Origin of the sequence: Terrabacter sp. C0L_2, from assembly GCF_036352015.1 — a bacterium.
In the GTDB taxonomy this organism is placed as follows: Bacteria; Actinomycetota; Actinomycetes; order Actinomycetales; family Dermatophilaceae; genus Terrabacter; species Terrabacter tumescens.
Genome location: NZ_CP143557.1, coordinates 4,375,733 through 4,432,459, shown reverse-complemented (window position 1 = coordinate 4,432,459; position 56,727 = coordinate 4,375,733). Strand labels below are relative to the sequence as shown.

At 72.6% G+C, this 56,727-nt stretch carries 51 protein-coding genes and 1 tRNA gene (2 of these 52 only partly in view); 31 read left to right on the top strand and 21 right to left on the bottom strand.

What is annotated here, in order from left to right:
• The 3 genes from moeB to U5C87_RS20580 all read left to right on the top strand — a co-directional run.
• Positions 1-1,167, top strand: the 3' portion of a protein-coding gene (gene moeB / locus U5C87_RS20590) for a molybdopterin-synthase adenylyltransferase MoeB (RefSeq protein WP_330474295.1). It extends 12 nt beyond the left edge of the window; the window shows 1,167 of its 1,179 coding nt (coding positions 13-1,179); its start codon lies off the left edge, out of view; its stop codon occupies positions 1,165-1,167.
• A gap of 10 nt (positions 1,168-1,177) precedes the next feature.
• Entirely contained in the window at positions 1,178-1,912 is a 735-nt protein-coding gene (locus U5C87_RS20585) for an MGMT family protein (protein WP_330474294.1), read from the top strand.
• A 102-nt stretch (positions 1,913-2,014) separates the two neighbouring features.
• Positions 2,015-3,514 (top strand): hypothetical protein, encoded by a 1,500-nt coding sequence (locus tag U5C87_RS20580; RefSeq protein WP_330474293.1) that lies wholly within the window; start codon positions 2,015-2,017, stop codon positions 3,512-3,514.
• A gap of 13 nt (positions 3,515-3,527) precedes the next feature.
• Here the strand turns inward: U5C87_RS20580 and U5C87_RS20575 are convergent, their stop codons facing one another.
• Both U5C87_RS20575 and U5C87_RS20570 read right to left on the bottom strand, forming a co-directional pair.
• Positions 3,528-5,309 carry a glycosyltransferase family 61 protein gene (locus U5C87_RS20575; RefSeq protein WP_330474292.1) on the bottom strand — a complete coding sequence of 594 codons (1,782 nt, stop codon included), beginning with the start codon at positions 5,307-5,309 and terminating at the stop codon, positions 3,528-3,530.
• Entirely contained in the window at positions 5,306-6,058 is a 753-nt protein-coding gene (locus U5C87_RS20570) for a class I SAM-dependent methyltransferase (protein WP_330474291.1), read from the bottom strand. Before U5C87_RS20570 ends, U5C87_RS20575 begins: the two co-directional genes overlap by 4 nt.
• Before the next feature lie 170 nt (positions 6,059-6,228).
• Here U5C87_RS20570 and U5C87_RS20565 point away from each other — a divergent pair, with 170 nt between their 5' ends.
• The 5 genes from U5C87_RS20565 (at position 6,229) to U5C87_RS20545 (ending at position 16,451) form a co-directional block, all read left to right on the top strand.
• Positions 6,229-6,657: a Fur family transcriptional regulator gene (locus U5C87_RS20565; RefSeq protein WP_330474290.1), complete on the top strand. Its 429-nt coding sequence runs from the start codon at positions 6,229-6,231 to the stop codon at positions 6,655-6,657.
• Between the two features lie 79 nt (positions 6,658-6,736).
• Positions 6,737-8,920, top strand: a complete 2,184-nt coding sequence (gene katG / locus U5C87_RS20560) for a catalase/peroxidase HPI (protein WP_330476727.1) — start codon at positions 6,737-6,739, stop codon at positions 8,918-8,920.
• Between the two features lie 205 nt (positions 8,921-9,125).
• Complete coding sequence (locus U5C87_RS20555) at positions 9,126-9,644, top strand: NUDIX domain-containing protein (protein WP_330474289.1); 519 nt, start codon at positions 9,126-9,128, stop codon at positions 9,642-9,644.
• Positions 9,645-9,768: 124 nt separating this feature from the next.
• Positions 9,769-13,005: an ATP-dependent helicase gene (locus U5C87_RS20550; RefSeq protein WP_330474288.1), complete on the top strand. Its 3,237-nt coding sequence runs from the start codon at positions 9,769-9,771 to the stop codon at positions 13,003-13,005.
• Positions 13,002-16,451 carry an ATP-dependent helicase gene (locus U5C87_RS20545; RefSeq protein WP_330474287.1) on the top strand — a complete coding sequence of 1,150 codons (3,450 nt, stop codon included), beginning with the start codon at positions 13,002-13,004 and terminating at the stop codon, positions 16,449-16,451. The genes U5C87_RS20550 and U5C87_RS20545 overlap by 4 nt, the downstream gene beginning before the upstream one ends.
• Before the next feature lie 197 nt (positions 16,452-16,648).
• Here the strand turns inward: U5C87_RS20545 and U5C87_RS20540 are convergent, their stop codons facing one another.
• Entirely contained in the window at positions 16,649-18,193 is a 1,545-nt protein-coding gene (locus U5C87_RS20540) for a phosphotransferase (protein WP_330474286.1), read from the bottom strand.
• A 117-nt stretch (positions 18,194-18,310) separates the two neighbouring features.
• Between U5C87_RS20540 and nudC the strand changes: the two genes are divergently transcribed.
• Complete coding sequence (nudC, locus tag U5C87_RS20535; RefSeq protein WP_330474285.1) at positions 18,311-19,297, top strand: NAD(+) diphosphatase; 987 nt, start codon at positions 18,311-18,313, stop codon at positions 19,295-19,297.
• A 29-nt stretch (positions 19,298-19,326) separates the two neighbouring features.
• Here the strand turns inward: nudC and U5C87_RS20530 are convergent, their stop codons facing one another.
• The gene (locus U5C87_RS20530; RefSeq protein WP_030194628.1) at positions 19,327-19,605 is read right to left on the bottom strand and encodes a mycoredoxin; all 279 of its coding nucleotides are present in this window, start codon (positions 19,603-19,605) and stop codon (positions 19,327-19,329) included.
• Between the two features lie 106 nt (positions 19,606-19,711).
• Here U5C87_RS20530 and ppk2 point away from each other — a divergent pair, with 106 nt between their 5' ends.
• The 6 genes from ppk2 (at position 19,712) to U5C87_RS20500 (ending at position 24,266) form a co-directional block, all read left to right on the top strand.
• Positions 19,712-20,518 (top strand): polyphosphate kinase 2, encoded by an 807-nt coding sequence (gene ppk2 / locus U5C87_RS20525; protein WP_330474284.1) that lies wholly within the window; start codon positions 19,712-19,714, stop codon positions 20,516-20,518.
• Positions 20,519-20,589: 71 nt separating this feature from the next.
• Positions 20,590-22,665 (top strand): ATP-dependent DNA helicase UvrD2, encoded by a 2,076-nt coding sequence (locus U5C87_RS20520; RefSeq protein WP_443082078.1) that lies wholly within the window; start codon positions 20,590-20,592, stop codon positions 22,663-22,665.
• 116 nt (positions 22,666-22,781) lie between these two features.
• Positions 22,782-23,072, top strand: a complete 291-nt coding sequence (locus tag U5C87_RS20515) for a hypothetical protein (RefSeq protein ID WP_330474283.1) — start codon at positions 22,782-22,784, stop codon at positions 23,070-23,072.
• 287 nt (positions 23,073-23,359) lie between these two features.
• Positions 23,360-23,647, top strand: a complete 288-nt coding sequence (locus tag U5C87_RS20510) for a WhiB family transcriptional regulator (RefSeq protein WP_020143058.1) — start codon at positions 23,360-23,362, stop codon at positions 23,645-23,647.
• Between the two features lie 74 nt (positions 23,648-23,721).
• Entirely contained in the window at positions 23,722-23,856 is a 135-nt protein-coding gene (locus U5C87_RS20505; protein WP_268240970.1) for a hypothetical protein, read from the top strand.
• 203 nt (positions 23,857-24,059) lie between these two features.
• Complete coding sequence (locus U5C87_RS20500; protein ID WP_330474282.1) at positions 24,060-24,266, top strand: hypothetical protein; 207 nt, start codon at positions 24,060-24,062, stop codon at positions 24,264-24,266.
• 42 nt (positions 24,267-24,308) lie between these two features.
• Here U5C87_RS20500 and U5C87_RS20495 read toward each other — a convergent pair whose 3' ends face one another.
• The 3 genes from U5C87_RS20495 to U5C87_RS20485 form a co-directional block, all read right to left on the bottom strand.
• The gene (locus U5C87_RS20495; protein WP_330474281.1) at positions 24,309-25,640 is read right to left on the bottom strand and encodes an ABC1 kinase family protein; all 1,332 of its coding nucleotides are present in this window, start codon (positions 25,638-25,640) and stop codon (positions 24,309-24,311) included.
• Positions 25,641-25,873: 233 nt separating this feature from the next.
• Entirely contained in the window at positions 25,874-26,833 is a 960-nt protein-coding gene (locus tag U5C87_RS20490; protein WP_330474280.1) for a hypothetical protein, read from the bottom strand.
• 187 nt (positions 26,834-27,020) lie between these two features.
• Entirely contained in the window at positions 27,021-27,182 is a 162-nt protein-coding gene (locus U5C87_RS20485; protein ID WP_020143053.1) for a DUF5679 domain-containing protein, read from the bottom strand.
• Positions 27,183-27,371: 189 nt separating this feature from the next.
• On the opposite strand from U5C87_RS20485, the gene U5C87_RS20480 reads away from it, so the two are divergent.
• Entirely contained in the window at positions 27,372-27,923 is a 552-nt protein-coding gene (locus U5C87_RS20480; protein ID WP_330474279.1) for a M48 metallopeptidase family protein, read from the top strand.
• Positions 27,924-27,996: 73 nt separating this feature from the next.
• Here U5C87_RS20480 and U5C87_RS20475 read toward each other — a convergent pair whose 3' ends face one another.
• Complete coding sequence (locus tag U5C87_RS20475) at positions 27,997-28,551, bottom strand: NUDIX hydrolase (protein WP_330474278.1); 555 nt, start codon at positions 28,549-28,551, stop codon at positions 27,997-27,999.
• A complete protein-coding gene (locus U5C87_RS20470) occupies positions 28,548-30,395 on the bottom strand; it encodes a zinc-dependent metalloprotease (RefSeq protein WP_330474277.1) in 1,848 nt (615 codons plus the stop codon). Before U5C87_RS20470 ends, U5C87_RS20475 begins: the two co-directional genes overlap by 4 nt.
• 156 nt (positions 30,396-30,551) lie before the next feature.
• Between U5C87_RS20470 and U5C87_RS20465 the strand changes: the two genes are divergently transcribed.
• A complete protein-coding gene (locus U5C87_RS20465) occupies positions 30,552-31,022 on the top strand; it encodes a molybdenum cofactor biosynthesis protein MoaE (protein WP_330474276.1) in 471 nt (156 codons plus the stop codon).
• Between the two features lie 14 nt (positions 31,023-31,036).
• On the top strand, positions 31,037-32,158 hold the full coding sequence (locus U5C87_RS20460) for a YlbL family protein (protein WP_330474275.1): 1,122 nt from the start codon (positions 31,037-31,039) through the stop codon (positions 32,156-32,158).
• 14 nt (positions 32,159-32,172) lie between these two features.
• Here U5C87_RS20460 and U5C87_RS20455 read toward each other — a convergent pair whose 3' ends face one another.
• Positions 32,173-32,703, bottom strand: coding sequence for a PPA1309 family protein (locus U5C87_RS20455; protein ID WP_330474274.1), 531 nt, complete (start codon positions 32,701-32,703; stop codon positions 32,173-32,175).
• Between the two features lie 186 nt (positions 32,704-32,889).
• Between U5C87_RS20455 and U5C87_RS20450 the strand changes: the two genes are divergently transcribed.
• The 4 genes from U5C87_RS20450 (at position 32,890) to U5C87_RS20435 (ending at position 37,832) form a co-directional block, all read left to right on the top strand.
• On the top strand, positions 32,890-35,910 hold the full coding sequence (locus U5C87_RS20450; RefSeq protein WP_330474273.1) for a UPF0182 family membrane protein: 3,021 nt from the start codon (positions 32,890-32,892) through the stop codon (positions 35,908-35,910).
• A 145-nt stretch (positions 35,911-36,055) separates the two neighbouring features.
• A tRNA-Met gene (locus U5C87_RS20445) sits at positions 36,056-36,129 on the top strand.
• 142 nt (positions 36,130-36,271) lie between these two features.
• On the top strand, positions 36,272-36,778 hold the full coding sequence (locus tag U5C87_RS20440) for a hypothetical protein (protein ID WP_156035122.1): 507 nt from the start codon (positions 36,272-36,274) through the stop codon (positions 36,776-36,778).
• A gap of 193 nt (positions 36,779-36,971) precedes the next feature.
• Positions 36,972-37,832, top strand: a complete 861-nt coding sequence (locus U5C87_RS20435) for a hypothetical protein (RefSeq protein WP_330474272.1) — start codon at positions 36,972-36,974, stop codon at positions 37,830-37,832.
• Between the two features lie 60 nt (positions 37,833-37,892).
• Here the strand turns inward: U5C87_RS20435 and U5C87_RS20430 are convergent, their stop codons facing one another.
• Together U5C87_RS20430 and U5C87_RS20425 are read right to left on the bottom strand one after the other, a co-directional pair.
• Entirely contained in the window at positions 37,893-39,593 is a 1,701-nt protein-coding gene (locus U5C87_RS20430; protein ID WP_330474271.1) for an aminotransferase class V-fold PLP-dependent enzyme, read from the bottom strand.
• 85 nt (positions 39,594-39,678) lie between these two features.
• A complete protein-coding gene (locus U5C87_RS20425) occupies positions 39,679-40,068 on the bottom strand; it encodes a hypothetical protein (RefSeq protein WP_330474270.1) in 390 nt (129 codons plus the stop codon).
• A 129-nt stretch (positions 40,069-40,197) separates the two neighbouring features.
• On the opposite strand from U5C87_RS20425, the gene U5C87_RS20420 reads away from it, so the two are divergent.
• Positions 40,198-41,517, top strand: a complete 1,320-nt coding sequence (locus U5C87_RS20420) for a M16 family metallopeptidase (RefSeq protein ID WP_330474269.1) — start codon at positions 40,198-40,200, stop codon at positions 41,515-41,517.
• The gene (locus U5C87_RS20415) at positions 41,514-42,902 is read left to right on the top strand and encodes a M16 family metallopeptidase (RefSeq protein WP_330474268.1); all 1,389 of its coding nucleotides are present in this window, start codon (positions 41,514-41,516) and stop codon (positions 42,900-42,902) included. Before U5C87_RS20420 ends, U5C87_RS20415 begins: the two co-directional genes overlap by 4 nt.
• Positions 42,903-42,984: 82 nt before the next feature.
• Here U5C87_RS20415 and U5C87_RS20410 read toward each other — a convergent pair whose 3' ends face one another.
• The 5 genes from U5C87_RS20410 to U5C87_RS20390 form a co-directional block, all read right to left on the bottom strand.
• A complete protein-coding gene (locus U5C87_RS20410) occupies positions 42,985-43,599 on the bottom strand; it encodes a GNAT family N-acetyltransferase (protein ID WP_330474267.1) in 615 nt (204 codons plus the stop codon).
• Between the two features lie 64 nt (positions 43,600-43,663).
• Positions 43,664-44,455, bottom strand: a complete 792-nt coding sequence (gene hisN / locus U5C87_RS20405; RefSeq protein WP_330474266.1) for a histidinol-phosphatase — start codon at positions 44,453-44,455, stop codon at positions 43,664-43,666.
• Between the two features lie 70 nt (positions 44,456-44,525).
• The gene (gene rsgA / locus U5C87_RS20400; RefSeq protein WP_330474265.1) at positions 44,526-45,572 is read right to left on the bottom strand and encodes a ribosome small subunit-dependent GTPase A; all 1,047 of its coding nucleotides are present in this window, start codon (positions 45,570-45,572) and stop codon (positions 44,526-44,528) included.
• On the bottom strand, positions 45,569-46,948 hold the full coding sequence (gene aroA, locus U5C87_RS20395) for a 3-phosphoshikimate 1-carboxyvinyltransferase (RefSeq protein ID WP_443082077.1): 1,380 nt from the start codon (positions 46,946-46,948) through the stop codon (positions 45,569-45,571). The genes rsgA and aroA overlap by 4 nt, the downstream gene beginning before the upstream one ends.
• 37 nt (positions 46,949-46,985) lie before the next feature.
• Positions 46,986-47,516: a DoxX family membrane protein gene (locus tag U5C87_RS20390; protein WP_330474264.1), complete on the bottom strand. Its 531-nt coding sequence runs from the start codon at positions 47,514-47,516 to the stop codon at positions 46,986-46,988.
• Positions 47,517-47,696: 180 nt separating this feature from the next.
• On the opposite strand from U5C87_RS20390, the gene U5C87_RS20385 reads away from it, so the two are divergent.
• The 4 genes from U5C87_RS20385 to rsrA are packed head-to-tail and all read left to right on the top strand — an operon-like array spanning position 47,697 to position 50,360.
• Positions 47,697-48,554, top strand: a complete 858-nt coding sequence (locus U5C87_RS20385) for an SOS response-associated peptidase (RefSeq protein ID WP_330474263.1) — start codon at positions 47,697-47,699, stop codon at positions 48,552-48,554.
• Positions 48,551-49,192, top strand: coding sequence for an alpha/beta hydrolase family protein (locus tag U5C87_RS20380; protein ID WP_330474262.1), 642 nt, complete (start codon positions 48,551-48,553; stop codon positions 49,190-49,192). The genes U5C87_RS20385 and U5C87_RS20380 overlap by 4 nt, the downstream gene beginning before the upstream one ends.
• A 17-nt stretch (positions 49,193-49,209) precedes the next feature.
• Entirely contained in the window at positions 49,210-50,064 is an 855-nt protein-coding gene (locus U5C87_RS20375; RefSeq protein WP_330474261.1) for a sigma-70 family RNA polymerase sigma factor, read from the top strand.
• Positions 50,061-50,360 (top strand): mycothiol system anti-sigma-R factor, encoded by a 300-nt coding sequence (gene rsrA / locus U5C87_RS20370; RefSeq protein WP_330474260.1) that lies wholly within the window; start codon positions 50,061-50,063, stop codon positions 50,358-50,360. Before U5C87_RS20375 ends, rsrA begins: the two co-directional genes overlap by 4 nt.
• Positions 50,361-50,486: 126 nt before the next feature.
• Here the strand turns inward: rsrA and U5C87_RS22700 are convergent, their stop codons facing one another.
• Positions 50,487-50,561 (bottom strand): 50S ribosomal protein bL37, encoded by a 75-nt coding sequence (locus tag U5C87_RS22700; RefSeq protein WP_369791897.1) that lies wholly within the window; start codon positions 50,559-50,561, stop codon positions 50,487-50,489.
• A 457-nt stretch (positions 50,562-51,018) separates the two neighbouring features.
• On the opposite strand from U5C87_RS22700, the gene U5C87_RS20365 reads away from it, so the two are divergent.
• From U5C87_RS20365 to U5C87_RS20355, 3 genes are all read left to right on the top strand, one after another.
• Entirely contained in the window at positions 51,019-52,332 is a 1,314-nt protein-coding gene (locus U5C87_RS20365; protein ID WP_330474259.1) for an HD-GYP domain-containing protein, read from the top strand.
• Complete coding sequence (locus tag U5C87_RS20360; RefSeq protein WP_330474258.1) at positions 52,329-53,624, top strand: HD-GYP domain-containing protein; 1,296 nt, start codon at positions 52,329-52,331, stop codon at positions 53,622-53,624. Before U5C87_RS20365 ends, U5C87_RS20360 begins: the two co-directional genes overlap by 4 nt.
• A 216-nt stretch (positions 53,625-53,840) precedes the next feature.
• Entirely contained in the window at positions 53,841-55,013 is a 1,173-nt protein-coding gene (locus tag U5C87_RS20355) for an NAD(P)-dependent malic enzyme (protein WP_330474257.1), read from the top strand.
• Positions 55,014-55,017: 4 nt separating this feature from the next.
• Here U5C87_RS20355 and U5C87_RS20350 read toward each other — a convergent pair whose 3' ends face one another.
• The 3 genes in view from U5C87_RS20350 to U5C87_RS20340 are tightly spaced (at most 7 nt apart) and all read right to left on the bottom strand, a layout consistent with a single transcriptional unit that may run on beyond the window.
• Complete coding sequence (locus tag U5C87_RS20350; RefSeq protein ID WP_330474256.1) at positions 55,018-55,704, bottom strand: energy-coupling factor transporter transmembrane component T family protein; 687 nt, start codon at positions 55,702-55,704, stop codon at positions 55,018-55,020.
• The gene (locus U5C87_RS20345; protein ID WP_330474255.1) at positions 55,701-56,411 is read right to left on the bottom strand and encodes an energy-coupling factor ABC transporter ATP-binding protein; all 711 of its coding nucleotides are present in this window, start codon (positions 56,409-56,411) and stop codon (positions 55,701-55,703) included. The genes U5C87_RS20350 and U5C87_RS20345 overlap by 4 nt, the downstream gene beginning before the upstream one ends.
• A gap of 7 nt (positions 56,412-56,418) precedes the next feature.
• Positions 56,419-56,727 carry the 3' end of a biotin transporter BioY gene (locus U5C87_RS20340; protein WP_330474254.1) on the bottom strand. It continues 399 nt past the right edge of the window, so only the last 309 of its 708 coding nucleotides appear in the window; its start codon lies off the right edge, out of view; its stop codon occupies positions 56,419-56,421.

Genomic DNA, 56,727 nt, shown 5'->3' with positions numbered 1-56,727 from the left:
CCGCTGGTCAAGACGGGTCGGGCCCTCAGCACGGCCGAGACGACGAGGTACGCCCGCCACGTCCTGCTGCCCGACGTCGGACGTGACGGACAGGAACGGCTGGGCGCCGCGCGGGTGCTCGTCGTCGGCGCCGGCGGGCTCGGCTCGCCCGCCCTGCTCTACCTCGCCGCCGCCGGGGTGGGCACCATCGGTGTCGTCGACGCAGACGTCGTCGACCTGACCAACCTGCACCGGCAGGTCATCCACAGCGACGCCGACATCGGTCGGCCCAAGACCGAGTCGGCCGAGGCGGCCGTGCACCGCGTCAACCCGCACGTCACCGTCCAGCGCCACGACGTCGCCCTCGACTCCTCGAACGCCCTCGAGATCATCGGCGGCTACGACCTCGTCGTCGACGGCACCGACAACTTCCCGACCCGCTACCTCGTCAACGACGCCTGCGTCATGCTCGGCAAGCCGCACGTGTGGGGATCCATCCTGCGCTTCGACGGGCAGGTCTCGGTGTGGTGGGCCGGCCACGGGCCGTGCTACCGCTGTGTCTTCCCCGAGCCGCCGCCGCCCGGTTCGGTGCCGAGCTGCGCCGAGGGCGGGGTGCTCGGAGTCCTGTGTGCGGCCATCGGGTCGGTCCAGTCCACCGAGGCGATCAAGCTGCTCCTCGGCATCGGGGAGCCGCTGACCGGTCGTCTGCTGATCCATGATGCGCTGCGTCAGAGCTGGGACACCCTCACGGTCCGCGCTGACCCGGACTGCCCCGTGTGCGGGACCGACCCCACCGTCACCGAGCTCATCGACTACGTCGAGTTCTGCGGCGTGCCCGGCGCCGCCACTGCCGACGAGGGCGACCTGCCGACCGTCACCGTCCACGAGATGGCCGACGAGATGGCCGCAGACGAGCCACCGCTGCTCGTCGACGTCCGTGGCACCGAGGAGCGCGCGATCGCCAGCATCCCCGGAGCCGTCGCCATCCACCTCGACGCGTTCCGCTCGGGTGAGGCGTTCGACGAGCTGCCCACGGACAGAAGGGTGCTCATCCACTGCAAGGTCGGTGGACGGTCGGCCGAGGCGACGCGCCTGGCGCTGCGCGCGGGGCTCACGGACGTCGCGAACGTCGAGGGCGGCATACTCGCCTACCTCCGGGAGATCGACCCGAGCCAACCCGAGTACTGAGAGGACGCCCGTGCCGCTGGAGGACCACGCCGAGCGTGTGCTCGACCTCGTCGCGACGATCCCCGAGGGGCGGGTGCTCGCCTACGGCGACATCGCCAAGCGGCTCGGGGGCATGGGCCCACGCACGGTCGGGACGGTCATGAGTCGCTACGGCTCCGACGTGCCGTGGTGGCGGGTCATCCGCTCCGACGGGAGGCCGCCGCAGGGCCTCGAGGACGACGCGCTCGAGCGATGGCGCGCCGAGGGCACGCCCCTGGTGGGCGGCCTCGTCGACGGCAGCCGCGCCGACATGGCCCGGGCGAGGTGGGACTTCGGGGGAGAGGTCGCCGGGACGGACGTCGCCGGGGTGCGGCGGAGGCGGGGCGGCCTGCACCACGTGGAGATCTGGGTCGAGGACATCACCGCCGCCGCGCGTGAGTGGGGGTGGCTGCTGGACCGGCTCGGCTACCATCTCGGCGACGACTGGGGCCATGGGCAGGCCTGGGAGCTCGGCTCGCTCTACGTGGTCGTCGAGTCGGGTCCCGACGTCGAGGGTGGTCGACACGAGCGGAAGCGTGCGGGAGTGAACCACCTTGCCTTCCATGGAGGTTCGCGTGCCGAGGTCGACGCCGTCGTCGCGGACTGCGAGTCGGGTGGCTGGACCCTGATGTTCGCCGACCGGCACCCGCATGCCGGCGGTCCGCAGCACTACGCCGCCTACCTCGAGAGCGGCGAGGGCTTCGAGGTCGAGCTCGTCGCGGACTGACGCGCTCGGCCCGTCCACCCCACGAGGGCGTCCGTCTGGCGCTAGGGTGACGCACGCACGCCAGCGTGCCTCGACGAGGCCTCGACAAGGACGACGACTGCGATGACCTGCCGGATCACCGTCTGGACCCCCGTGACGGACGAGGACGCCCGGGACTCGAGCGCCCTGGTGCGCCACCTCGACTCCCAGACGGCACCGATCGAGCGGTGGGAGCTCGTCCTGGCCACCTCCGGAGGCGCTCACGTGCCGCTTCTCGAGCGGCTGGCCGCTCGCCGCCCGAACGTTCGCGTCGTGGTCGACGGAGCGGAGGGCACTCATGCCGAGGGCGAATGGGTGCTGCCCTTGTCCCCTGACGACCGGCTCGACCGGGGCGCGCTGAGCAGCCTGCTCGGGCTCGTGTCCGAGGCGGGAGTGCCGGACTCGCTCGTCGTGAGCACCGAAGCCGGGCGACCCGGCGGCTCCGAGGTGCCGATCCTGCTCGTCCGTCGGGACGCCCTGGCTTCCGAGGTCACCGATGTCGAGCGCTCCCGCGAACGGGTCGAGCGGGTCGTGCCCGCCGCGTTGCGCAGCCGTCGGGAGCCGTGGGCCCCCGCCCGGGCCGGCCTCCTGGAGGACGTCACGGCCGACGCCAACTGGGTCGACGACGTGCTCGAGCTCCGCGGACGGGCGCCTCTGCACGCCGCCGGCGCGACACACGTCGAGCTCGTGCTCGTCGGTCGGCACCACGGCCAGGTCCGCGTCCTGCCCATCGAAATCTTCACCGTCTCGGGCGACGACGAGGACTCGGAGCCGGGGCTGGAGTGGTCGGCCCGGGTCCACCTCGCCCCGGAGGATCGCGACGACGAGCTGGAGGTGTGGCTCCAGGTCGCGCCCGCCGAGACGGACGACGAGAGCGACGCGACCGACCAGGCGGAGGACCGCGTTGAGGACGACGGGGCGGTGTCGGCCCACCCGGAGCCGCTCGTCGGGCGGGTCGCCGCCGGGCCGGGCACGGACGCACCGGCCGTCCTGGACGGACGACTCGTCTGCGCGCGTTCGGACGGCGACGCCCTCGTCATCGACCTCGGCGCCACCGGCCGCTCGCTCCTCGGTCATCTCGACCCGCGACGGACGTCCGTCGTCGAGAACCCCTCCGGGTCGCTGCTCACGGTCGGGGTGCCGCAGCTCGCCCACCACGGCCGCCCCCGGGTCGTCCAAGGATCCCTCCTGCTCGACGGGCACCCTCTGTCTGCACGACTCGTCGTCGACGACTCGCCGCGCGTCGAGTGCCGCCTCGCCACGCTGCCCGGGACCGCCGTCCTGGAATGGAGTTTCGGCCCGGGGCCGGCTGCCGCCACGGGCTGCGACCTCGTCACCTCGGGCACGGGTGAGTTCACCGTCGTGGCAAGCCGACCGGACGCCCTCCACGGGTCGTCGAGGCGCTCGACGACGGGCGGGGCCGGCCGCGCGCACCTGCGGCCACAGGCCTCGGGTCCCGTCGCCGCCCTTCGGCGCCGTCTGCCGCACGGGGTCGACCCGGTCGTCTCGAGGCTGTCGAAGGTGCCGGCGTTCCGAGACGTCTACCGCCGGGTCACCGGCCTGCACGGACCCGACGCCCGCTGAGGCCGGAGCCGCGTCAGTCGGCCAGTGCCGCCCGGATCTCGTCGGCGAAACGGTCGAGCTCGAATGTGAAGCCCGAGTGGAAGGCCTCGTTGGTCCAGCCGCCCTCCGGGTGCTGGATGTCGCTCGGGGACCAGAAGTAGTGCAGGTCGAGCCCGACGACGGAACCGATGAGGTACTCGTTGTTGGCGGTGTTCGCGTTGCCCGACAGCAGGACGCACCGAGCCCCCGGCGCGAACATCAGGCTGAACATGCCGCTGCCTCCGAAACCCGCGATCCGGCGGGCCTGACGGAACATGCTGATCTGGTCGCCGAACGAGTGGTCCTCGGGGTAGACGACCGTGTAGCCCTCGCGCGCGAACCACTCCTCGACCTCGGGCAGGTTGTGACACGTGCGCCAGCCGCCCGGCCGGCGGGAGACGAAGATCCGCTCCGGGGTCTCGAGGTGCGGGGTGTGCATCCGGCGCCCGATCTCGGCGTAGAGGGCACCCAGCCCGAGGTCGACGTAGTGCGGCATCGCGAAACCCGGCGTCACGGCATACAACACCTCGGGTCGCACGGCCCGGTCGTGCGCCACGTAGGCCACCTCGTCGGCGGGGATGCCCAGAGCGTCGAGGAGCTGGCGCTGGTAGCCGGGCACCTCGGTCTGTCCCTCGCGCAGGCTGATGAGCGCGCGCACCCCGGGATCGATGCGCCGGGCCTCGGTCCAGGCGCGGTAGCGCGAGATGACCTCGGTCATGACGTGGCCGTAGTGCCCGGGGTACTCGGTGTCGAGGTAGACGTAGCTGCCGGGGAGGTCGGTCGGGGTGGGCTCCCACCGTGACAGGAGCCGGTCGAGCGCGGCGTTGCCTCCCACCATCGTGTGGTGCACGAGCCGACGTCCGAGGTGGTGGCGGAAGGTGTCGGGAAGGTAGAAGTCGCCCATCATCACGCGTTGGCGCGGCAGGACGACGGGGGAGCAGTAGCGGCGCAGCGACCGCTCGGGCACGTTGACGGTGCCCGGTCCGTGCACCGGTCCGTCACCGTGCACGGTGACCGAGGCGCGGCTCGTGAAGGAGTAGGCGGGCTGGGTCTCGAGGACGCGCCCCCAGGTGTCGCCGAAGCGACGGGTGAGCAGCTCGGAGGCCCGCGCGTCACGCAGCTTGAAGCGGTGCAGGTTCGCCTTGCGGACGAAGGCACAGTCCTCGGAACGCGTGATGGCAGAGGCGGATTCGCGCAGCTCGGCGTCGGCGGCGTCGAGGTTCTCGGCCTCGCTGGCCGCACCCGCCGGGCCGGACGCGCGGGCACCGGAGGCGTCAGGCCTGTCGAGGCGCTCGAGCAGGTCGAGCACCGTCTCGCCGGCGACGTCGTGCAGGGCGGGGTCGTCGACGTCGTGGAGACGGTCCACGACGTACCACCCGCCCGGCTCGAGGAGGAGGAACATCTCGCGGAAGCAGGCGAGCTTCTGCCCCTTGCGACCGTTGCCGGACTCGACGACGAGCTGGGGTCGGGGGAGCCCGGCGACGTGGTGGACGCGGTCCCAGATGGTCAGGCACGTCGTGACCCGGACGTTGGGCGGAAGCTCGGCGGTGAGCGCGGGGTCGTCGGCAGAGACGGTGAGCACGTGGATGGTGGCCTCGGGCAGGCGCTCGCCGAGCCCGGTCGCGATATCGACCGTGTCGTGCCCGAGGACGAGCACGACGTCGCGGACGTCGAGCCGGGAGGTGCCGGTCGTGGCGCCGGTCGCGTGGCCGGTCAGGTCACCGGGGGGAGTTCCCGTCTCGACCAGGTCGAGCAGGGTCTGCACGAGTGCGCTCACGACTCGCTCCCCACGAACGCCGTTCCGGCGCAGGCGCGCACGGCGTCGAGCACGCCCTCTCGCCAAGCCACGTCATCGCGCGTGCGGTCGGCGAGCGCCTCGGGGAGACCGGAAGCGAGCATCCGAGCGGCAGGCACGGCGTCGAGGCGTTCGAGGACCTCGGCGGGCACGAGCTGCGGGTCCGGCCGGCGGTACTCCGCCAGGATGGCGTCGTAGCTGTCGGCCAGGACCGTGCTTCTGGGGTCGAGCCCTGCGACGAGGACCATCCCGGTCGGCTCGGTGTCGAGGGGCAGCACGACGAGGTCGGGTCGGTAGCGCCGCAGCACCTCGGTGAGGCGGAAGACGTCGCCGGTCCAGTCGCGGCTGTGCCGGTGTCGCGCGGCCTCGTCGGCGGCGCGGGGGAGCATGTCGTCCAGGACGACGACCGACCTCGGGCCGCAGTGCCGTTCGACGTTGATGAAGTCGCGCAGGGCGAACTCGACGAGGTGCAGACCGTCGACGAACGCCAGGTCGACGGGTAGGCCGCGCGTCAGGGTGCCGAGGTCGTGGCGGGCGAAGTAGTCGTCGCTGGACGTCCTCACCAGCGCGATGTCACCGTCGACCGGGTAGGTCAGGCTGAACGACGGGTCGATCCCGATGGCGCGGCACCGGGCGAGCGACAGGCTGTGGCCGTCGCTGACGCCGATCTCCAGGTAGGTCGTGGGCTGCAGCCGCTCGTGCAGGGCTCTCAGCACCTCGGTGTACCACACGGCTCGCCGTCCTCCGTCCGACCGGTCGGGAGCCTCCCGACGCTCGCGCCAGCATAGTGTTCGGGGTCGCCTGCGGTGCGGAACAGGACGTGGTGTGCGCGGCGCTCGCACAGTCGTTCTCGCCGCCGTCAAGACTTGATTTGTTCCAGAAAGCGGGACAGACTCGAAGCATGTCCGGGGCCGAGGTCGAGGAGCAGCTGCGCGAGTCGGGGCTCCGGGTCACCCGCCAGCGGGTCGCCGTCCTCACCGTGCTGCACGACCACCCGCACACCGACACCGACACCGTCATCCGGCAGGTCCGCGAGGTCGCCGGCGACGTGTCGCACCAGGCCGTCTACGACGTCCTGCGCGCCCTGACCGAGGCGGGCCTCGTGCGCCGCATCCAGCCGACGGGCTCCGTCGCCCGCTACGAGGTGCGCGTCGGCGACAACCACCACCACGTCGTATGCCGTTCGTGCGCCGCGATCGCGGACGTCGACTGTGCCGTCGGCGAGGCTCCCTGCCTCACCCCGTCCGACACCCACGGCTACCTCATCGACCAGGCCGAGGTGACGTACTGGGGACTGTGTCCCGAGTGCGCCGCTGCGGCCGCCTCCTGAATTGCCCACCCGAAGAAGAGAAGGACGTCCCGTGTCTGAGCAGCAGCACACCGCCAAGCCTGACGCCGAAGTCGGCGAGATGAACGAGCCGGAGGCCGCCCAGTGCCCCGTGGCCCACGACCGGTCGACGCGCCCCGCGGGCACGTCCAACGAGGACTGGTGGCCCAACCGCCTCAACCTCAAGGTCCTCGCGAAGAACCCCGCGGTCGCCAACCCGCTGGGTGAGGACTTCGACTACGCCGCGGCCTTCAACAGCCTCGACCTTGCAGCGGTCAAGGCCGACATCGCGGCACTCCTCACGGACTCGCAGGACTGGTGGCCGGCCGACTTCGGCCACTACGGCCCCTTCATGATCCGCATGGCCTGGCACAGCGCCGGCACGTACCGCGTGCAGGACGGCCGCGGCGGCGCGGGCGCGGGTCAGCAGCGCTTCGCCCCGCTCAACTCCTGGCCCGACAACGGCAACCTCGACAAGGCCCGCCGCCTGCTGTGGCCGGTCAAGAAGAAGTACGGCCAGAAGCTGTCGTGGGCCGACCTGCTCGTCCTGACGGGCAACGTCGCCCTCGAGTCGATGGGCTTCAAGACGTTCGGCTTCGGTGGCGGCCGCGAGGACGTCTGGGAGCCCGACGCCGACGTCTACTGGGGCTCGGAGTCCGAGTGGCTCGGCGACGAGCGCTACACCGGTGAGCGCGACCTCGAGAACCCCCTCGCCGCGGTCCAGATGGGCCTCATCTACGTCAACCCCGAGGGCCCCAACGGCAAGCCCGACCCGCTGGCCGCTGCCCACGACATCCGCGAGACCTTCGCGCGCATGGCGATGAACGACGAGGAGACCGTCGCCCTCATCGCCGGTGGTCACACCTTCGGCAAGACGCACGGCGCCGCCGACCCGCTCAAGTACGTCGGCAAGGAGCCCGAGGCCGCCGGCATCGAGGAGCAGGGCCTCGGCTGGAAGCAGTCCTTCGGCTCGGGCAAGGGCAAGGACGCCATCACCTCCGGCCTCGAGGTCACGTGGACGCCCACGCCCACGCAGTGGGGCCAGGGCTTCTTCGACATGCTCTTCGGCTACGAGTGGGAGCTCTCCAAGAGCCCTGCCGGCGCGAGCCAGTGGGTCGCCAAGGACGCCGAGGCGATCATCCCCGCCCCCGACGAGGGCGGCGCCAAGCGACTGCCCACGATGCTGACGACCGACCTGTCGCTGCGGGTCGACCCGGCATACGAGAAGATCTCGCGACGATTCCACGAGAACCCGGCCGAGTTCGCCGACGCCTTCGCGCGCGCGTGGTTCAAGCTGACCCACCGCGACATGGGTCCGGTCGCGCGTTACCTCGGCCCCGAGGTGCCGCAGGAGGAGCTGCTCTGGCAGGACCCGCTGCCGGCCGCGACCGGCGAGCCGGTCGGTGCCGACGACGTCGCGACGCTCAAGCAGGCCATCGCCGACTCCGACCTGACCGTCACGCAGCTCGTCAAGGCCGCGTGGGCGTCCGCGTCGACGTTCCGCAGCAGCGACAAGCGAGGCGGCGCCAACGGTGCCCGCGTGCGCCTCGAGCCGCAGAGCGGCTGGGACGTCAACGACCCCGCCGAGCTGGCCGCGACCCTGCGCACCCTCGAGGGCATCCAGGCCGACTTCAACGGCCGCGGCGGCGCCACCGTGTCCCTCGCCGACCTCATCGTCCTCGGCGGCAACGTCGCGATCGAGAAGGCTGCTGCCGCAGCCGGATTCACGGTCGAGGTGCCCTTCCGCGCCGGCCGCGTCGACGCCTCGCAGGAGCAGACCGACGTCGAGTCGTTCAGCTACCTCGAGCCCAGGCACGACGGCTTCCGCAACTACGTCGGCAAGCCCGGCCGCGTGCCGGCCGAGTACCTCCTCGTCGACCGCGCCAACCTGCTCGGCCTCTCGGCCCCGCAGATGACGGTCCTCGTCGGCGGCCTGCGCGTCCTCGGCGCCAACACCGGCGGCTCGACGACGGGAGTGTTCACCGACCGTGTCGGCACCCTGACCAACGACTTCTTCGTCAACCTGCTCGAGCTTGGCACGACGTGGACCGCGGCCGACGAGGGCGCCGACACGTTCACCGCGACCAACGCCGCGGGCGAGCAGACGTGGACCGGGAGCCGCGTCGACCTGCTCTTCGGCTCCAACTCCGAGCTGCGCGCCCTCGCCGAGGTCTACGCTAGCGACGACGCCGCCGAGAAGTTCGTCCACGACTTCGTCGCGGCCTGGACGCAGGTCATGGAGGCCGACCGCTTCGACGTGTTGTGATCGGCTGACCTGCTCAGCGGGGCCCGGGATGGCGTATGCCGTCCCGGGCCCTTCGCGTGCCCGCGCGGACCGTGGGCGTCAGCTCTGCGCGACGGTCCCGCGCCAGGAGGGAGAGAGGGCGAGCGCCTGCAGCGTCTCGGGTCGGCGCAGGACGCGTGGCGGGGTCCGGCTTGCGACCCGGTCGCCGGCGCCCGATCATCGCCCCATGGACGAGCCGAACGCAACGACGAGGCGCAGGCATGCCGTGCGGGCGGTCATCCTGGCCGATGACGACAGCGTCCTGCTCTGCCGCTTCGGCTCCCCGCACCCGGCCGTGCCGCCGGGTGCGACGGTCGTGTGGGCGGCCCCCGGCGGCGGCGTCGAGCCCGGAGAGCTGCCGCTCGAGGCGTTGCGGCGTGAGCTGCACGAGGAGACAGGCCTCCGCGTCAACGCCGACCCGGTCCACGTCTGGCACCAGGAGGTCGCCCTCCCGGGGCAGGTGGACGGCTACGACGGGCTGGTCAACGACTACTTCCTGGTGCGCACCGAGCGCTTCGAACCACGCGGCGCGCTGCCCGACGACGACCTCGCCGCCGAGCACATCACCGGGATGCGGTGGTGGCGGCACGCCGACATCGCCGACTACGACGGGACCGACCTCTTCTCACCGCGGGACCTCGCGACACCGCTGGCGGCGCTGATCGCCGGCGACGTCCCGACCACGCCGGTGGCGCTCGGCCTCTGAACACCCCGGCCCTGAGGAGTTCGTCAGCCCGGGCGGCGCCACCGATGCGTGCGCGCGTGAGGATGCACACGGCATACGCCATCGCGTAGCGCGCAGTGTCGGTCGGGCGTGATGGAATCCTCCGGTGGTCATCCTCCGTCGAGCTCCAGCCCCCGCCCCGGCGCAGGTGCGGCTCGGCGAGCGGCAGCAGGCCGCGCTCGACTCGAGCGCCCGCGTGCTCCGCGTCCTCGGCGGCCCGGGCACCGGCAAGTCGACCCTCGCCGTCGAGCTCGTCGTCGACGCGGTGCAGCGGCAGGGTCTGCGCGCCGACTCGTGCCTCGTCATCACGTCGAGCCGGAGCGCGGCCGCCGGGCTGCGCCAGCAGGTCACCGCGCGCCTCGGCGGCACGTCGACGGAGTCGCTCGCCCGCACGTGGCAGGCCTTCGGGTTCGGCGTGCTGCGCGCCGAGGCCGCGCTGCGGGGCGACCCACCGCCGCGGCTGCTCAACGGCCCCGAGCAGGACGTCATCCTGCGCGACCTGCTCGCGGGGCACGCCTCGGGCGAGGTGGCCGGGCCCGCCTGGCCGGAGCAGCTGCGCGAGGCCCTCACGACCCGCGGCTTCCGCAACGAGCTGCGCGACCTGCTCATGCGTGCGGTCGAGCACGGCCTGGGACCCGACGACCTGGCCACCCTCGCCGCCGAGCACGACCGGCCCGAGTGGGTGGCCGCCGCCGCCGTCCTGCGAGAGTACGACCAGGTCACGTCGTTCAGCCGGCACGGCTCGTACGACCCCGCCTGGGTGCTGACGGCCGTCGCCGAGCTGCTCGATGACGACCCCTCCGCCCTGGACCGGCTCCACGAGCGCATCCGCGTCGTCGTCGTCGACGACGCCCAGGAGCTCACCTCGGCGGCCGCGCGGCTGCTGCGCGTCGTCGCCCGGCCCGGCGGCCCGCGCGTGGTGCTTGTCGGCGATCCCGACTGCGCGGTCCAGACCTTCCGCGGCGCCGACCCGCGCTTCCTCGCCGACGGATGGACCGACCTCGCCGGCCCCGGGCGCGACCCGCGCTTCGTCGGAGGCCTGTTCGACCTGCTCGACGACGTCGACGACAGCGCGAGCGAGACGGTGGTCCTCGACCGCACCTACCGTCTCGGCGAGGCGATGGCCGGGGTGGCCGACCGCGTGTCCCGACGCATCGGCGCGCTCGGTGGTGGTGAGCAGCGTCGCATGACGCCGGCCACCGACGACCCCTCGCGGGGTGCCGTCGAGGTCGCGCTGCTCCGTTCGGCTGCGCAGGAGACGGCCCACGTCGCAGCGCTGCTGCGCCGCGCCCACCTCGTCGAAGGGGTGCCGTGGACCGACATGGCCGTCGTCGTCCGCGGGTCCGGGCGGGCCGACACGATGCGCCGCCTGCTCGGACAGGCCGGGGTGCCGGTCGAGGCCGGGAACGCCGAGACCCCGGTCCGCGACGAGAGCGCCGTGCGTCCGTTGCTGCACCTGCTCGAGGAGAGCATCGAGATCGCCCGGGCCGAGCACCGCGGCGAGACGCATGCCATCGACCCGGTGCGGGCCGCCGACCTCGTCCTGTCGCCCGTGGGGGGTTCCGACACGGTGGGCCTGCGCCGCCTGCGTCGCACGTTGCGGCAGGACGAGCTCGCCTCCGGCGGAGGGAGATCCAGCGACGAGCTGCTGGCCGAGCTGCTCCAGTCGGCGCCGCGGGCCCGGCTGCTCGGGTCGACGGCGCGACCTGCCGAGCGCATCGCGACGGCCCTGGCCGCCGGTGCTGCCGCCGCCCGGGTCCGCGACGACGGCCGCTGGGCCCGTGGTGTCACCGCCGAGTCGGTGCTGTGGGCGATTTGGGAGGGTGCCGGGGTCGCCGAGGGGTGGCGCCGACAGGCGCTGTCCGGGGGCACCTCGGGGGAGCGGGCCGACCGCGACCTCGACGCCGTGCTCGCGCTCTTCGACGCCGCGGGCGCCTTCGTGGACCGGCTGCCCACAGCTGGTCCCGACAAGTTCCTCGAGCACATCCAAGGGCAGGACGTGCCGGGCGACACCCTGCTCGTCGGCGGGCAGTCGGGCGGTCGGGTCGCCCTGCTGACCCCGCAGAGCGCTGCCGGGCGACAGTGGCGCATGGTCGTCGTCGCCGGGGTCCAGGAGGGGGTCTGGCCCGACCTGCGCCTGCGTGGCTCGGTCCTCGGCTCCGAGGACCTCGTCGACGTCGTGGCCCAGCGACCGTCGGGCTTCCGTGCCGCCCAGTCCGCTGTCCGCTACGACGAGACGCGCCTCTTCCTCGTCGCCGTCACCCGGGCCACCGAGCGCCTGCTCGTCACCGCCGTCGGCAACGAGGACGAGCAGCCGTCCGTCTACCTCGACCTCGTCGACCCGCCGGCGACGACGCGCCTCGCGGACGAGGTGCGTCCGCACTCCGAGGTGGCGCGCACCATGACGCTGCCCGGTCTCGTCGGCGAGCTGCGCCGCGAGGCCGTGAGCCCCGACGTGGGCGTGGCGGAGCCGGCGCTCAACCTGCTCGCCGCGGCGGCCCGGGAGGGCGTGCGCGGCGCCGACCCCGCGTCGTGGTGGGCGCTGCGGTCGGTCACGAGCGAGCGACCCGTGCGTCGCCCCGACGAGCCCGTCCCCGTGTCGCCGTCGAAGGTCACCTACTTCGCCGAGTGCGGGCTGCGCTGGTTCCTCACCTCCGTCGGCGGCGAGGGCGTGTCCCTCGGTGCCGCATCGGTCGGGACGTTCGTGCACGACATCGTCGCCGAGCTGCCCGATGCCCCGCTGGCCGAGCTCGTGGACGAGGTCGACGCACGCTGGGGGCGGCTCGGGCTCAAGCCCGGGTGGGTCACCAACCGCACCCACCAGGAGGCGCACGACATGGTGGCCCGGTTCGTGTCCTACCGCGACGGCGCCGAACGCGACTGGGAGCGCGTCGGCATCGAGACCGACTTCCGGGTCGAGGTCGGCCGGGCCGTCGTGGCCGGGCGCGTCGACCGCATCGAGCGCGACACCCAGGGGCGCCTGCGCATCGTCGACCTCAAGACCGGCAAGTCCAAGCCGACCAAGGCCGAGCTCGCCGAGCACGGCCAGCTCGGGGCCTACCAGGTCGCGGTCGAGGAGGGCGGCTTCCCCGCCCTCGGGTCGCGCAGCGCCGGAGCGGCGCTCGTCTTCATCGGCAAGGGCGGCCTGTCCGGGCTCAAGCCGAGCGTGCTGCCGCAGCCGCCGCTCACGAGCAGCGACGACCCGTCGTGGGCGCGCGCGCTCGTCGAGGAGACCGCCGAGGGCATGGGCTCGGCCGAGTTCCGGGCCGCCCAGGGCAAGGCGTGCGAGACGTGTCCGGTCCGCTCGTCGTGCCCCGTCCAGCCGGAGGGCGATGCCCTGTGACGACCGTCGAGGCCACGCCGGCCACCAGTCGCGGCGAGGGCGTGCAGCACAGTGCGCTCGACATCGCGACCGCCCTCGAGATGCCACCGCCCACGGTTGAGCAGGCAGCCGTCATCGAGGCGGGCGCCCGACCGCTGCTCGTGGTCGCCGGCGCTGGTTCGGGCAAGACCGAGACGATGGCCGCGCGCGTCGTCTGGCTCGTCGCCAACGGTCTCGTCGACCCCGACCAGGTGCTCGGCCTCACCTTCACCCGCAAGGCCGCGGCCGAGCTCTCGCAGCGCATCGCCAAGCGACTGCGCGGGCTCGAGCGCGCCGGCATCTGGACGCCACCCGCCGACGACGGCGCGGGCGCCGAGGTGCTCGGCGGCACGCCCACCGTCTCCACCTACCACGCGTATGCCGGTCGCCTCGTCCGTGAGCACGCGCTCCGGGTGGGCATCGAGCCGGAGTTCCGCATCCTCACCGAGGCCGGTGCCTGGCAGCTGGCCGCCGAGGCGGTGTCGCGGTGGGACGGTCCCATGGACGACGTCGTCAAGAGCGAGGCCACCGTCATCCAGGCCGTCATGGCGCTCGCCGGCGAGATGGCCGAGCACGTGCGCACCCCGGCCGAGGTCATGGAGCACCTCGACCTCGTGCTCGCCCGGCTCGACGCGCTGCCCGACGGCGACGGGCGCGGCTCGCTCACGGCCGCTCGCGACGCGATCACGGTGCTGCGCGAGCGGCGCACCGTCCTGCCCATCGTCGAGGCGTTCCTCGCGCTCAAGCGCGAGCGCGAGTCGCTCGACTTCGCCGACCAGATGGCCATCGCGGCACGCCTGACCCGCTCGGTCGAGGCGGTCGGGCAGATCGAGCGGGAGCGCTTCCGTGCCGTGCTGCTCGACGAGTTCCAGGACACCTCCGAGGCCCAGCTCGAGCTGCTGCGCTCGCTCTTCCACCACCCCGGCGTCGCGCTCACCGCGGTGGGCGACCCCAACCAGTCCATCTACGGCTGGCGCGGCGCCAGTGCCACGACGCTGCTGCGATTCCCCTCGGAGTTCGCGAGCGACGCCGGCCCGGCCGACGTCCTGCCGCTGTCGACGAGCTGGCGCAACGACGCCCTCATCCTCGACGCGGCCAACGCCGTCGCAGCGCCGCTCGCCACGGAGCACGTGCAGCCGCTCCGGCCCCGACCTGGCGCGGGCCCCGGATCCATCGAGGTGGCTCGGCTCGAGACCGCCGAGGAGGAGGCCGAGCACGTCGCCGGGTGGATCGCGTCGCACTGGTTCAGCCCCAGTGGTCGACGCACCGGACGCAGCGCAGCCGTGCTCTGCCGTCGACGCTCGACCTTCCCCGTCGTGCTCGAGGCACTGCGCCGACGCGCGCTCCCCGTGGAGGTCGTCGGCCTCGGCGGTCTGCTCGTGACCCCCGAGGTCAGCGACCTCGTCGCCGCCCTCTGGGTCGTGCAGGACCCGACCCGCGGCGACCAGCTGATGCGACTGCTCACGGGGCCCGTGGTGCGGCTGGGTGCCGCCGACCTCGCGGGCCTCTGGGCATGGGCGCGGGAGCTGCACTCCCGCACCTCCCGCGCCACCCCACCCGGCACACCCGCTCGCGGTCCGGACGCGCCGGAGGCGGCTCAGACCTCCGGGACGTCTGCAACACCCGGGACGCCCGAGGCGCCGGAGGTCGGGGACGCCGCGGCCACCGACCGACGCGGCTCCGACCTCGCTGCCGACAGCGCCGACACGGCCACTCTCGTCGAGGCCCTCGACGACCTGCCCCGCCCGGGCTGGACCGCGCGCGACGGCGCGCACATCGGTGACGAGGCCCTGGCCCGCCTGCACGGCCTCGGTGAGGTCGTCCGTCGGCTGCGCCGGCTCACGGCCCTCCCGCTCGTCGACCTCGTCGCCGAGGCCGAGATCGCCATCGGACTCGACATCGAGGTGCTCTCTCGACCCGAGCACACCGCCTCGACGGCCCGGGTGCACCTCGACGCCTTCGCCGACGTCGCCGCGCGCTACGCCACGACCGCCGACCGTCCCACGCTCTCAGGCTTCCTCAGCTGGCTCGACGCCGCACGGGACCAGGAGCGTGGCCTCGACGCGGGACACACCGAGTCCGACGCGGACGCCGTCCAGGTCCTCACCGTCCACGCCGCCAAGGGGCTCGAGTGGGACGTCGTCGCCGTCCCCACCCTCGTCGAGGGAGTCTTCCCCGCCCACGGCGCGACGGCCGTTGCCCCGGTCCCCGACAGCGACCCCACGGCGTACGCCTGCTCCGGCGACGTCAAGGACAAGGGTTGGCTCATCGGGCTCGACTCGCTGCCCTACGACCTGCGCGGTGACCGTGCCGGGCTGCCGCACCTCGACTGGCGGGGCGTCCCGGACCGCAAGGCGCTCAGCGCGGCCATCGACGCGTTCGTCCTCGACGGCGGGCGCCACGCCGTCGCGGAGGAGCGCCGGCTCGCCTACGTCGCCCTGACCCGCGCACGTTCCTCAATGCTGCTGACGACCTATCTCTGGGGTGCCGCGAAGAAGACGATGTCGGTCCCGTCGCGCTTCATGACGGAGGTCGAGGACACGCTGCCCTCAGCCGTCGTACGCACGACCTGGGTCGCCGCGCCCGAGCCCGTCATCGACGACAAGGGCAAGGCGAGCGCACCCACCAACCCGCACCTCGCCGTGCCGATCTCGCAGCTGTGGCCCCACGACCCCATGGGTGCACGTCGCGCCGGACTGCTCGACGCCCATCGCCGCATCGCGGCTCTGGTCGAGGCGGGCCCGACTGTGCCGCAGGGTGATCCACGGGTCGACGACCTGCGCATCCTGCTCGCGGAGCAGGCCGCGCGCCGGTCCGGAGGCGAGCCCGTGGTCGACGTCCCTCGCCACCTGTCGGCGTCGGCCGTCGTGTCGCTGGCCCGCGACGCCGAGGCCTTCGCGATGTCCTTGCGCCGTCCCATGCCCAGCCCGCCGGCCGTTGCGGCCCGGCAGGGCACCGCGTTCCACGCGTGGATCGAGGAGCACTACTCGCGCGCCGCCTTCGTCGACCTGCTAGACCTGCCCGGCAGCGCCGACGAGGGGGCGGCTGACGACGGCGACCTCGACGCAATGAAGGAGCGCTTCCTCGCCAGCGAGTGGGCGGACCGCATCCCCGAGGAGATCGAGCTGTCGATCGAGACGATCATCGACGGTATCGCCGTGCGTGGCCGGGTCGATGCCGTCTTCCCGCGCGACGACGGTGGCTGGACGGTCGTCGACTGGAAGACCGGTGCCCGGCCGACCGGACGCGACGCCTCCGTCCGCGCCCTGCAGCTCGGGGCGTATGCCGTCGCCTTCGCCCGCCTGCGCGGCGTCGAGCCGTCGCGCGTCGACGCGGCGTTCTACTACGCGGGGGAGGGCGTCACGGTGCGACCCGACCTGCCCGGCGAGTCCGTCCTGGCCGACCTGCTGCGCACCCTGCCCGACTAGCCCGGCCCGGCTCCGACACTCCCCGTCGAGTGGCCCCGCCGTCACACCCCTCCAGTCGAGTGGCCCCGTCGTCACAACCCTCCGGCCACTAGGCCGGGAGCCATGGGGCGGGTGGGGTCGCGAGGCCACTCGAGTGAAGGGGGGTGGTGCGGGTGGGGTGGCGGGGCCACTCGAGTGGTTGAGGGCCGCGGGGTCGGTCAGGCGCGGTCGTGGTGCTGGTGGCCGTGGCCGGTCACGGGGATGAAGTCCGAGGCTCCCTCGTGCAGGTCGAGCACCCCGTCGGCCTGCTCGGGCAGCGCCTCGACCTCGTCGATCTCGAACGGCGACGCGTCGGAGTCGACCGCCACGACGGGCACCGGCTGTGACTCCTCGGCCGGCTGCTCGACGGAGTCCGCGACCGGCTGTTGGACCGGCCGCTCGACCGGCTGCTCGACGGACTCCGCGACCGGCTGCTCAACCGTTTCCCTGCCTCGCGACGTGTCGTCTGCGGTCCCGGCCCCGTCATCCGCCTCGCCGACTCCGGAGCCCGGTGCCGGGGTCGATGGTGCGACGGGGGCGGGGCTGGACGGCTCGGCGGCCGGCTGGCCCGAGGGGGCGGCATACGTCTGGCCATCGTCGAGGACGGACGTCATCGAGATGGCCTGGGTCTCGCCGAGCATCGGGAAGGGCACGTGCGGCTGCGTCGCGTCCCACTCGGGCTCGGGCCGGTCAGGGCGCTCGGGCTGCTCGGGGTCGTCGGGGTCGAGCGCCGCGGCCGCACGCTCCCTGGCTCGGCGGGTGCGCTCGGTGCGTTCGGCGTCCTCGGCGGCGTGCCGGCGGTCGTCGGCCTCCACCTGCTCGTCGAGCGAACGCAGCTCGTCGGCGGTGCGCTCGACGACGTCGAGCTGTCCTGCGGCGAGCGCGTGGAGCAACCGGCGCAGTGGCGCCATCTCGGCGGCGAGCCGGGCCCGGCGCACGAGGTGGCCGTCGGGGCGCTCGATGCGCGATGCGGCATACGCCTCGAGGACCGCATCCAGGGTCGCGGGCGGGGCGGTGCTGGCGAGCTCGGCGAAGTCGTCTGCAGGGTCGGCGACCCGGCTCTCCTCCCACGCCAGGACGCCGCGGACGTGTCCGGACGACGAGTCGTCATCGTCGTCGAAGGAGGCCAGCACGTTCTGCCCGGTGAACGTTCCGTGGACCGGGGTGGGAGCGAAACGCCACAGCGACACGTCCTCGAGCGCGTGCTCCCAGCGCGTCAGCAGACCGGTGGGCACGTGCCCGGTGGCGGCTGCGCGGTCGAGCTCGGAGAGCTGACGTCGGCGGTGCGCCTCGGCGTCGTAGGTCGGGCGCCCCGCCTCCTCGAAGAGCAGGTGCTCGACGTTGTGGATGTGGGCGAGCGTCCGGCCGACCTCGGCGCTCAGGGCGCCCGGCTCGAGCCCGGCGAAGTCGAGCGGACGACCGGGGACCCGCAGGTAGACGGCTGCGCGACCCTCCGGCACGGGTGCGAAGCCGCGCACCATCGGCATCGCCACGTCGAGGCGGCGACCGAGCAGGCCGGAGAGCGAGGAGATGTCGTCGAGCATGGCGCCGGCCGCCGGGGTGCACGGGGCCTTGACAACCCACCGACGGTCCTGACCGTCCTGCACGTAGGCGATCTCGAAGAGGTCGCCGGGCTCGCCCGGCACGCCCTCCACCGTCACCGGGTCGAGGCCCGGCACGGCCGAGCTCGCCAGGGCGGCGAGGAAGAGAGGGCTTCGGGTCACGACACCACCGTAGGTCGCCCGGCGTGTCGATCGTGGGAGGCGACGCCCGGAGCGGGGGTTCGCGCAGAGGCTCGACACCGGTGGGGCGGGCCGAGCACGCCGCCCTAGGGTGGCCCTGTGGCACCGACCGACACGACCCTGCCCGACCTCGCCCTCTCACGCAGCTCGCTCGACCGAGTGGCGCTCGAGCGCCGTCGCCCCGAGATCCTCACCGAGCTGCTCGACGACCCGCGCACCCGGGTGGCCGAGGTGCGCGGTGACCGGATGCGAGTCGCGGCGGCGGACGACGACGTGCTCCATCTCGTGCTGCGAGCGCCCGAGCCCGAGGACCACACCCGGCTGGGGCTGCACCTCGGACGCGACGGCGAGGGGACGGCATACGTCGGCGTCGTGACGCAGGGGGACGACCCGGAGCCCGGCGGGGACGGCCCCGACCCGGCCGACGACGGCTGGCTCACCCTGCGCCAGGCCGGCGAGGCCCTCGCGACGCGCGACGCGGGCGTCTTCACGACGGCTCTCGCGCTCGCCAACTGGCACGGCACCCACCGCTTCTGCCCGCGCTGCGGCGCCCCGACCCAGCCCACCCAGGCCGGCTGGGTGCGTCGGTGCGAGCGCGAGGGCAGCGAGCACTACCCGCGCACCGACCCGGCCGTCATCATGTCGGTCGTCGACCCGGACGGCCGGCTCCTGCTCGGTCGCGGCGCGCACTGGCCCGAGGGGCGCTTCTCGGTGCTCGCCGGCTTCGTCGAGCCGGGGGAGTCGTTCGAGGCCGCGGTCGCGCGCGAGGTCGCCGAGGAGGTCGGGGTCGCGGTCGACGGCGCTCGCTACCTCGGCAACCAGCCGTGGCCGTTCCCGTCGTCGGTCATGATCGGCTTCGAGGCGACGACCCGGCAGACGGAGCTGACGATCGACCCCGTCGAGATGGCCGAGGCGCGCTGGGTGAGCCGTGAGGAGTACCGCGACCTGCTGCGCAGCGGCGCGATCCGCACGCCGAGCGGCATCTCGATCGCCAAGCGGATCATCGAGCACTGGCTCGGCCAGACGGTCGAGTCCGTCATCGAGCCAGGCGAGCCCATGAGGCCCGGAACGGCCCGCGCTCTCTGACGAGGCCGTCGGCCGTCGAGCGGCGGTCCTCAGCCGGCGAGGCGGGAGCGCACCTCGGCGAGCGAGGGGTTGGTCGCGGCGGAGCCGTCGGGGAAGACGACCGTCGGGACCGTGCGGTTGCCACCGTTGACGTGCTCGACGAAGTCGACGTGCTCGGGGTTGGCCTCGAGGTCGATCTCGGTGAAGGGCACGCCCTCGCGGGTCAGCTGGCCCTTGAGGCGCGTGCAATAGCCGCACCACGTCGTCGTGAACATCGTGATCGAGCCCGCCTCGGGCGTGACCTGGGTGACCTGTGTGGCCTCGGGCATGGAGTTCCTCGTCATCAGCTCGTCGGTGGGGACGGCCGCCACGGACGTCGCTTCTCGGTGCAAGGATGACCCCATGGCCAAGCGAGGTGCAAAACGACCCCGGAAGATGGACCTCCACGTCTACGAGACCGAGGTCCGTCGCCTGCAGGCCGAGCTCGTCGCTTTCCAGGAGTGGGTGCGGGCCACCGGCCAGCGCGTGGTCGTCGTCTTCGAGGGACGCGACGCCGCCGGCAAGGGCTCGGCCATCAAGCGGATCACCGAGTACCTCAGCCCACGCGTCGCCCGCATCGCGGCGCTGCCGGCCCCGACCGACCGCGAGAAGTCGCAGTGGTACTTCCAGCGCTACATCGCCCACCTGCCCGCGGCCGGCGAGATCGTGCTGTTCGACCGGTCCTGGTACAACCGCGCCGGCGTCGAGCGCGTCATGGGCTTCTGCACCGACGAGCAGTACGCCCGCTTCCTCGAGCAGGCGCCGGTCTTCGAGCAGATGCTCGTCGACGACGGCATCATCCTGCGCAAGTACTGGTTCAGCGTCTCCGACGTCGAGCAGGAGCGCCGTTTCCGCTCGCGTGCCAAGGACCCGATGCGCCAGTGGAAGCTCTCGCCGATGGACCTCGAGTCGATCACCCGCTGGGAGGACTACTCCGAGGCCAAGGACATCATGATGGCCGAGACGAGCACCGAGCACGCGCCGTGGCACGTCGTCGAGTCCGAGGACAAGCGACGCTCGCGGGTCAACGTCATGCACCACCTGCTCAGCTCCATCCCGCACGCCGAGGTCGACCCCGACGTGCCCCCGATCCCCAAGCGCCCCGCCCCGCGCGGCTACGAGCGCCCGCCGCAGCACGAGCAGAACTACGTGCCGGACCACGCCGCGAGCGTGCTGGCCACCTCGAAGGGTGATCTCTCCTGAGCGCAGTACCCTCCGCGCCCTCCGCCGACCAGATCCTCGACGGGCTCGACCCCGAGCAGCGCGAGGTCGCGATGGCCCCGCCGGGGCCGCTGTGCATCCTCGCGGGCGCCGGCACCGGCAAGACGCGTGCCATCACCCACCGCATCGCGTATGCCGTCCACTCGGGTGCGCAGCAGCCGCAGCGCGTGCTGGCGCTGACCTTCACGGCCCGCGCGGCCGGGGAGATGCGCTCGCGCCTGCGCGGGCTCGGCGTGCAGGGCGTGCAGGCCCGCACCTTCCACGCAGCGGCCCTGCGCCAGCTGCACTTCTTCTGGCCGCAGGCGATCGGGGGCGCCGCTCCCGAGGTGATGAGCTACAAGGCGCCGGCCGTCGCGGAGGCCGCGAGCCGGCTGCGCATGCAGTTCGACCGCACGACGGTGCGTGACCTCGCCGCCGAGATCGAGTGGGCCAAGGTCAACCTGCTGACGCCGCAGTCGTATGCCGCCCGCGCCCGTGAGCAGCGTCGTGAGCCCCCGGGTCTCGACCTCACCGCGATGGCACGGCTCTTCGAGGCCTACGAGGACGTCAAGCAGCGTCGCGGGGTCATCGACTTCGAGGACGTCCTCCTCCTCACGGTCGGCATCCTCGACGAGCGCGAGGACATCGCTCGCACCGTGCGCGGGCAGTACCGCCAGTTCGTCGTCGACGAGTACCAGGACGTCAACGACCTCCAGCAGCGGCTGCTCGACCAGTGGCTGGGGGAGCGCAAGGACCTCTGCGTCGTCGGCGACCCCGCCCAGACGATCTACTCCTTCACCGGCGCCAGCCCCCGGCACCTCGTCGGCTTCCCGCAGCGCTTCCCCGGCGCGCAGGTCGTGCGACTCGTGCGCAACTACCGCTCGACGCCGCAGATCGTCGGCCTCGCCAACACCATCGTCGCCTCCGGCACCCAGGCCGCGCGCGACGGCGCCGTGCGCCTGCTGGCGCAGTCCGAGCCCGGCCCCGCTCCCGAGCTGACGAGCTACCCCGACGACCCGGCCGAGGCTGCGGCCGTCGCCGAGCGCATCCGCGCCCTCGTGGCCGGCGGCCACCAGGCCGCCGAGATCGCCATCCTCTTCCGCACCAACGCCCAGTCCGAGGCCTTCGAGTCGGCCCTCACCGACGCCGGTGTGCCCTACCTCGTGCGCGGCGGCGACCGGTTCTTCGCGCGCAAGGAGGTCCGTGACGCCGTCCTGGTCCTGCGCGGAGCAGCGCGCAGCGATGACGGTGAGAAGCCCTTGGGTGAGATCACCCGCGACGTCATCACCGGTGCCGGCTGGTCGCACGAGCCGCCGACGGGTGGGGGTGCGACGAGGGAGCGGTGGGAGTCGCTGACCGCCCTCGCCACCCTCGCCGACGACATGGCGGCCGCCGCCCCCGAGGCGCGGTTGCCCGAGCTCGTCGCCGAGCTCGAGCGGCGCGCCGCCGAGCAGCACGCTCCCGCCGTGCAGGGAGTGACCCTGGCCAGCCTGCACGCGGCCAAGGGCCTCGAGTGGGACACCGTCTTCCTCGTCGGGGCCTCCGACGGCCTCATGCCGATCTCGATGGCGGAGGGTCCCGATGCCATCGAGGAGGAGCGGCGGCTGCTCTACGTCGGGCTGACCCGCGCCCGCAAGCAGCTGTTCCTGTCGTGGTCCGGCGCCCGCACCCCGGGGGCGCGTGCCACCCGGAGGGTCTCGCGCTTCCTGGCGCCCGCGGCCGACATCCTCGGGCAAGGCGCTCGCAGCGAGGCCCGCTCCGGCGGGTCCAAGCGCTCCGCTCCCAAGGTGGCCCGTCTCGCCCACTGCCGCGGCTGCGGCGCCGAGCTGGTCTCCGCGGCCCAGCGCAAGACCGGCCGCTGCGACGACTGTCCTCCCACCTACGACGAGGCGACCTTCGAGCGGCTGCGCACGTGGCGGCTGGCCGTCGCGCGCGAGGCGAGCGTCCCGGCCTTCGTCGTCTTCACCGACGCGACGCTGACCGCGATCGCCGAGAGCTCGCCCTCCGACGAGGGCGCTCTGTCGGTCATCAGCGGGGTGGGGGCCCGCAAGCTCGAGCAGTACGGCAGCGACATCCTGGCGATCCTCGGCGGCGCAGACCCGGAAGAACTCATCGAAAGCCGTTCTGCCGCAAAGGAATCCGCCGAATAGGGCGCATCCGCAAAAATAAGTTCCGAAAACTTCGTTAAATCAGTTGTTCGCCCGCGAGGCGCACGCGTACCCTTGACGAAGTCAAGCCCAGTGGTCTCGGTGGCCAGCTGGGGCCCGTGAGCAGAAGTGAGGAGGTCGGCCTGATGGACAACACCACGATGACGATGCACGCAGTCTCCTGCGTCCTTTCCGTGCGTCTGTGGCCGACCACCGGCGATGTCCGCCTGGCGGCCACGCGCGCTCCGGAGCAGGGGACCACTGTGTCCATCGCCGCCCTCATGGGCAGCCGTGTCGCTGACTTCCGCGCCCCGATCCAGGGAGACGTCTCGGTCGCCGACCTCACGTTCGCCCCCTCCTACAAGACCATCGATGTCGTTCGCTCCCGTTCTGGGAGGCCCCCGGTCTGACCAGACCCGAAGCCTCACCTCCAGGCCGCGAACCCGACATCACCGGGTCCGCGGCCTTCGTGTTTCTCCGGGGAAGTCTCCCGGTCGAATGCCGCTCCACACGCACCACCGACACCGCCAGATGAGCACCCGACCGGGTGCCTGACAGATCAGGGACACACATGACTCCCCGGATGCCGAGCAGCAGGACCGAGACGCGCACCACCGGTGCCGGTCTGCGGACCAAACCAGACACGAGTGAGCAGGAGCGCCCCCGCACAGGCGCTCCGGAGACGGAGGTGAGAACGATGCAGCTGAGCGAGTTGATCGACATGAGGACCGAGGCGGAGCAGGTCGGCGAGACCATTCCGTGCCGCGACTACGACGCGGAGCTCTGGTTCGCCGAGCGACCCGAGGACGTCGAGTTCGCCAAGACGCTCTGCGGGCTCTGCCCCGCACGCGTCCAGTGCCTCGCCGGCGCCCTCGAGCGCCAGGAGCCGTGGGGGGTCTGGGGCGGGCAGCTGCTCGTCCAGGGCGCCATCGTGGCTCGCAAGCGGCCCCGGGGCCGGCCGCGCAAGCACCCCGTGGCTGCCTGAGCACGCGTGACCACGCATGACCCAGACGCCAAGGGCCAACAACACCAACCTTTTTCACAGACCAGGAGATCGTCATGAACCAGCTCGAGATGCTGGCTCGCGAGCGCATCAACCAGCACAGTCAGCGCCACGAGCGCCGCGGCGTCCGCCGCAGCGCCCGGCTGATCGCGCTGGAGATCCGCGCCAGTCGACGCCACAAAGAGAAGTGATCGACCGCGCCACGAGGCGCGCTGCAGGACAACTGAATCGAGTGAGCGAGCCGCGGGTGACGCGCACGTCACCCGCGGTTCCTCATGTCCGGGGCCGGACGCCCCGGGCCTGACCGGCCGCGCGCCCGACCCGTACGACCCGCGTGGCGCCACGCCCGGTCCGGCCCGAGGCGGATACTCGATGCAGGAGAAGGGAGACGCCCATGGACACTCCTACAGGCGTGACGCCACACGAGCAGCAGCTCGTCTGCTCGAGCTGCGGGGCGACCCCACCGGTCGAGGAGCAGGCTGCGGCCCGGCTCACGTGGAGTCGAGGCTCCGAGGGTGGTCGCACGACCTGGACGTGCGAGCGGTGCAGCCGCGAGAACCTCCGCTCGATCGAGGGCAAGCTCGACCCCGCCTGGTGGTGAAGGGTCCGGCCCGAAGAGACGGACGGGAGGCCTGTCGGGAGGTCAGTCGGTCGAGTCGACCGGCGGGAGCTCCGCGCCGGGCAGCAGCTCGTCCACGATGGCCCGGCCGTGGACCGTGCCCCCGAGCTGGCTGAGCACGCCGATGCCCCCACCCCAGACGCGGTGGATCAGGAGGTACTCCGGCGGGAGGTTGAGCTTGTACGCGACGGCGTAGTTGGGCTGCCTGGGGTCGTTGATGTGGGCGAAGACGCCCCGCAGCCAGTCCCTGCTGAAGGTGAACGTGTCGGTGCGGAACGGCGCCATGAACGGTTCGAGGTAGTCGAGCAGGCGCTGCGGGTCGAGCTCGATGCGCTCCTTGACGAAGCCGATCTCGCGCAGCCCCTCGAGCACGTCCTCGGCGCTGCCCTCGAGGCCGGTGGTCAGCAGGGGCCCGATCTCGGGCGGCATGCCGTCGGGGAGCCGGTTGACGGCGCCGAAGTCGATGACGCCGAGGCGCCCGTCTGGGGTGATCCGGAAGTTACCGGGGTGCGGGTCGGCGTGGAGCAGCCCGGCGCGAGCCGGACCGGCGAGCAGGAAGCGCAGGTAGAGCTGTGAGGCGGTGTCGCGCTGCTCCTGCGTCCCCTCGGCGATGATCCGCGAGAGCGGCATTCCTTCGAGCCACTCGGACACGATGACGTGCTCGCGGCCCTCCACGACGTGCGGCACGGCGAAGTCGGGGTCGTCCTCGAACGCTGCGGCGAAGGTCGCCTGCGACTCGGCCTCGAGGCGGTAGTCGAGCTCCTCGGCCATCCGGTCGCGCAGCTCGTCGAGGATCGGGCCGAGCTCGATGCCGGGCACCCAGCCCGCCGCGACCTTGGCGACTCGGCTGATCTGGCGGATGTCGCTCATGAGCGCGGCGCCGGCGCCGGGGTACTGGATCTTCACCGCGACGTCGCGGCCGTCCTTCCAGACGGCGCGGTGCACCTGGCCGATCGAGGCCGAGGCCACCGGGTGGTCGTCGAACGAGGTGAACTTGCTGCGCCACCTCGTGCCGAGGTCGGCGCGGAGCACGCCGTGCACCGAGCTCGTCGGCATCGGCGGGGCGCTGTCTTGGAGCTTGGTCAGCGTCGCGCGGTAGTGGACGGCGAGGTCCTCCGGCAGGGCTGCCTCGAAGATCGACAGGGCCTGCCCGAACTTCATCGCGCCGCCCTTGAGCTCACCGAGCACCTGGAAGAGCTGCTGCGCGGTGCGGGCCTGCAGCTCGGCGGCGACCATCTCGGCCGGCCGGCCGCCGAGGCGCTTGCCGAGACCGAGGGCGGTGCGCCCGGCGAAGCCGAGCGGTACCGAGGCGAGCTTGGCCGAACGCACGACGGCCTTGCGGGGCAGGTCGGTCACCTCGCACCTCCTCGGGCGTCAACTGCAGTCTCGGGCGTAGTGGGCGGACGCGGGCGCCGTGTCCCGCGCCGCGACGGGTCAGCGTCGTCGGCGGCGGTTCGGCGCCCCACCCTCGACTCTATGTGTACCCGCTCGCGCAGGCGCACCTGGCGCACGCTTCTGTCCAGCCTTGGCCACCCGGGCCCGGCGCCGGCTACGGCGTGCCAGCGCGAGCGGCGGGGCCACCGGGCAGGTCAGGCGCCTCGCTGCAGCGGTCCGCCGAGGCCCGCACCGGAGAGGTCGCTCGCGTCGACGGCGCCGGCCGCCGTGGAGCGAGGACGGTGCTCGGCGCAGAGCGGGTGCGTCGGCCAGCGGCGATGGTCCATCCGCGGCCACGGCAGGCTCACCTCGACCGAGACCCCGGGCGGTGGCGGGTGGCCTTCGAGGAGTCCCGTGACGAGGAGCGTGACGGTGCCGACGACGAGGTGCGACAGGCCGGGGCTCAAGGCGTCGTGCCGGCCCTCGGGAGGGGCGGCGAGGGCGAGGGCGCGAGCGGGCGTTGCCTGGCTCATCACGGCCGGCCACGCCTCGTCCCGGTCGGCCCGGTGGCGTTCGAGGCACCAGAGGCACGGAGCGGTGGGGGAGTCGTCGACGAGCGGGCCGACGACGGTGCGCGGGCCGGCCGGGGCCACGGGCAGGTGTGGCACGCCGTGCCGGCGCCACAGCTCTCCTCGCCGGGGGTCGACGACCGGCGAGCCGACGAGGACGACGAGGTCGGGTCGTGGACGCAGCGGGGAGGCGACGGCCCGGTCGACGGCGGCGCGGCCGTGCACGACGGTGGCTCCCGTGCGCGCCAGGGCGTCCGCGATCCCGGAGGCGACGTCGCCGCACCCGTCGACGACGACGCGTCCCCGCGCCACGTCCTGACGGGGCTGGCCGGCGGGCGCGCGGTCGATGAGCAGGCCCAGCTCGCTCGTCAGCTCGAGCAGGGCGCGCCACCGGCCCGGGAGCACGCCCGCCTCGGCCGCGACCCGGTCGGTCGACGCGAGGGGCAGGGCACCGTCGAGGCCCGTCAGCAGACCGACCTCGACGTCGGTGACGCCCGTGACGACGGGTCCGCCGGGCAGCACCCCGAACTGGACCTCACCGGGTCGGCGGGTCAGCGGTCGCAGCCAGGCGGGCAGGCGTGGATGGGACGGCACGGCAGCGGACATCGGACCTCCAGACCCGGTGGCCCCACCAGCGGTCGCCACCCTCGTCCGTCAGGCTCGCAGCCGCCCCGGTGGGCGCGTGGGCGTCGTCCACAGCCCGTCCCACCGGGCCCCGGGTATGCGCGAGGGGGCGGGACCGTGTGGTCCCGCCCCCTCGATCTGCAGCGTCAGCGACGCCGCCGCGACCTGGTCAGGCCTTGCCCAGAATGCGGTTGAGGTTGGTACCGCAGACGGGGCACTGTCCCTTGGCCATGCGGCGACCGTTGTCAGAAACGACAACCTTGCCCTCGGCCTCGCGCTTCTCCTTGCACTTCACGCAGTAGAACTCGCCCTTGTAGGTCTCGTCAGCCATTGATGTCTCCTTGTAGACGGCACCCATCCGACGGGTGCCTCGACTCGTTCAACCCTAGAGCACGCTGAGCACGAAATCATGCTCATCCCCGCTTGGCGCGCCCGTGCGGGGTGCGGTATGACGCGCGAGCGTGGCCGTGTCGGGGTCACGCTCCGGTGCGTTGTCCCCACCCTGACCTACCCTGCCCTCATGGCGACGGTGGGACGCGAGGTGGTGCACACGGTGGTCGACGGCGTGACCGTCGAGGTCCGCCGGAGCGCCAAGCGTCGCCGCACCGTGTCGGCCTACCGCCAGGAGGGGCGCCTCGTCGTCCTCGTCCCCGCGCGGATGAGCCGCGCCGAGGAGGGGGAGTGGGTGCGCACCATGGTGGCCCGCGTCGCCGCCTCCGAGCAGCGCCGCCAGCGCAGCGACGGCGACCTCGAGCAGCGCGCCCTCGAGCTGTCGCGCGAGCACCTCGGTGGCCGGGCCGTTCCAGCGAGCGTGCGATGGGTGTCCAACCAGAACTCCCGCTGGGGGTCGTGCACACCGGCCGAGGGCTCGATTCGCTTGTCCGACAAGCTCCGTGGCATGCCGGGCTGGGTCGTCGACTACGTCCTGCTGCACGAGCTGGCGCACCTGCTGCAGCCCGGTCACGGGCCGGACTTCTGGGAGCTGCTGCGTGGGTACCCCCGTCTCGAGCGCGCCCGGGGCTACCTCCAGGGCGTCTCGGCCGCTGCGGGACTCGACCTCAGCGACGAGTGAGCGCGCCCGCCCGCCGCACGTGACGGCATACGCGGTCGTATGCCGTCACGCCACGTCGCGCGGACGTGCGCGGTCAGCGGTGCAGCAGCCGCAGGCCGGCGTCGACGAGCGGGCGTAGCTCGTCGCGGGTGCCGTCCGGCAGGGCGTGCACCGGCCACCACCGGACGTCGATCGACTCGGTGCTCACGGCCGACTCGGCGGCGCGTGACGTGACGGCCGCGAAGCGGATGTCGAGGTGCTCGCGACACCGGCCGAAATCGCCGTCCAGCATGTGGCGGTCGAGCTGGACGATCTCCGGAAGGGCCGAGATGTCCGCTATGCCGGACTCCTCACGCGCCTCACGCGTCGCCGCGTGCCATACCGAGGCGTCGCCCGGCTCGAAGTGACCCCCGAACTGGAACCACTCGCGTGCCCGGCGGTGCAGCGTGAGCAGGGCCGACGCGCCGTCCTCGTCGAGCACGATGACGCTGCCGGTCAGGTGTGCCGGCGGGCCGGACTTGCTCATGGCGTCGGGATGCGTGCGCAGGTGGGTGAGGAAGTCGAGCCGCAGGCGTTCCTGCCGCTCGTCGGGCGCCGGCCACGTCTCCAGACGGTGCACGGCGTCGTCGTGCAGGCGGGACCACGTCACCGTGCGGGACCGCTGTCGCCGTCGGTGTCGCCGTCGGTGTCGCGGTCGGTGTCCGTGCCGCGCTCGCGGTCGGCCTCCTCGAGGATCCCCTGCAGCACCGAGTCGAGGTCGGCGCCGAGACCGGCCCCCTCGGAGTCGAGGCCGTCGGTGATCCCCTCGGCGGACGAGCCGCTGCCGGTGGCGCGCTCGACGAAACCGATCGGGTCGTCGAGGTCGGCCGAGGTCGGCGCGAGGTCGGGGTGGGCCCAGCGACCGTCGCGCAGGCCGGTCCCGCCGGCGCTCTCGAGCGCGGCCCACAGGTTCGCGGCGTCGCGCAGGCGGCGGGGACGCAGCTCCAGCCCCACGAGCCCGGCGAAGGTCTTCTGCGCCGCGCCACCGACCCGACGGCGGCGGATCGTCTCGGCCAGGGCCGCCGACTGCGGCAGGTGCCGGGCGGTCGTGCGGTCGGTGACGTGGTCGACCCAGCCCTCCGCGAGGGCGAGGAGGGTCTCGAGACGGTCGAGCGCCGCACGCTGGGCCGAGGTCGGCTGCGGGCGGAAGAGGTTGCCCTGGAGGGCCGAGCGCATCGCCTCGGGGTCGGACGGGTCGATCGTCGACAGCGCGGACTCGATGGCCTCGGTGTCGATGGTGATGTTGCGGGCGTAGTCGGACACGGCCGAGAGCAGCTGCGGGCCGAGCCACGGCACCTCGGAGAAGAGCCGGACGCGTGCCGCCTCGCGCACCGCGAGGTAGAGGCGGACCTGTGCCACGTCGATCTCGAGCGACTCGGCCAGCTCCGCGACGTTGCCGGGCAGCAGGGCGACGACGCCGGGCTCGGTGAGCGGCAGCCCGACCTCGGTCCCGCTCACCACCTCCGTCGCGAGCGTGCCGACGGCCTGGCCGAGCTGGGCGGAGAACATCTGCCGGCTGAGGTTGCCGAGCATGGGCGCCCACTGCTCGACCATCTGCCGCGGGTCGAAGCCCTCGGGCAGACCCTCGGGCAGCGCGTCGCCGAACGCGTCGGGGCCGAGCTCGCCGATCTGCTTGCGCATGGCCGCGGACGTCGCGGCCGTCACGCCGTCGGAGACGGGCTCGATGAGCTCGAACCAGCGCGGCATCGTCGCCTCGACCCACTCGGCGCGACTCAGGCCGGTCGCGCGCCAGGCGGGGGAGGCGAGCGTCGTCTGCTCGTTGAGCCACAGGGTGGCCACGGCGACCGCGTCGGCGACGGCGCGAGCCGCTGCGTCGTCGTGGACGTCGTTGCCCTGGGCGGTCATCACGTGACGTCGGGCGACCTCGGTGGCGAGGTCGCGCGATCCGGTCGGCGACTCCTGGGCCGCCATGAAGGTGCCGAGCTGGGCCCGCATCGCGGCCTGCGTCGCGGGGTCGGTGGGGTCGACGCCCATGCTCTTCATGACCTCCGCGAGCTCGGGGTTGTCGGCGGCCTCGCCGAGCACCTTCTCGAGCATCGCGCCGAGGTCGGACGGGTCGATGTTCCCGAGGTCGGGCAGCCCGGGGAAGCCGCCGCCGCCGAAGCCACCGGCGCCACCGCCGCCGAAGCCACCGGCGCCGAAGCCGACCGGTCCGGTCCCGCTGCCGGGAGACCCGCCGCCGGGACGGCCCAGGGGCAGGCCGAACGGCGACTCGCCGCGGGGGAGGTCACCGAGTCCTTCACCCTGCTCGTCACCGGGCTCGTCACCGGGAACGTCACTGGGCTCGTCACCGGGAACGTCACTGGGCTCGTCACCGGGGACGTCGCGGGGCTCCTGAGCGGCCGGCTCGCCGGGCTCGGTGCCGGGCTCGGTGCCGGGCTCGTCGTCCTTGTCGCTGTGGTTGTCGTCACCGCGTCCACGGTCGTCGGCCATGCCTGCTCATCCCCACTCGAATCACGGATCTGCTGCGACCGTCCGGCCGCACATTCAAGACAACCACGGATCGACTCCGTTGGTTCCCGGTTGCTCCCCGGTCAGGCGGCAGGAGCGCGACGGGACGGCACGCGGGCGTCGGCCACGCGGCATACCATGGCGGGCGTGACGGTCACCCTTGCCGAGATCCGTGAGACACCTCTGTCTGTCGACGAGGTGCTCGCGAGCGTCTCCTCGCCCCGAGCCGGTGGGGTGTGCCTCTTCGTCGGCACGGTCCGCGACCACGACGGGCCCGCCCACGGCACGCGCGGCGACGGCCGCGACGCCTCCGCCGACGCGGCGGTGGCCGCCCTCGACTACTCCGCGCACCCCCAGGCCGCCGAGACGGCCCGGGCGCTCGCCGAGCGACTCGCCGCCGACGGCCGGGCCGTGCAGATCGCCGTCGTGCACCGCGTCGGACACCTCGAGATCGGCGACATCGCCGTCGTCGTCGGCGTCAGCGCCGAGCACCGCGGCGAGGCGTTCGACGTCTGCCGCGAGCTCATCGACGAGTTCAAGGCCACCGTCCCGATCTGGAAGCACCAGCAGTTCGCCGACGGCGCCGACGAGTGGGTCGGGCTGCCGTGAGGACGATCAAGCGCGTGCCGGAGCAGCCCGCCGGCACCGAGCTGCCGACGCGCGCCGAGGTGCTCGAGGGCGAGGGCCGTGGGCGCCTGACCCGCGGCAACAAGGCCGTCCTCGCCGCCTTCTTCGCCTTCCTCGTCATCATGGTGATCGGCTCGGTCGTGCACCTGCCGTACGCCGTCATGAGTCCCGGCCCGACGCAGGACACCCTCGGCACGTCGGCCGACGGCAAGCGCACGCCGATCATCTCAATCTCCGGTCTGCCGACCTACCCGACCGACGGCGCCCTGCGCTTCACGACGGTCCGGGTCGAGGGCGGCCCGGGCTACCCCGTCGACGCGTGGGACATCCTCCAGGCGTGGATCGACCCGGCGCGCGACGTCCTGCCGGTCGACGACGTCTTCGACCCGCAGGTGACGCAGGAGCAGGTCGCCGAGGAGAACGCCATCCAGATGGAGGGCTCGCAGGAGGAGGCCACCGCGGTCGCGCTCCGGGCGATCGGCAAGGACGTGCCGACCCACGTCGCGATCGCCGGCATCACCGAGTCGTCCAAGGCCAAGGGCCTGCTCGTGGTGGGCGACCGTCTCGAGAGCATCGCCGGCGAGCCGATCACCACGACCCAGGCCGTGCGTGACGTGCTCCAGAAGACCAAGCCCGGTCAGTCCGTCTCGATGACCGTCACCCGCAAGGGCAAGGAGCAGACGGTCGACGTGCCGACCATCGCCGGGCAGGGCGGGCGCACCGCCCTCGGCGTCCTCCTCGGGCTCGACCACGACTTCCCGGCCAAGGTCACCATCGACGCCGGCGCCATCGGGGGACCGTCCGCGGGCCTGATGTTCTCGCTCGGCATCTACGACAAGCTGACGCCCGGGCCGCTGGCGGGCGGTCGCCAGATCGCCGGGACCGGCACCATCGACGACCAGGGCGACGTCGGGCCGATCGGCGGCATCCGCCAGAAGCTCGCCGGTGCCCGCTCCGACGGGGCCGAGTACTTCCTGGCCCCGGCCGGCAACTGCGACGAGGTGGTCGGGCACGTGCCCGACGGCCTCTACGTCTTCAAGGTCGGCACGTTCGACGAGGGCCGCGCGGCCGTCGAGGCCATCGCCAAGGGCCAGACGGGCTCGCTGCCGCGCTGCTGAGCTGCCGCTGAGGCTCAGTCCTCGAACGTCGCCTTGAGTGCCTCGACGAGGCCGGGCGCGATGTCCTTGCCCGTCGCCACGGCGTCGTCGGAGTCGTGGTCGCGCTGGCGCAGCAGGCAGATCGAGGCGCCGCTGCGCAGGACCGCGACGACGAGGCGGACGTCCTTGCGGTCCGGGTGCGCCGCGAGGTGGTCGACGGCGTCGTCGCCGCGTGAGGGCAGCTCGCGCTCGGCCTCGGGCGGCACGACCATCCGCTCGATGGCGAAGGCGCAGCCGTCGACCTCGTCGGGCCAGGCGAGCCGGCCGAGAAGGGTCTCGAGCGAGCTCGACGTCGGCAGGCCCTCCTGCTCGATGGCCGTCAGGGCGCCCTCGGCGAGGTCGGAGGGGCCCATCTGCTCGCGCAGCTGCGGCTCGCGCTCCAGCAGGTCGGCGGTGCGCACGAGGGCGAAGAGCCTGGCGGGCTGGTCCCAGCCGGCGGCGGCGACGTGGCGCTCGGTGTCGAGGGCGGCGATGGCCAGGGGGTCGATGACGGGCTGAGGGTTCACGTGACCATGCTGCCGTATGCCGGCCGGCGGGCCACCACGGACCCGTGTGGTCTCGTGCGGGTCACGTTGCCTCGTCACCCCGCGGGAGCCTGCGGAGCGCGGGTTATGGTTGCCGCAGGCGGCCGAAGGAGGCCGCCCACGGGTCCGCCCGACCACCTGCCCGCCCCAGCACCCAAGGCACTCCACGTGAGCGACAGCAACTTCGGCCCCCCGCCGGGCAACTTCAACGACGACGAGTCGGGTGCGCCCCGACACCGTGACACCGCCACCGTGCCCCCGCCTCGACGCCCGCTCGTCACGGCGCTCGTCGTGGCGGCCGTGCTGCTCGTGGTGATCGCGATCGCAGCGCAGTTCTGGACGGAGGTGCTGTGGTACCAGTCGGTCGGCTTCTCCGGCGTGTTCAGCACCCAGATCGTCACGAAGGTGCTGCTCGGTCTCGTGGGCGGTCTGCTGACCGCGGCGATGGTCTGGTCGAGCATCCACTTCGCCTTCCGCAACCGCCCGATCTACGCGCCGTCGCCCGACACGCAGGCGATGGAGCACTACCGCCAGCTCGTCGAGCCGATGCGGCGCACCGCCACCGTCGCGGCGCCGCTCGCGGTCGGTCTCTTCGCCGGGCTGTCGGCCGCGACCCAGTGGGACACCTTCCTGCTGTGGCGCAACGGCAGCGCGTTCGGCACCAACGACCCCGAGTTCGGTCTCGACATCGGCTTCTTCGTCTTCGACCTGCCGTGGATCAACTTCGTCGTGGCGTTCCTGACGATGATCCTCGTCATCGGCTTCATCACCGCCGCCTTCACGCACTACCTCTACGGCGGCATCGTCGCAGGCACGAAGATGCGCTCGACGCAGGCCGCGCGCGTCCACCTGTCGGTCATCGCCGCCGTCCTCGTGCTCGTGCGCGCCGTCGCCTTCTGGGTCGACCGCTACAACCTCGCGACCGCGCAGTCGAGCAAGATCACCGGCATCCAGTACACCGAGTCGCACGCGATCATCCCGACCAAGGGGATCCTGGCGATCGCCGCGGTCATGTGCGCCGTCATGTTCCTCACGACGATCTGGACGCGCTCGTGGCGCCTCCCGCTCGTCGGGGTCGCGGTGCTGGCCGTCATCGTCGTCGCGGTCGGCGGCATCTACCCAGCGCTCGTGCAGTCGCTCAAGGTGCGCCCGTCGGAGAAGTCGCTCGAGGTGCCCTACATCCAGCGCAACATCGACGCGACGCGCGCGGCCTATGGTGTCGACCAGATCAAGGTCGACCCCTACGACACGAAGACGGTGGCCACACAGAACGCCCTGCGCGACGACGCCGCCACGGTGCCCGGGATCCGGCTCATCGACCCCAACGTCGTCAGCCCGACCTTCAAGCAGCTCGAGGCGAGCAAGGGCTACTACCAGTTCGCCGACGTGCTCGACGTCGACCGCTACCAGATCGACGGCAAGTCCCAGGACACCGTCATCGCCGCGCGCGAGCTCGACCTCAACGGTGTCCCGGACGCGCAGCGCAACTGGCTCAACGACCACACCGTCTACACTCACGGCTACGGCGTCGTCGCGGCCAAGGGCAACACCCGCGAGAGCGACGGCCGGCCCTCCTTCTTCGAGTCGCAGATCGGCACCGAGGGCGCGCTGGGCAAGTACGAGCCGCGCATCTACTTCGGCGAGAGCTCCCCGGAGTACTCCATCGTCGGTGGCAACAAGCAGGAGTTCGACTACCCGGACCCGAAGGGCACCGGGCAGATCAACTACACCTACGCCGGCACGGGTGGGGTGCAGCTCGACGCCATCAAGCGGATCGCGTATGCCGTGAAGTACCGCGAGATCAACTTCCTCCTCTCCGACGCGGTGACCAACGACTCGCGCGTGCTCGACCACCGCACGCCGCGTGAGCGCGTGCAGCGTGTCGCCCCGTGGCTGACGCTCGACGGCAACGCGTACCCCGCCGTCGTCGACGGTCGGGTGCAGTGGATCCTCGACGGCTACACCACGTCGGCGAACTACCCGTACTCGGAGAACACGACGCTCGACAGCGTCACCGAGGACGCCGTGACGAGCACCCGCACGTCGGTGCGGGCGGTCCAGGCCGGCCAGGTCAACTACGTCCGCAACTCCGTCAAGGCCACGGTCGACGCCTACGACGGCACGGTGACGCTCTACCAGTGGGACGAGAAGGACCCCGTGCTCAAGGCGTGGATGTCGATCTTCCCCGGCACGGTCAAGCCGCTCAGCGACATCAAGGGCTCGCTCATGTCGCACCTGCGCTACCCGGAGGACCTTTTCAAGGTCCAGCGCAAGCTGCTCGAGAAGTACCACGACAAGGACGCGGCGTCCTTCTACGGCGGCCAGAACTTCTGGCGCGTGCCCGACGACCCGACGCAGGCCGACGCCCTGCCGCAGCCGCCCTACTACCTCTCGCTCGCCATGCCCGGCCAGCAGAGCCCGGCCTTCTCGCTGACCTCGACGTTCATGCCGACCGGTGACCGCAACGTGCTCTCGGGCTTCCTCGCCGTCGACGGCGACGCGGGGTCGGAGGATGGCAAGAAGTCGCCGAACTACGGCACCCTGCGCCTCCTCGAGACGACCGGGGGCACGGTCAACGGTCCGGGCCAGGTCTACAACGACATGCGCAGCTCGGCGGTCTCGTCGAAGGACCCCGAGCTGCCGACGACGCTCGCGCAGTACATCGGCACGACGAACTCCAACGGCAACGCGGTGATCTTCGGCAACCAGCTGACCCTGCCGGTGGGTGGTGGCCTGCTCTACGTGCAGCCGATCTACTCGCAGGCGCGGTCGCAGTCCGGCTCCTACCCCCGACTCGTGGCGGTCGCGGTGTCGTTCGGCAACAAGATCGCGTGGGCGGGCTCGCTCGACCTCGCGCTCAACGACCTCTTCGGCGGCTCGTCGGGCGCATCGGCCGGCGACAACGGCACGGGCACGCCGTCGAACCCCGGCACGACGCCCACGCCGGGGAGCACGGCGACACCGACCCCGACGCCGTCGGGTACGGCGACGCCGGCGCCCTCCGGCACCCCGAACGCCGCGGCGCTGTCCCAGGCACTCAAGGACGCGGAGACGGCCTACGCCGACGGCGAGGCGGCCCTCAAGCGCGGCGACTTCGCGGCCTACGGCCAGGCGCAGACCAAGCTCAAGGACGCCCTCAAGCGGGCCGTGGACGCCTCACCGCAGTCGGTGCCGACGACGAAGCCCTGATCGCAGCACCCTCGTGGACGACCTGTGGCAGCACGCGAATCGCGTGCTGCCACAGGTCGTTCCGGCGTCCGAGGCCCTGATCCGAGCGGATGTGGCACCTCGATTTGGTCCTGCGGGAGGTTTCGCGTAACGTTGCTCTTGCCGACGCGGGGTGGAGCAGCTCGGTAGCTCGCCGGGCTCATAACCCGGAGGTCGCAGGTTCAAATCCTGCCCCCGCTACTGATCGCGTCAGCGAAGACGAAGGGCCCGGAGAGATCCGGGCCCTTCGTCATGTTCGGGCCCCCTCTGGCGCATCCGCGTGCGATCGCGGCAGGCTGTCCCTCAGGACGTCGCGACCGGCGACGCGGACGAGGGGGTGGCCGTGCCGACGGAGAAGGTGCGGGAGCGAGCCGCGCGGATCATCGCGCAGGGCAACCCTGCGGGGCTGCTCTACGGGGCGATCATCACCGGCGCGGTCATGAGCGCCACGGCGAACCACGCACCGTCGACGGCCCGGGTCGTCATCGCGGCCGTCTTCGTGCTCGCCGTCTACTGGCTCGCCGACGTCTACGTGCGGGCGTTCGCCGACCAGTTCCACAACGGCCGTTCGTCCCTGCCCGGCCGGCTCGCGCGGGCGGCGCGACACGAGTCGCGAGTGCTGGCAGGCGGCGTGCCCGCCATCGTCGTGGTGCTCGTGGCCTCTCTGCTCGGGGCCGACACCGCGCTGGCGGTCAGCCTCGCGCTGTGGCTGACCGCCGTCGAGCTCGGAGCCGTCGGCTACCTCGCTGCTCGGCACGTCGGCGCAAGCCGGAGGGCGGCCTTCGGCGAGTCGCTTGCCGCGGCCCTGCTCGGCCTCGTCATGGTGCTGGCCAAGACCTTCCTGCACTGAGCGGAGGGTGCCCGTGCGTCTCTGGCCCATTCGCCTGTCACGCACCGCCCCCGTCTGAGACATTCGCCTTCTCGGTCTGGCACGCAGGAGGTGCGTCATGACGTCGAGCCCACGAACCGGCCCGTCACGCGGTACACAACCCGGCCCACGAGCCGCCCGCCCGCGCGGGCACGGGCCGGCGCGGTCCGCCCGGGTGCGCGCCCATTGGGCGGCCGCGACTGCGATGATCGTGGGCGCGCTGGGGTCGCTCGTCCTGTCGTCGCAGGCCGCGGCCGCCGCCACGACGCAGGGTCGCGCGATGTGGGTGTGGTCGTGGTCCGACGCCGGGTCGGTCGTCCAGCTGGCCCAGTCGCGCGGCGTGGACACGCTCTTCGTCGCCGTGCCCCCGGACCTGACGACGAGCTCGAGCCTGCCCAGGGTGCGCGACCTCGTGACGCAGGCCCGGGGCGCTGGGCTGCGGGTCGACGCGCTCGGCGGTGACCCGGGGTGGGTCGACAACCCGACGTGGGCCGTCGACCACTGGGTCCGGCCAACCATCGCGACCGGCCTGTTCACCGGCCTGCACGTCGACGTCGAGCCGTGGACGACGACGGCGTGGACGACGCGACAGGCGACGACCGTCTCGAAGTACCTCACCCTGCTCGACCGGCTCGTCACCGCGAGCGGCGCCCGGCCGGTCGAGGCCGACATCCCGTTCTGGTTCGACCAGGTCAAGGCGGGCAAGAAGTCGACGCTCGACAGGGAGGCGATGCGCCGCGTATCGGCCGTGACGATCATGGCCTACCGCAACACCGCTGCGGGCGCTGACGGCACGCTGGCGGTCGCCGCGGCGGAGCTTGCCTCGGCGGCCTCACTGGGTAAGCCGGTCCGCATCGGCCAGGAGACGAACTACCTCGGGCCGGACCCGACCGAGGTCAAGCAGACCTTCTACGGCCAGACCCTGACGCGGATGAACGACCAGCTCGCACAGGTGGATTCGGGTGCCAGGACCTACGCGACCTACGTCGGCATCGCCGCCCACGACTTCACAGGGTATGCCGCGATGGCTCCGTGACGGGGCCGGTGCACGTGCGCAGGGAGCCGGGTGGGGGAGCGGACCGGAGGTGGGGCGCGGTCAGTGGGACAGGCTGCGGACGGGCAGCTCGAACCAGCGCAGGTGGTCGAAGTCGACGTTGACGTGGGCCTCGTCGCACCGCTCGCGCGTGGCCGCGGCGAGGATCGCACGCGCGTCCTCGAGGTGGCCGGCGAGTGCGTCCTCACCCGCCCGCTCGTGCTGCGCGGGGTAGGAGAGGTGACCCTCCTCGAAGCTGACCTGGTGGAGTCGGAGGGGTGGCTCGACCGGGCCGTCCTTGTGCTTCCAGAGCCCCGTCGCCGGCTCGAAGACGTAGTCCCCGAGCAGGCGCCACCCCTCGCGCGCCACGAGGCGGACAGCGTCGATGACGTAGTCGGCGACGACGTCGGAGATGAAGTAGTTGAAGTTGACCCGCACCCAGCCTGGCTTGATGCCCTCGCAGCCGCGACCGATCTCGCGCTCGAACTCGTGGGACCGCTCGAGGTCGATGCCGAGCAGGTAGTGGCCGTAGGGGCCGGCGCACGAGCAGCCGCCTCGGGCCTGGATGCCGAAGAGGTCGTTGAGGACCGCGACGACGAAGTTGTGGTGCAGGTAGCGCTCGCCGTGCGCCCGCACGACGAACGAGACGATGGACAGGCGCTCGGCGTCGAGGTTGCCGAGGATCTCGATCGCCGGCTCCTGCTGCCAGGCCTCGACCGCGCGTCGGAGGAAGCGGTCCTCGCGGGCGCGGATCGTCTCGGTGCCCACTGCCTCCTTGAGCTTGAAGACGAGGCCGGCGCGGATCGACTCGATGATGGCCGGGGTGCCGCCCTCCTCGCGGTGCGCGGGGTCGGTGAGGTAGTCGTGGTCGTCGGGGTTGACGTAGGCCACGGTCCCGCCACCGGGGACGTCGGGCACGCGGTTGGTCATGAGCTCGCGCCGCACGACGAGCACGCCCGGCGTGCTCGGGCCGCCGATGAACTTGTGCGGGCTGAGGAAGACGGCGTCCTTGTATGCCGTGGGGCCGGCCACGCCGCGGCCGCCGCGGCCGTACATCTCGATGTCGACGTAGGGCGCCGCCGCGGCGTAGTCCCAGAACGCGAGCGCGCCGTGCTCGTGGAGCAGCGAGGAGATCGCGTCGGTGTCGGTGACGATGCCGGTGACGTTGCTCGCGGCCGAGAAGGAGCCGATGAGCAGCGGGCGGTCCGCGTGCTCGACGAGGCGCGCACGCAGCACCTCGATGTCGACGTGCCCGTCGAGGTCCTGCGGGATGACGACGACGTCGGCGACGCACTCGCGCCACATGACCTCGTTGGAGTGGTGCTCGTACGGGCCGATGAAGACGACGGGGCGCTGGTCAGCGGGCACGAGCTCGCTTGCGTGCCAACGGTCCTCGAAGTTCGAGGGGATGCGCAGGCCGAGGATCCCGACGAGCTTGTCGATGGCCCCGGTGCAGCCGGAGCCGGCGAAGACGACCACCGTCTCGTCGTCGCCTCCGACGGCGTCGCGGACGGTGCGTCGGGCATCCTCGCGGAGCCGGGTCGTCTGCAGGCCGGTGCCGGAGCTCTCGGTGTGCGTGTTGGCGTAGCGGGGGAGCACCTCGTCGCGGATGAAGTCCTCGATGAAGGTGAGGCCACGGCCCGAGGCGGTGTAGTCGGCGTAGGTGACGCGGCGCGGCCCGTAGGGGCCGTGCATCACCTGGTCGTCTCCGATGACGCTCGAGCGGATCGTGTCGAGCAGGGCCTGCGTCGATGGTGCTCCCATGGCCCCAGCATAGCCGCTGGTGATGGGCCGGGTGAGTAGCATAAGTAGCGGTTATGGAGAGCTGCGGGCTCGGAGCCCGCCTCGGTCACGGGCCGGGCACCACGCATACGACCGTGCCCGTCCCGCCCTGCGCCAGAGCGCTCGTGAACGCGCGGCTCGACCCGTGCTGTGCGCACAGGCGACGCACCGAAAACTCGTCCGTGAAGGCGTTGCGCTGCACGAAGACGACCGTCCCGAGCGACGAGGCGTCCGCGCAGTCCACCGTCCGCACGTCGCCGGCCTCGCTCGCCGTGACGCACCGACCGATCGTGATGTCCCGGGTGCCGTCGTCGTAGGTGACGGCGCGGTAGACGAGGAAGGCGAGGACGGCGAGCAGCAGCGGTCCGAAGCGGCGCAGGACGGTGGCCCTCGAGGAGCCCGCGGTGGGACCGGCCGGGTCAGGAGTGGAGTCTGGGGTGGAGTCAGGGGTGGACATGCGGGCTGGCTCCTGGCGGTTCGGTGGCGGGTCTGCCGGGTCGGCCCCTGCGCGACGGGCCGCGTGCGGCGCCACCGTACGCGACGGCGACGCCTCATCTTCGCCGCTCCGTCGCATAGGGTCGAGCCCGTGACAGCGATCTCCTACCCGCTCGCCGAGCGCACCCTGGCCAACGGCCTGCGCGTCATCGTCAGCGAGGACCACACGGTGCCCAACGTCGCGGTGAACCTCTGGGTCGGCGTCGGCTCCCGGCACGAGACCCCCGGACGCACCGGCTTCGCCCACCTCTTCGAGCACCTGATGTTCCAGGGGAGTCGCAACGTCGCCTCGGGCGAGCACTTCTCGGCGCTCATGGACGAGGGCGCCCGGCTCAACGCGACGACGTGGTTCGACCGCACGAACTACTTCGAGACGGTGCCCACCGGCGCGCTCGAGCTCGCCCTGTGGCTCGAGGCCGACCGGCACGGCCACCTGCTCGACGCGCTGACGCAGGAGAACCTCGACAACCAGCGCGACGTCGTCAAGGAGGAGAAGCGCCAGCGCTACGACAACGTGCCCTACGGCTCGGCGCTCATCGACATCTACGCGACCGTCTTCCCCGAGGACCACCCTTACCACCACCCGACCATCGGGTCGATGGAGGACCTCGACGCCGCGACGCTCGAGGACGTCCACGCCTTCTTCCGCGCCCACTACGGGCCGAACAACACCGTCCTGACCCTCGTCGGCGACGTCACCCCCGAGGACGGCTTCGCAGCCGCCGAGAAGTACTTCGGACCGCTGCCGGCGATCGAGCTGACCCCGCGGCCACGACACCCGCAGCTGGCGCCGCTGGTCGAGCCGGTGCGGCTCGACCGCGTCGGGGACGTGCCCAACGACCGCCTCTACGTCTCGTTCCGCCTCCCCGTCGACACGACCCCCGACTACCTCGCCTGCCAGGTCGCCGTCGACGTCCTCGGCGGCCTCTCGAGCTCGCGTCTCGTGCGCCGGCTCGTGCGCAAGGACGAGACCGCCGTCGCCGTGGGTGGCTGGACGATGGGCCTCGTCGACGGCTCGGGCCTCGGCACGATCACCATGGACGTGTCCGCCGGTGCCGACGTCGACGCGGTCGAGGAGGCCGTGTGCGAGGAGATCCGCCGTTTCGTCGACGAGGGCCCGGACGCCGCGGAGCTCGAGTCCGTCATCGCCGACACCGAACGCTCGTGGCTCAGCGCGCTCGCCAGCATCGAGGAGCGTGCCGACCACATCAGCCACCACGCGCTGCTGACCGGCGACCCGGCCTACGTCAACACCTTCGTCGACCGCATCCGCTCCGTCACCGCCGAGCAGGCGCGCGCGGCGGCAGCGGCCTGGCTCGACCCGGACTCGCGGGCCGTCGTGCGCTACCTCGCCGAGGACGACGTCGACCAGACCGGCCCTGACCACCACCTCTCGGAGGAGGCCTCATGACCACCGTCGCCCGCCCCGTCGTCGCGCCGCCCGAGCCGTGGGAGTTCCCCGAGGGCAGCAGCGTCGACCTGCCCAACGGCCTGCGCCTGCTCACCTACGACGTGCCCGGCCAGTACGTCATCTCGGTCCGCCTCGGGCTGCCCGTGTCGCTGCGCGACGAGCCGCGTCAGCTCGAGGGCCTGGCCTCGATCATGGCGCGCACCCTCGACGAGGGCACCGAGCAGCACAGCGCCGAGGAGTTCGCGCGACTGCTCGAGCGCAAGGGCGTCAGCTTCGGCGCGGGCATGGCCGACGCCGGACTCTCGATCGACCTCGACGTCGTCAAGGGCAACCTCGAGCCGGCGCTCGACCTGCTGCGCCAGATCCTCACCGAGCCCGCCTTCCCGCAGGCCGAGGTGGCTCGCCAGGTGCGCACCCGGATCGCCGAGATCGAGCAGGAGCGCTCGGTCGCGGCCCACCGCGCCGGGCTCGAGTTCGTCCGCACCTACTACGCGCCCGACGACCGCTCGTCCCGGCCGACCGGTGGCACGCGCGACACGGTGTCGTCCATCACCCGCGAGGACGTCGCGGCCTTCCACGCCGAGCACGTCGTCGCCTCGGGCGTGACCGTGGTCGTCGCGGGCGACCTGGCCGGCCTCGACGTGCCGGTGCTCGTCGAGGCAGCCCTCGGCGGATGGGCCAAGGGACCGAGTCAGCGCGAGCGCCACCTCCAGCACGCCGCGGCCCTCGCGCCCGACCGTGGTCGGATCGTGCTCGTCTCCCGTCCCGGCTCGGTGCAGACCGAGTTCGTCATCGGCGCACCCGGCCCCGACCGGTCCGTCGAGGGCGGATGGGCTCCCTACCCGGTGCTCGGCTTCGTCCTTGGTGGCTCGCCCAACGCCCGCATCGACGCGGTGCTGCGCGAGGAGAAGGGCTACACCTACGGCATCCGGTCGAGCTTCCGCCCGCGGCGGCGGGGAGGGGTCTTCCTCACCTCGGGCTCGGTGCGCGCCGACTCGACGGCCGAGTCGCTGCGCCTGCTCGTCGAGATCCTCGAAGGCGGCCGGGACGGCTTCACCGACAAGGAGATCCGCTCGGGCGTCGACTTCATCTCCAAGACCGCGCCCGGCCGATACGCCACGGCTGACGCCATCGCCGACGAGGCGGTCGGCATGGCGCTCGACGGCCGGACGACGGCCTTCACGACGGCCAACCTGCGCGACCTCGCCACCGTCGACCGCGCGAGGGTCGAGGCGGCATACGCCCGCTTCGCCGAGGAGGCGGGGATCGGGTCGGGTGGTCCGGGCGCAGGCTGGACGATCGTCATGGTCGGCGACGCCGACGCCCACCTCGAGGCGATCCGCGCCCTCGGACTGGGAGAGGTCACGGTCGTCACCGACGCCTGACCCCCGCTTCCCCCACCGAACGCAGCGTTCGGTCCGGGGTGTGGCCGCGGGGTGTGGCCGCGGCGTGTGCCGGACGAGCGGGTCAGGGCCGGGGTGCGGGGGTGAGGGTGCGCTCCATGACGAAGTCGTCCTCGAGGACCCCGCCGACGAGGAACTGCTTGGTGCCGACGCGCTCGAAGCCGCTCTTGGCGTAGAAGCGCTGCGCCCGCTCGTTCTGCTGGTTGACCCCGAGCCAGACCCCGGCGGCGCCGGCGTCAGTGGCCCACTGCAGCGCCGCGGCCATGAGCAGTGCTGCGGCGCCGGTGCCGTGCGCCTGCGGCAGCACGTAGATCTTCGACAGCTCGACCGTCGGCCGCAGCCGGATCGCGGCCCTGACGTCGTCGCCGGAGGGCTCGCCGTCGACGAGCATGGCGTAGCCCAGCGGCGTGCCCGCGACCTCGGCGAGGAGGACGTGGCGAGCGGGGTCGGCCAGGTAGCCGGCGAAGCGCTCGGGGGAGAGCACCTCGGCGATGAAGGCCTCGACCCGCTCCTGCGTCATCGACGGCGGGCACGCCAGCCCGAACGTCGCCGCGGCGACCTCGGCAAGGGCGCCGACGTCGGCGGCATCGGCGGGGCGGACCGTCGCGGTCGGCGCGGGGCGCTCGTTCGGGTCGGACGCCTCGGACGTGTCGGACGGGATGCCCGAGTGGCTGCGCATGCCCAAAGGCTAGGCCGCGCAGGGCGATCCACCCAATGCCGCTCAACCCGTGGGCTCGGCGGGCTCAGGCGGAGGGCATGCCGATCCGCGAGAGCACCTCGTCGTGCAGCAGGCCGTTCGTGGCCAGGGCGTTGCCGCTCCAGCAGCCCGCGCGTCCGTCGAGGCCGGTGAAGCGACCGCCGGCCTCCTGCACGATGGCGACGAGGGCCGCCATGTCGTGGACGGCGAGCTCCGGCTCGGCCGCGATGTCCGCGGCCCCCTCGGCGACGAGCATGTAGGACCAGAAGTCGCCGTAGGCGCGGGTGCGCCAGCAGTCGTCCATGAGGTCGAGGAAGTCGTCGCGCCGTCCGCGCACGCGCCACCCGGCGAGGGAGGAGTACGACAGCGACGCGTCGCCGAGCCGCCCGACCTGCGACACGGAGATGCGCCGCGCCGAAGACAGGGAGCGGCCCGTCCACGCGCCGGAGCCGGTGGCCGCCCACCAGCGCCGCTGGAGGGCGGGCGCCGCGACGAGGCCGAGCACGGGCACGTTGTCGACGACGAGCCCGATGAGGGTGGCCCAGACCGGGACGCCGCGCACGAAGTTCTTCGTGCCGTCGATGGGGTCGATGATCCAGCGTCGCGGGCCGTGTCCGGTCGCCTCGAACTCCTCGCCCTCGACGGCGTCACGCGGTCGGGTGCGCTTCAGCTGGTGCCGGACGAGCTCCTCGGCGGCCCGGTCGGCGTCGGTGACGGGCGTGAGGTCGGGCTTGCTCTCGACGACGAGGTCGGCGGCGCGGAAGCGTGCCATCGTCACCCGCTCGACGGCATCCGCGAGGACGTGGGCCAGACGGAGGTCGTCGTCGTAGGAGGTCACCGGGTCAACCTAGCGGCAACCGGCGTCGGTCAGGGCGGGCCGGGGGAGCGGAGTCGTATGCCGCTGGGGCTCAGTGCTCCTCGGTCGTGCTGCGGCTGCTGAGCAGCCGCCGCAGCGACTCGAGCCGCGACGCGCCAGCAGGTCCGGCGTGTCCCTGCTCGACCCAGGCGTCGAGCGCGCACTCCTCCTCGTCGTGGGTGCAGCCGCGGGGGCAGCCGTCCGTGCCCGCGGCGAGGTCGGGGAAGTGGTCGATGATGCGGTCGACGTCGATGTGGGCGAGGCCGAACGAGCGGATGCCGGGGGTGTCGATGACCCAGCCGTCGTCGGAGCCGTCGGCTCCACGCAGGCGCAGGGCCACGGCGTTGGTCGACGTGTGACGGCCCCGGCCGGTCGTGTCGTTGACGATGCCCGTGGCGCGCAGGGCACCCGGCACGAGGCCGTTGACGAGGGTGCTCTTGCCGACCCCCGAGTGGCCGACGAGGACCGACACCTTGCCCGACAGCTTGGCCCGCAGGGCGTCGAGGCCGGTGAAGTCGCCGTCCTTCCACGAGGTGACGACGTGCTCGACCTCGAGAGGCGTGTAGCTGGCGAGGAACTCGGCGGGGTCGACGAGGTCGGCCTTGGTGAGGGCGAGCAGCGGCTCGAGGTCGGCGTCGTAGGCCGCGACGAGGCACCGGTCGACCATGCGCGGTCGCGGCTCGGGGTCCGCGAGCGCCGTGACGATGACGAGCTGGTCGGCGTTGGCGACGATGATGCGCTCGTAGGGGTCGGTGTCGTCCGCCGTGCGGCGCAGCACCGAGCGACGATCCTCGATGCGCACGATGCGGGCCAGTGCGTCGGGGCCACCCGCGAGGTCGCCGACCAGGGCGACGTCGTCGCCGACGACGACCCGGGTGCGGCCGATCTCGCGGGCCTTCATGGCGGTGACGACGCGCTCGGGCTCCTTCTTGCCGAGGACGCCCTTGGGGATGAGGCACGTGTAGCGGCCCCGGTCGACGCCGATGACCATGGCGACGACGGCGTCGGCGTGGGCCGGGCGCTCCTTGGTGCGGGGCCGGGACCCCTTGCGGCTCGGTCGGACCCGGATGTCGCCCTCGTCGAGGTCCCGCCAGCTCATCGCGCGAGCACGACCGGGCCGGTGCCTTCGAGCATGCCCTGCCACAGGCCGACGAAGTCGGGAAGCGTCTTGCGCGTCGTGTCGATGTCCTCGACGTGCACACCGGGCACGCGAAGGCCGATGATCGCGCCCGCGGTCGCCATGCGGTGGTCGTGGTACGTGCGGAACCGCCCGCCGTGCAAGGGTGCCGGCGTGATGCGCAGACCGTCCTCGGTCTCGGTCACGTGTGCGCCAACACCGCCCAGCTCTGCGGTCAGGGCCGCGAGACGGTCGGTCTCGTGGCCCCGGATGTGGGCCACGCCGCGGATCCAGGTGGGGGTCGAGGCGAGGGCGGCGAGGGCGGCCACCGTGGGCGTGAGCTCTGCCGCGTCGTGCAGGTCGATGTCGATGCCGACGAGCTCGCCGCTGCCGACGACGGTGAGGCCCGAGCGGTCGAGGCGCACGTCGGCGCCCATCGTGTCGAGGATCTCGCGGAGCAGGTCGCCGGCCTGAGTCGTGTGCTGCGGCCACCCCGGCACCCGGACCGTGCCGCCCACGACGAGGGCTGCCGCGACGAACGGTCCGGCGTTGGACAGGTCCGGCTCGACCGACACGTCGAGGGCATTGATCTCGGACGGCTCGACCCGCCAGGTGTTGGGCTCGCTGTCGTCGACGATGGCCCCCGCGTCGCGGAGGGTTTCGACGGTCATGAGGATGTGCGGCTCGCTCGGCACCGGCTTGCCGTCGTGGTGCACGGTGACGCCCTCGTCGTAGCGCGCGCCGGCCAGCAGCAGCGCCGAGACGAACTGCGACGACGCGGAGGCATCCATCGTCACAGCCCCGCCCCGGACCCGACCGCGGCCGTCGACCGTGACCGGCAGGTGGCCGTCGTCGTCGTCCACGTCGACGCCGAGCGCCCGGAGCGCGTCGATGACCGGCCCCATCGGGCGCACCCTGGCCTGCGGGTCGCCGTCGAGGCGGACCGGCCCGTCGGCGAGGGCGGCGACTGCCGGCAGGAAGCGCATGACGGTGCCGGCGAGCCCGCAGTCGATGCTGACGTCACCCGTCAGCGTCTCGGGCGGGGTGACGAGCCAGTCGGGCACGTCACCGCCCACCGCCTCACCCTCCGGGGCGACGTCGTCGATGCGCACCCCCAGCGACCGCAGGGCGTCCGCCATGAGCAGCGTGTCGCGCGACCGCAGCGGCGCCCGCAGGCGCGAGCGCTCGGTCGCCAGCGCCGCGAGGACGAGGTAGCGGTTGGTCAGGGACTTGCTGCCCGGCAGCACCACGGTCGCGTCGAGAGGGCCGGACGCGACCGGGGCCGCCCAGTCCGGCACCGAGCCAACGGTGTCGTGCGCTGTCGTGCCGGCTGTGGTGCCGGTGGTGCCGGTCGTCACGGACGTGGGGTGAGGCAATGGATCAGCGGGACTCAACTCAGCTCACGACGTCCTGTGCTCGGTGGGCGAGCAGACGCGCCTCGCGTTTGGCGGTCCGCTGGGCGTGGCGCGCCTCGCGGCGCGTCGTCTTCGTCGCGTGCTGGGCGCGCCACGCGAGGCCGGGACGGCCCTCGGTGTCGACGGCGGCCAGCAGCAGGCCGCCGAGCAGGCCGACGTTCTTGAGGAAGAGGCTGCGGCTCTGGGCCTTGCGGGTCGGGTCGGTCTCCTCCCAGAAGGCGTGCTCGATGGCCGTGGTCGGGACGATGGACGCCGCGAGCACGGTCGAGGCCAGACGCGGCATACGACCCGTGGCGAGGAGGAGGCCACCACCGAGCAGCGCGGCGCCGTTGACCCGGACGAAGAGGTCGGGGTCCTTCGCGGCGACCTCGGCCCCGGGGACCTGGTCCGGCACCTTCTGGAGCAGGTGGGCGGCCTGGTCGGTGCGCGCGGCGGGGTTGCGCAGCGCCTCGACCCCTGCGGCGACGAAGACGGACGCGAGCAGCGGACGGGCGAGACGGCGGACGATCATACGATTTCCTCCTCTGGCCGCAGCCCGCCGGAGCGTGCCGTGGCCATCGTGGACGTGTGGACACCTACGGTATCGACATACCCGTAGGCCACGGGACGACGCCCACACCGCAGGCGTCCCGACGGCCGCGCCCGCCCGCCCCGCCCGCCCCGCCCGACCACGCGGCATACGCTTTGGCGCATGTGCGGGAGGTATGCCGCGAGCGCGCGGCCCGACGAGCTCATCGAGGCGTTCGACGTCGACGAGGACCACACCGGGGACCCCTCGCGCAGCGTCCTGAAGAACCCCCAGAGCCCGCCCGCCGGCGAGCCCGACTGGAACATGGCGCCCTCGAAGCAGGCGCCCGTCGTGCTCACCCGCCGCCCACGGGGTGAGGGGAGCGGGGACGCCGGTGCCGACGCGGGTGCCGAGCCCACGCGGCAGCTGCGGCTGCTCACCTGGGGACTCGTGCCCGCCTGGTCCAAGGACGTCAAGATGGGTCTGCGCATGACGAATGCCCGGGCCGAGTCGGTCCTCGGCAAGGGAGCCTTCGCCAAGGCCGCGCTCTCGCGCCGCTGCATCGTCCCGGCGGAGGGCTGGTACGAGTGGCAGGTCTCGCCGACCGCGGTCGACGCCAAGGGCAAGCCGCGCAAGCAGCCCTTCTTCATCCACCGCGCCGACGGCGCGCCCGTCGCGTTCGCCGGCCTCTACGAGTTCTGGCGCGACCGGGAGCTGCCCGACGGGGACCCGGGCGCGTGGCTCACGACGTTCACGATCATCACGACCGCCGCCGACCCGGGCATGGACCGCATCCACGACCGCCAGCCGCTCGTGCTCGAGCCGGGGCAGTGGGAGCAGTGGCTGGACCCGGAGGAGAAGGACCCCGGCTACGTCCAGGGCGTGCTCGACTTCGCCCAGCCCGGTCGCTTCGAGGCCCACCCCGTCAGCCGCGCCGTCGGGGCCACCCGCAACAACGGCCCGGCGCTCGTCGAGCCCGTCCCCGAGTCCGAGCTCGAGGGCGTCGTCGACCCGATGACCGGCGAGGTCATTGGCGCATGAGCGCCCAGACGCGCGAGACGGTCCGCGAGATCGAGACCCCGGGTGGTCCCGGGCGCGCCCACGTGCAGCGGCCGCAGCGGCCCCACGGCACCGTGGTGCTCGGCCACGGCGCCGGGGGAGGGCTCGGCGCGATCGACCTGGCCGTCGCCCGCGAGGTGCTGCTCGGGGCCGGCTGGGCCGTCGTGCTGATCGAGCAGCCGTGGCTCGTCGCCGGCCGCCGGGTCGCCGGACGGCCGCCGACGCTCGACGCCGCGTGGGTGCCGATGGTCGAGGCCCTTCTCACCGGGCGCGGACGGCTGCCGCGGCCGCTCGTCGTCGGGGGCCGCAGCGCCGGCGCCCGCGTCGCCTGCCGCACCGCCGGCACGCTCGAGGCGGACGCGGGGCTGCTGCTCAGCTTCCCTCTGCACCTGCCCGGGCAGCCCGACAGGCTGAGGGCCCACGAGCTCGCGCTGGCGCCCGACCCGTCATGGGTCGTGCAGGGCACCCGGGACACCTTCGGCACGCCGGAGGAGCTGCGCCCGCACCTCCCGCCGGGCACGACCCTCCTCGAGGTCCCGGGCGCGCACAGCTACCCCAAGGGCTCGCGCGGCGCCCTCATCGACGCGCTGACGAGGATCGCGGGAATGCTCCCCGCGTAGGCGTCGTTGCACCGGGCATGGTCACCTGCCCCACCCGTGAGCCCGAGAGCATCACGACCGCCGCCGTCGCGCGCGGTCTGTTGCCACAGCCCGCCGGTCTAGGCTGGGAGACGATGGCAAAGGACAAGAAGACCGATCCGAGCGCCGCCGTGCGCCTCGCGGACCCCAGCACCGACCGCACGCCGGCAGTCACGACGTCCGTCCCGGCCCTGGGGGCCGACCCCGAGGAGCTGGCGCGCGCCGACGCGAGCGTCGACGTCGCGAGCGAGAGCGAGCCGGAGCGCCGTGCGCGCTTCGAGCGCGAGGCGATGCCCCTGCTCGACCAGCTCTACAGCGCTGCCCTGCGCACGACGCGCAACCCGAGCGACGCCGAGGACCTCGTCCAGGAGACGTTCGCCAAGGCCTACGCGGCCTTCCACCAGTACAAGCCGGGGACCAACCTCAAGGCGTGGATGTACCGCATCCTCACCAACACCTACATCAACACCTACCGCAAGAAGCAGCGTCAGCCGCTCGAGTCCGACTCGGCCCAGATCGAGGACTACCAGCTGGCGCGTGCCGAGTCGCACACGTCGGTCGGTCTTCGCTCCGCCGAGGCGGAGGCGCTCGATCACCTGCCCGACAGCGACGTCAAGCGGGCCCTGCAGGCGATCCCGGAGGAGTTCCGCCTCGCGGTCTACTTCGCCGACGTCGAGGGCTACTCCTACAAGGAGATCGCCGAGATCATGGACACGCCCATCGGAACCGTCATGAGCCGCCTGCACCGCGGCCGGCGCCAGCTGCGAGAGCTGCTCTCGGAGTATGCTGCCGACCGCGGTTTCGCCGCCGCCGGCAGCTCCGAGGGCGTGGGCACCGAAGGAGGTCGGTCATGAGCGAGCACACCACGGCTGGTGCTCCGAGCGCAGACGGGGCGGGAGCGCGCACCGACTGCTCGGAGGCGCTGCTGCGCGTCTACGAGTACCTCGACGGCGAGCTCGGGCCCGACGAGTGCGCGAAGATCCAGGCGCACCTCGACGAGTGCGGGCCGTGCCTGAAGGAGTACGACCTCGACACGACGCTCAAGTCGCTCATCAAGCGGTCCTGCGAGTGCGAGCAGGCCCCCGAGGCGCTGCGGATGACGATCATGTCCCGCATCTCGATGACCGTCATCCAGGTCGACCGCGGCTGAGACGACCGCACCGGCACGACGCCTGGCCCTGCGCGACGCAGGCCCGCTCGATGCCGGCCCGTCCGGCGCCGGACACGACGAAGGCCCGCCCCGAATCATCGGGTGCGGGCCTTTGACGTCTGCGGCTCAGGCGTTGGGCTTGCGGCCGTGGTTGGCGGCGTTGCCCTTGCGGGAGCGGCGCTTGCGGGCGCGCTTGCTCATCGTCGGCTCTCCTTGGTCCTGCGGATTCTCGTGTCCGTACGGGCACGAGAACCCGATTCTTCCACATGCCTGCGCACTCACCCAATTCGGCTGCAGGGTTCCCGGGCAGACCTTAAAATCTTGGTATAGATCCGGCCGTAACGGCCGGATCTGCTTTTGTGCGCGCGCTCGCGCTGGGACGCTGTGACTCGAGGGAAACCTCAGTTGTTCTGTGCTGCCGCGAGCAACGCCCCTCCATGGCGCACGCATCCGGAACATCAATGCAATGAAGGAGCCCCCAAATGTTCGCTGCCCTGCTTGCCGCCCTTGCCTCCAACGACTTCATGACCCGAGCGATGGCATCGCTCGCCAACACGTGGTCCTGGGGTCCCTGAGCCATCTTGCTCCCATCACCTCGGTTCGGTCCTGCTCCCGCTGGCGGTTGCGGGACCGAACTGTCGTGACTTACCTCTAGTCCGTGAGAAGCGCACCCGAACAGCCCACCTCGTCGCGGCTGCTGCCCTACTACATCGCCCTAGTGAGCCTCGGGTCGCTGGCACTCGGAGCGATCTCCTGGGCCTACGGCCGACATCCTGAGGTCGGCCCGCTCCTGCTGCTGTCCGCGATGGGAGTGCTCAGCTACACCCTCCGCGAGCCGACCGTGACCTCGCGCATCGGCTTCTCGTTCCTCTCGATCATCCTGCTGGCCTCCGGAGCCCTCCTCGGCCCGTTCGGCGCCTGGTTCGTCGGGCTCGTGTCGCAGAGCATCGAGCGGGACTCGCGCATGAAGTGGTTCCAGCGGGCCTTCAACATCGCGATGATGAGCATCATCGGCGTCGCCGGGGCCATGGCCTACATCGTGTGCGGTGGCGCCACGTCGCTCGAGTCGATCGGTGGCTTCTCCGACCTCGTCGTGCAGGTGGGACTCCCACTCATCGTCGCCGACGTCGTCCAGTGCCTGACCAACGCCGTCCTCGTGGCCGGTGCCGTCACGCTCGACCAGCGGGTGCCCTTCTGGGTCTTCGTCCGGCGCATCCTCGTCAGCTCTGGGGTGGCCTACATCGGCTACGGCATCATCGGCTTCCTCTTCGTCATCCTCTGGTTCCCCGCCGGGCTCGGCGCGTTCAGCGCCCTGCTCGTCATGGCACCGCTGCTCGCGGCGCGGTGGGCCTTCGTCCAGTTCGGCGAGGAGCTGCGCTCCCACGAACGTGTCGTCGAGACGCTGGTCACGGCGCTCGGCACCAAGGAGCCACCCGCCGTGGACCGCAGCCGGCGGGCGGCGCGGCTCGCCGAGTCCGTCGCCGAGGAGCTCGGCCTCGGACCGCACCAGATCGGCGCGGTGCGGTATGCCGCCACCCTGCACGAGATCGGCCACCTCGGGGTCCCGACCCGTCTGCTGCGCCGTGCCCCCGAGGCGCTCAGCGTGTCGGAGCGGCGCATCATCGACCGGCACTGCGTCATGGGCGCCCGCATGATCGAGGGCATCGACTTCCTCGAGGACGCCCGGTCCGGGATCCGCCACCAGCACGAGCGCTACGACGGCGGAGGCCGTCCCGACGGTGTCGCCGGTCAGGAGATCCCCATCGCGGCTCGCATCCTCGCCGTCACGTCCCGGGTCGAGGAGCTGACCGCCGCAGCGGTCGACGAGGGCAGACAGCCCCACCTGGCGGAGGTCGCACGTGCCCTCCAGTCCGACGAGGGACGCTTCGACCCGACGATCGTCAGCGCCGTGCTCGTGGCGCTCGACAAGCACGGGTGGCCGTCCGGAGTGTCGACGGGAGCCGGCACGTGAAGGGCGCCGTGCGTCGCGAGCCGGTGGCCCTGATCATCGGACTGGTCGGCCTCGTGGTCTCCGTCGCGGCCGCGCTCGTCACCCGTGACATTCCGCAGCCGGGCACGGAGGCCGGCCTGCTCGTCGCCGCCGTCTTCGCCGTCACGATCGTCCTCGGCGAGTGGTTCCACCTGTCGGCGCCCGGGTTCCGTGGCTCCGCGCCCATCGCCATGGCGGCGGCCTTCGGCCTGGCCCTGACCACGGAGGTCACCGGCGGCCAGTTCGTCGCGTACGGCACCGCCTTCGTCGTCGCCGTCACCTCGCTCGCCATGTCGGTCGGGACCGTGACGAGGGTCCTGTCGGGTCGGGACGTGAGCATCGTCGAGACAACGGGGCGACTCGTGGCGATCACAGTCGTGACCATCCTCTACCGGGGGGTGCACCTCGGTCAGCAGCCGGGAGAGGCCGCACCCTCCGACGGCCTCGTGCCGTGGCAGCGGGCCGCGCTGATGCTGGGCATCACGATGCTGGGCCTCGTCGCCGACACGCTCTTCACGTCGGTGCTGCGTGCGCTGTCGGCGTCGGGAAACCTGCGCCGCACCTTCGTCGAGGAGGTCCGCTCGTCGTTCGCGATGTCCATGGCGGTCGCCGTCACCGGCGTGCTCATCGCGCTCGCCGCCCCGCCCATGGGGATCGCGGCCCTCCCGCTCTTCCTCATGCCGCTCGTGCTGACGCTCTTCGCCTTCCGCCGCTACGTCAGCATCCGCGCCACCTACCTCCAGAGCATCCGGACCCTCTCGCGCCTGACCGACGCGGCCGGCTACACCCCGGCCGGCCACTCCGAGCGCGTGGCAGCCCTCGCGGTCCGGGTCGGCCGCGAGCTCGGCCTGTCCGAGCGTGAGCTGCTCGACCTCGAGTACGCCGCGCTGCTCCACGACATCGGCCAGGTGGCCCTCATCGAGCCGATCCCGGGCGGCGCCACGGTCCTCGCCGCCCCCGCCGACCAGCGCCGCATCGAGGCCGACACCGTGGCGATCGTCCGCGAGACCGGCGTCTTCGAGGGCGCGGCCCGGATCCTCGAGCACCAGACGACGCCCTACCGCCAGGTGCGCGAGCTCGGTGAGGAGATCCCGCTGACGAGCCGCATCGTCAAGGTCGTCAACGCCTACGAGGACCTCACGGCGGGGGCGCGCAGCGTGCGGGCGCGCGAGGCCGCCATCGAGCGGATCTACCTCGGTCTCGGCTACGAGTACGACCCCCGGGTCGTCGACGCCCTGCTGACTGCCATCGGGCCCGGCTCCGACCAGTCCTGAGCCCGGCTGAGCCCGGCCGTGCCGGGCTGAGAGGGGCGTCGCTGAGAGGGGCGTCACAGGGGCGTGACCCTTGGGCGGCGGACGCCGGCGTGCCATGATGGCGACTTCGGGCAACCCCCGTCGCGAGAACGAGCTTGCAGGCCAGACCCCCGGCGCTGTCTCACCAGTGAGGGCGTCCCTGCCCTCGTCTTCTCCATGCGAACGAGGTGTCCCAGCATGAGTGCGTTGCCCACCGCCCAGCTCTTCGATCCCCGTGACCCGGTGTTCCAGGTCCACGAGGGAGGCAAGCTCGGGGTGCACGCCACGTCGGCCCTGCGAGATGCGGCCGACCTCTCCCTCCTCTACACGCCGGGTGTCGCGCAGGTCTCGCGCGCCATCGCGGCCGACCCGACGCTCGCGGGCGTCTACACGAGCCGGCGCAACACCGTCGCCGTCGTCAGCGACGGCACCGCCGTGCTCGGCCTCGGCGACGTGGGGCCGTTGGCCGCCTTGCCCGTCATGGAGGGCAAGGCGGTGCTCTTCAAGCACTTCGCGGACGTCGACGCCGTGCCGGTCTGCATGGAGACCGGCACCGTCGACGAGATCGTCGAAGCGGTGGCGCGGATCGCGCCGACCTACGGCGGCATCAACCTCGAGGACATCTCGGCGCCGCGCTGCTTCGAGATCGAGCAGCGCCTGCAGGAGCGCCTCGACATCCCCGTCTTCCACGACGACCAGCACGGGACGGCGATCGTCGCGCTGGCGGCCCTGCTCGGTGCGGTGCGGGTCGTCGAGAAGGAGCTGCCCGACCTCACGGTCGTCGTGTCCGGGGCCGGTGCCGCCGGCGTGGCCGTGAGCCGCATCCTGCTCGCCGCCGGCGTGGGGGACGTGATCGTCGTCGACTCCCGTGGCGTGCTCGGACCCGACCGCGACGACCTCGTCCCGCACAAGCGCAGGCTGCGCGACCTGACGAACCGGCGCGGGGTCACCGGCGCCATCGGCGACGCCCTGTCCGCCGCCGACGTCCTCATCGGGGTCTCCGGGGGCACCGTGGCCGAGCGGGACCTCATGCGGATGGCGCCGCGGGCGATCATCTTCGCGCTCGCCAACCCGGACCCCGAGGTGCACCCCGTCGTGGCATCTCGCTTCGCCGAGGTGGTGGCGACGGGGCGCTCGGACTTCCCGAACCAGATCAACAACGTGCTCGCCTTCCCCGGCATCTTCCGCGGTGCCCTGGACTCGGGCGCCCGCCGGATCACCGAGGAGATGAAGCTCGCGGCGGCGTATGCCATCGCCGGGCTCGTCGACGAGCCGACCGCCGACCGGATCGTGCCGAGCGTCTTCGACGAGCGCGTGGCGCCCGCCGTCGCCGCCGCGGTGGCGGCCCGGGTCACGCCGACGCCCCGCTGAGGGCTCAGGCGCTCCCGGTCCATCCCGGGCCGGGAGCGTCGTCGGCCGGGTCGTCAGGGTCGTCAGGGCCGGCAGGTTCCGCTGGATCGGTGAGGCCCCGGGCGGCGAGCGCCTCGCCGGTCGCCCTGGCGAACGCGACGACGTGCACGACCGTGGGCACGACGACGGCTCGCGCGTCCCGCTCGAGTCCCCGGGCCCGGGCCGACTCGCGCACGCTGGCGAAGGACCCGGCCACCCAGGGCACCGAGCGCACGACGACGCCAAGGGTCAGGGCCACGACCTCGGGGTCGACGACGCGGCGCAGGGGCTGCGCGGCGCGCACCGCGCCGTCGAGCAGGTCGGAGACCGGCGTCGTGGCGGTGAGGACGCCGGCCGCGACGAAGGCGTTGACGATGCCGAGGACGACGCGGACGGCATACGCCAGGTCGTGCGACCACCACTGGAAGGCCAGCAGCAGGACGAGCACGGGCAGCAGACCGCGCATCGAACGCAGGAGGCGGCGCACCGGGAGCCGGGCCAGGAGCACGACCCCGGCGAGGGCGACCGTCACGAGTGCGAGTGACCAGACGGAGGGCGCGACCCAGGGCATCGCCCCGACGGCGAGAACGCCGACGAGCTTGAGCCACAAAGGCATCCGGTGCACGAACGACGTGCCCGGCACGTGGGCCGTGAAGAGTCCCGGTCCCCTCACGGCTCGTCGACCAGCCGCACGTAGTGCTCCACGCCGCCTGCCGGGTCACCGTCGAAGACGACGCGTCCCTCGTCCACGACGAGGGTGCGGTCGGCAGCGGCGGCGAGGTCGAGGTCGTGGGTCGCGAGCACGACGGTCTGGGGGAGGGCGTCGAGCAGGGCGCGCAGCCGCAGGGTGTTGCGTCGGTCGAGGAGCGTCGTCGGCTCGTCGAGGACGAGCAGCACGGGGTCGGTCGCGAGGACGACCGCGAGCGCCATGAGCTGGCGCTCACCACCGGACAGGTCGTAGACGCTCTGGTCGGCGAGGTGGGTGAGGCCGAAGCGCTCCAGGACCTCGTCGGCAGCTGCGCGGCGGTCGCTGCGGGAGCGGTGCAGCCGACGGAGCGAGAGCTCGACGTCCTCCCGGCCGGTCGGCATGACGAGCTGCGAGATCGGGTCGGTGAAGGCGAAGGCGACGCGCCGGCGCACTCTGGCCCCGTGGCGCACGGTGTCGTGGCCGTCGACCGTGACCGCTCCCGACGTAGGGCTGACCAGACCGTTGAGCAGCCGCAGGAGGGTCGACTTGCCCGAACCGTTGGCCCCGACGACGCTGACCCGGCGCTCGGTCAGGACGAGGTCGACGGGGCCGAGGATGGTGCGCGTGCGCCGGTCCGCCGAGCCGTCCACGGGCACGGTGACGGTGGCACCGTCGAGGCGGACCTCCGTCACGGACAGGTCACGCGCGAGGACGGGCGAGCACGTCGGGGAAGGCGCGGTGCACGGAGACCGCGGCCACGACCGCGACGACGTCCTTGACGAGGTCGCCGGGCAGGAACGGCAGGTCGGCGCTGACGGCCGCCGACAGCGGCAGCCGGAGGTTGACCATGAGGCCCAGGACCCCCAGCACGTGCACGACGGCGACGGTCGTGACGAAGGAGGCGGCGAGCAGCAGCGCCACCCACAGCGACCGGCGGGTGCGCCGGAGGACGACCCGGGCCGCGAGCCCCACGACCAGGGCGGCCACGACGAACGAGACGAGATAGCC

What these genes read in the sequence shown, in the direction of transcription:
- U5C87_RS20355 (WP_330474257.1), top strand. Translation starts at nt 53,841, where the DNA reads ATGAGTGCGTTGCCCACCGCCCAGCTCTTCGATCCCCGTGACCCGGTG.
- U5C87_RS20510 (WP_020143058.1), top strand. Translation starts at nt 23,360, where the DNA reads ATGCAGCTGAGCGAGTTGATCGACATGAGGACCGAGGCGGAGCAGGTC.
- U5C87_RS20555 (WP_330474289.1), top strand. Translation starts at nt 9,126, where the DNA reads ATGGACGAGCCGAACGCAACGACGAGGCGCAGGCATGCCGTGCGGGCG.
- U5C87_RS20470 (WP_330474277.1), bottom strand. Translation starts at nt 30,395, where the DNA reads ATGGCCGACGACCGTGGACGCGGTGACGACAACCACAGCGACAAGGAC.
- katG (WP_330476727.1), top strand. Translation starts at nt 6,737, where the DNA reads ATGAACGAGCCGGAGGCCGCCCAGTGCCCCGTGGCCCACGACCGGTCG.
- U5C87_RS20480 (WP_330474279.1), top strand. Translation starts at nt 27,372, where the DNA reads ATGGCGACGGTGGGACGCGAGGTGGTGCACACGGTGGTCGACGGCGTG.
- U5C87_RS20415 (WP_330474268.1), top strand. Translation starts at nt 41,514, where the DNA reads ATGACCACCGTCGCCCGCCCCGTCGTCGCGCCGCCCGAGCCGTGGGAG.
- U5C87_RS20430 (WP_330474271.1), bottom strand. Translation starts at nt 39,593, where the DNA reads ATGGGAGCACCATCGACGCAGGCCCTGCTCGACACGATCCGCTCGAGC.
- U5C87_RS20390 (WP_330474264.1), bottom strand. Translation starts at nt 47,516, where the DNA reads ATGATCGTCCGCCGTCTCGCCCGTCCGCTGCTCGCGTCCGTCTTCGTC.
- U5C87_RS20530 (WP_030194628.1), bottom strand. Translation starts at nt 19,605, where the DNA reads ATGCCCGAGGCCACACAGGTCACCCAGGTCACGCCCGAGGCGGGCTCG.
- U5C87_RS20490 (WP_330474280.1), bottom strand. Translation starts at nt 26,833, where the DNA reads ATGTCCGCTGCCGTGCCGTCCCATCCACGCCTGCCCGCCTGGCTGCGA.
- U5C87_RS20500 (WP_330474282.1), top strand. Translation starts at nt 24,060, where the DNA reads ATGGACACTCCTACAGGCGTGACGCCACACGAGCAGCAGCTCGTCTGC.
- U5C87_RS20580 (WP_330474293.1), top strand. Translation starts at nt 2,015, where the DNA reads ATGACCTGCCGGATCACCGTCTGGACCCCCGTGACGGACGAGGACGCC.
- U5C87_RS20485 (WP_020143053.1), bottom strand. Translation starts at nt 27,182, where the DNA reads ATGGCTGACGAGACCTACAAGGGCGAGTTCTACTGCGTGAAGTGCAAG.
- ppk2 (WP_330474284.1), top strand. Translation starts at nt 19,712, where the DNA reads ATGGACCTCCACGTCTACGAGACCGAGGTCCGTCGCCTGCAGGCCGAG.
- U5C87_RS20410 (WP_330474267.1), bottom strand. Translation starts at nt 43,599, where the DNA reads ATGCGCAGCCACTCGGGCATCCCGTCCGACACGTCCGAGGCGTCCGAC.
- U5C87_RS20385 (WP_330474263.1), top strand. Translation starts at nt 47,697, where the DNA reads ATGTGCGGGAGGTATGCCGCGAGCGCGCGGCCCGACGAGCTCATCGAG.
- U5C87_RS20425 (WP_330474270.1), bottom strand. Translation starts at nt 40,068, where the DNA reads ATGTCCACCCCTGACTCCACCCCAGACTCCACTCCTGACCCGGCCGGT.
- rsrA (WP_330474260.1), top strand. Translation starts at nt 50,061, where the DNA reads ATGAGCGAGCACACCACGGCTGGTGCTCCGAGCGCAGACGGGGCGGGA.
- U5C87_RS20465 (WP_330474276.1), top strand. Translation starts at nt 30,552, where the DNA reads ATGGCGGGCGTGACGGTCACCCTTGCCGAGATCCGTGAGACACCTCTG.
- U5C87_RS20505 (WP_268240970.1), top strand. Translation starts at nt 23,722, where the DNA reads ATGAACCAGCTCGAGATGCTGGCTCGCGAGCGCATCAACCAGCACAGT.
- U5C87_RS20565 (WP_330474290.1), top strand. Translation starts at nt 6,229, where the DNA reads ATGTCCGGGGCCGAGGTCGAGGAGCAGCTGCGCGAGTCGGGGCTCCGG.
- rsgA (WP_330474265.1), bottom strand. Translation starts at nt 45,572, where the DNA reads ATGAGCTGGCGGGACCTCGACGAGGGCGACATCCGGGTCCGACCGAGC.
- U5C87_RS20380 (WP_330474262.1), top strand. Translation starts at nt 48,551, where the DNA reads ATGAGCGCCCAGACGCGCGAGACGGTCCGCGAGATCGAGACCCCGGGT.
- U5C87_RS20375 (WP_330474261.1), top strand. Translation starts at nt 49,210, where the DNA reads ATGGTCACCTGCCCCACCCGTGAGCCCGAGAGCATCACGACCGCCGCC.
- U5C87_RS20520 (WP_443082078.1), top strand. Translation starts at nt 20,590, where the DNA reads ATGGCCCCGCCGGGGCCGCTGTGCATCCTCGCGGGCGCCGGCACCGGC.